This window comes from Chryseobacterium sp. GQ58 (assembly GCF_059758895.1).
Genome location: NZ_JCAXEH010000001.1, coordinates 807,400 through 865,070 on the forward strand (window position 1 = coordinate 807,400; position 57,671 = coordinate 865,070).

The 57,671-nt window shown below is 34.4% G+C and carries 57 protein-coding genes and 1 pseudogene (2 of these 58 only partly in view); 32 read left to right on the plus strand and 26 right to left on the minus strand.

The window, feature by feature from the left end; genetic code table 11:
* On the minus strand, positions 1-2,013 hold the 5' portion of the coding sequence (locus AC6CHK_RS03815; protein ID WP_498093691.1) for a UvrD-helicase domain-containing protein. Its footprint begins 1,128 nt before the window's first position; 2,013 of the gene's 3,141 nt are visible here — the first part of the coding sequence; it begins with the start codon at positions 2,011-2,013; its stop codon lies beyond the left edge, outside the window.
* Positions 2,014-2,193: 180 nt separating this feature from the next.
* Here AC6CHK_RS03815 and AC6CHK_RS03820 point away from each other — a divergent pair, with 180 nt between their 5' ends.
* On the plus strand, positions 2,194-2,940 hold the full coding sequence (locus AC6CHK_RS03820) for a peptidase associated/transthyretin-like domain-containing protein (RefSeq protein ID WP_498093693.1): 747 nt from the start codon (positions 2,194-2,196) through the stop codon (positions 2,938-2,940).
* A gap of 105 nt (positions 2,941-3,045) precedes the next feature.
* Positions 3,046-3,780 (plus strand): SIMPL domain-containing protein, encoded by a 735-nt coding sequence (locus tag AC6CHK_RS03825; protein WP_498093695.1) that lies wholly within the window; start codon positions 3,046-3,048, stop codon positions 3,778-3,780.
* Between the two features lie 20 nt (positions 3,781-3,800).
* Here the strand turns inward: AC6CHK_RS03825 and AC6CHK_RS03830 are convergent, their stop codons facing one another.
* From AC6CHK_RS03830 to AC6CHK_RS03840, 3 genes are read right to left on the minus strand one after another with little or no spacing between them, the layout of a single operon-like run.
* Complete coding sequence (locus AC6CHK_RS03830; protein ID WP_498093697.1) at positions 3,801-4,313, minus strand: GNAT family N-acetyltransferase; 513 nt, start codon at positions 4,311-4,313, stop codon at positions 3,801-3,803.
* Between the two features lie 3 nt (positions 4,314-4,316).
* Complete coding sequence (locus AC6CHK_RS03835; protein ID WP_498093699.1) at positions 4,317-4,538, minus strand: PspC family transcriptional regulator; 222 nt, start codon at positions 4,536-4,538, stop codon at positions 4,317-4,319.
* A 1-nt stretch (position 4,539) separates the two neighbouring features.
* The gene (locus tag AC6CHK_RS03840) at positions 4,540-5,805 is read right to left on the minus strand and encodes a DUF2851 family protein (protein ID WP_498093701.1); all 1,266 of its coding nucleotides are present in this window, start codon (positions 5,803-5,805) and stop codon (positions 4,540-4,542) included.
* Positions 5,806-6,044: 239 nt separating this feature from the next.
* On the opposite strand from AC6CHK_RS03840, the gene AC6CHK_RS03845 reads away from it, so the two are divergent.
* Entirely contained in the window at positions 6,045-6,935 is an 891-nt protein-coding gene (locus tag AC6CHK_RS03845) for a T9SS type A sorting domain-containing protein (RefSeq protein ID WP_498093703.1), read from the plus strand.
* Positions 6,936-7,003: 68 nt separating this feature from the next.
* Here the strand turns inward: AC6CHK_RS03845 and bshA are convergent, their stop codons facing one another.
* Positions 7,004-8,161 carry an N-acetyl-alpha-D-glucosaminyl L-malate synthase BshA gene (bshA, locus tag AC6CHK_RS03850; RefSeq protein ID WP_498093705.1) on the minus strand — a complete coding sequence of 386 codons (1,158 nt, stop codon included), beginning with the start codon at positions 8,159-8,161 and terminating at the stop codon, positions 7,004-7,006.
* 87 nt (positions 8,162-8,248) lie between these two features.
* Complete coding sequence (locus tag AC6CHK_RS03855) at positions 8,249-9,982, minus strand: glycoside hydrolase family 3 protein (RefSeq protein WP_498093707.1); 1,734 nt, start codon at positions 9,980-9,982, stop codon at positions 8,249-8,251.
* A 115-nt stretch (positions 9,983-10,097) separates the two neighbouring features.
* On the opposite strand from AC6CHK_RS03855, the gene AC6CHK_RS03860 reads away from it, so the two are divergent.
* Positions 10,098-10,646, plus strand: a complete 549-nt coding sequence (locus AC6CHK_RS03860) for a hypothetical protein (protein ID WP_498093709.1) — start codon at positions 10,098-10,100, stop codon at positions 10,644-10,646.
* Positions 10,647-10,712: 66 nt separating this feature from the next.
* Here AC6CHK_RS03860 and ribA read toward each other — a convergent pair whose 3' ends face one another.
* From ribA to AC6CHK_RS03900, 8 genes are all read right to left on the minus strand, one after another.
* Complete coding sequence (ribA, locus tag AC6CHK_RS03865; RefSeq protein WP_498093711.1) at positions 10,713-11,306, minus strand: GTP cyclohydrolase II; 594 nt, start codon at positions 11,304-11,306, stop codon at positions 10,713-10,715.
* 12 nt (positions 11,307-11,318) lie between these two features.
* Positions 11,319-11,774: a hypothetical protein gene (locus AC6CHK_RS03870; RefSeq protein ID WP_498093713.1), complete on the minus strand. Its 456-nt coding sequence runs from the start codon at positions 11,772-11,774 to the stop codon at positions 11,319-11,321.
* Positions 11,771-12,382 (minus strand): DUF4254 domain-containing protein, encoded by a 612-nt coding sequence (locus AC6CHK_RS03875; protein WP_498093715.1) that lies wholly within the window; start codon positions 12,380-12,382, stop codon positions 11,771-11,773. Before AC6CHK_RS03875 ends, AC6CHK_RS03870 begins: the two co-directional genes overlap by 4 nt.
* 18 nt (positions 12,383-12,400) lie before the next feature.
* Positions 12,401-12,613 (minus strand): twin-arginine translocase TatA/TatE family subunit, encoded by a 213-nt coding sequence (locus AC6CHK_RS03880; RefSeq protein ID WP_498093717.1) that lies wholly within the window; start codon positions 12,611-12,613, stop codon positions 12,401-12,403.
* A gap of 31 nt (positions 12,614-12,644) precedes the next feature.
* A complete protein-coding gene (locus tag AC6CHK_RS03885; protein ID WP_498093719.1) occupies positions 12,645-14,198 on the minus strand; it encodes a murein hydrolase activator EnvC family protein in 1,554 nt (517 codons plus the stop codon).
* Positions 14,195-15,037, minus strand: a complete 843-nt coding sequence (gene lolB1, locus AC6CHK_RS03890; RefSeq protein WP_498093721.1) for a lipoprotein insertase outer membrane protein LolB1 — start codon at positions 15,035-15,037, stop codon at positions 14,195-14,197. The genes AC6CHK_RS03885 and lolB1 overlap by 4 nt, the downstream gene beginning before the upstream one ends.
* 91 nt (positions 15,038-15,128) lie before the next feature.
* Positions 15,129-16,148: a sugar phosphate nucleotidyltransferase gene (locus AC6CHK_RS03895; protein WP_498093723.1), complete on the minus strand. Its 1,020-nt coding sequence runs from the start codon at positions 16,146-16,148 to the stop codon at positions 15,129-15,131.
* Positions 16,149-16,172: 24 nt separating this feature from the next.
* Positions 16,173-17,627, minus strand: a complete 1,455-nt coding sequence (locus AC6CHK_RS03900; RefSeq protein WP_498093725.1) for a lipopolysaccharide biosynthesis protein — start codon at positions 17,625-17,627, stop codon at positions 16,173-16,175.
* Positions 17,628-17,750: 123 nt separating this feature from the next.
* Between AC6CHK_RS03900 and AC6CHK_RS03905 the strand changes: the two genes are divergently transcribed.
* On the plus strand, positions 17,751-19,088 hold the full coding sequence (locus tag AC6CHK_RS03905) for a dihydroorotase (RefSeq protein WP_498093727.1): 1,338 nt from the start codon (positions 17,751-17,753) through the stop codon (positions 19,086-19,088).
* 120 nt (positions 19,089-19,208) lie between these two features.
* On the opposite strand, the gene AC6CHK_RS03910 is transcribed toward AC6CHK_RS03905, so the two are convergent.
* A complete protein-coding gene (locus AC6CHK_RS03910) occupies positions 19,209-19,811 on the minus strand; it encodes an FMN-dependent NADH-azoreductase (RefSeq protein WP_498093729.1) in 603 nt (200 codons plus the stop codon).
* A 108-nt stretch (positions 19,812-19,919) separates the two neighbouring features.
* On the opposite strand from AC6CHK_RS03910, the gene AC6CHK_RS03915 reads away from it, so the two are divergent.
* Positions 19,920-20,297: a winged helix-turn-helix transcriptional regulator gene (locus AC6CHK_RS03915; RefSeq protein WP_498093731.1), complete on the plus strand. Its 378-nt coding sequence runs from the start codon at positions 19,920-19,922 to the stop codon at positions 20,295-20,297.
* Here AC6CHK_RS03915 and AC6CHK_RS03920 read toward each other — a convergent pair.
* From AC6CHK_RS03920 to AC6CHK_RS03930, 3 genes are all read right to left on the minus strand, one after another.
* Positions 20,294-21,190 carry a helix-turn-helix domain-containing protein gene (locus AC6CHK_RS03920; RefSeq protein WP_498093733.1) on the minus strand — a complete coding sequence of 299 codons (897 nt, stop codon included), beginning with the start codon at positions 21,188-21,190 and terminating at the stop codon, positions 20,294-20,296. The genes AC6CHK_RS03915 and AC6CHK_RS03920 overlap by 4 nt on opposite strands.
* A gap of 168 nt (positions 21,191-21,358) precedes the next feature.
* The gene (locus AC6CHK_RS03925; RefSeq protein ID WP_498093735.1) at positions 21,359-22,366 is read right to left on the minus strand and encodes an aldo/keto reductase; all 1,008 of its coding nucleotides are present in this window, start codon (positions 22,364-22,366) and stop codon (positions 21,359-21,361) included.
* 315 nt (positions 22,367-22,681) lie between these two features.
* On the minus strand, positions 22,682-24,976 hold the full coding sequence (locus tag AC6CHK_RS03930) for a GH92 family glycosyl hydrolase (protein WP_498093737.1): 2,295 nt from the start codon (positions 24,974-24,976) through the stop codon (positions 22,682-22,684).
* 120 nt (positions 24,977-25,096) lie between these two features.
* On the opposite strand from AC6CHK_RS03930, the gene AC6CHK_RS03935 reads away from it, so the two are divergent.
* Together AC6CHK_RS03935 and AC6CHK_RS03940 are read left to right on the plus strand one after the other, a co-directional pair.
* Complete coding sequence (locus AC6CHK_RS03935) at positions 25,097-25,978, plus strand: SDR family oxidoreductase (protein WP_498093739.1); 882 nt, start codon at positions 25,097-25,099, stop codon at positions 25,976-25,978.
* Positions 25,979-26,087: 109 nt separating this feature from the next.
* A complete protein-coding gene (locus AC6CHK_RS03940) occupies positions 26,088-26,918 on the plus strand; it encodes an endonuclease/exonuclease/phosphatase family protein (RefSeq protein ID WP_498093741.1) in 831 nt (276 codons plus the stop codon).
* A 56-nt stretch (positions 26,919-26,974) separates the two neighbouring features.
* Here AC6CHK_RS03940 and AC6CHK_RS03945 read toward each other — a convergent pair whose 3' ends face one another.
* A complete protein-coding gene (locus AC6CHK_RS03945; RefSeq protein ID WP_498093743.1) occupies positions 26,975-27,973 on the minus strand; it encodes a zinc metalloprotease in 999 nt (332 codons plus the stop codon).
* 353 nt (positions 27,974-28,326) lie between these two features.
* Complete coding sequence (clpB, locus tag AC6CHK_RS03950; protein ID WP_498093745.1) at positions 28,327-30,921, minus strand: ATP-dependent chaperone ClpB; 2,595 nt, start codon at positions 30,919-30,921, stop codon at positions 28,327-28,329.
* A gap of 370 nt (positions 30,922-31,291) precedes the next feature.
* Between clpB and AC6CHK_RS03955 the strand changes: the two genes are divergently transcribed.
* The 16 genes and pseudogenes from AC6CHK_RS03955 to AC6CHK_RS04030 all read left to right on the plus strand — a co-directional run bounded on the left by AC6CHK_RS03955 (position 31,292) and on the right by AC6CHK_RS04030 (position 46,878).
* Positions 31,292-31,870, plus strand: coding sequence for a TetR/AcrR family transcriptional regulator (locus tag AC6CHK_RS03955; RefSeq protein WP_498093747.1), 579 nt, complete (start codon positions 31,292-31,294; stop codon positions 31,868-31,870).
* A 352-nt stretch (positions 31,871-32,222) separates the two neighbouring features.
* On the plus strand, positions 32,223-33,542 hold the full coding sequence (locus AC6CHK_RS03960) for a phenylacetate--CoA ligase family protein (RefSeq protein WP_498093879.1): 1,320 nt from the start codon (positions 32,223-32,225) through the stop codon (positions 33,540-33,542).
* Positions 33,539-34,624 (plus strand): 2Fe-2S iron-sulfur cluster-binding protein, encoded by a 1,086-nt coding sequence (locus tag AC6CHK_RS03965; protein ID WP_498093749.1) that lies wholly within the window; start codon positions 33,539-33,541, stop codon positions 34,622-34,624. The genes AC6CHK_RS03960 and AC6CHK_RS03965 overlap by 4 nt, the downstream gene beginning before the upstream one ends.
* A gap of 88 nt (positions 34,625-34,712) precedes the next feature.
* Positions 34,713-35,651 (plus strand): 1,2-phenylacetyl-CoA epoxidase subunit PaaA, encoded by a 939-nt coding sequence (paaA, locus tag AC6CHK_RS03970; protein WP_498093751.1) that lies wholly within the window; start codon positions 34,713-34,715, stop codon positions 35,649-35,651.
* Between the two features lie 112 nt (positions 35,652-35,763).
* Entirely contained in the window at positions 35,764-36,045 is a 282-nt protein-coding gene (gene paaB, locus AC6CHK_RS03975) for a 1,2-phenylacetyl-CoA epoxidase subunit PaaB (RefSeq protein ID WP_034679196.1), read from the plus strand.
* A gap of 72 nt (positions 36,046-36,117) precedes the next feature.
* On the plus strand, positions 36,118-36,867 hold the full coding sequence (gene paaC / locus AC6CHK_RS03980; protein ID WP_498093753.1) for a 1,2-phenylacetyl-CoA epoxidase subunit PaaC: 750 nt from the start codon (positions 36,118-36,120) through the stop codon (positions 36,865-36,867).
* Positions 36,868-37,036: 169 nt separating this feature from the next.
* Positions 37,037-37,501 carry a 1,2-phenylacetyl-CoA epoxidase subunit PaaD gene (paaD, locus tag AC6CHK_RS03985; protein ID WP_498093755.1) on the plus strand — a complete coding sequence of 155 codons (465 nt, stop codon included), beginning with the start codon at positions 37,037-37,039 and terminating at the stop codon, positions 37,499-37,501.
* Between the two features lie 120 nt (positions 37,502-37,621).
* Positions 37,622-38,422 carry an enoyl-CoA hydratase/isomerase family protein gene (locus AC6CHK_RS03990; protein WP_463430526.1) on the plus strand — a complete coding sequence of 267 codons (801 nt, stop codon included), beginning with the start codon at positions 37,622-37,624 and terminating at the stop codon, positions 38,420-38,422.
* Between the two features lie 110 nt (positions 38,423-38,532).
* Positions 38,533-39,663, plus strand: coding sequence for a 3-hydroxyacyl-CoA dehydrogenase NAD-binding domain-containing protein (locus tag AC6CHK_RS03995; protein WP_498093757.1), 1,131 nt, complete (start codon positions 38,533-38,535; stop codon positions 39,661-39,663).
* 20 nt (positions 39,664-39,683) lie between these two features.
* Positions 39,684-39,911, plus strand: coding sequence for a hypothetical protein (locus AC6CHK_RS04000; RefSeq protein ID WP_498093759.1), 228 nt, complete (start codon positions 39,684-39,686; stop codon positions 39,909-39,911).
* 2 nt (positions 39,912-39,913) lie between these two features.
* Positions 39,914-40,327, plus strand: a complete 414-nt coding sequence (locus tag AC6CHK_RS04005; protein ID WP_498093761.1) for a PaaI family thioesterase — start codon at positions 39,914-39,916, stop codon at positions 40,325-40,327.
* Positions 40,328-40,410: 83 nt separating this feature from the next.
* The gene (pcaF, locus tag AC6CHK_RS04010; RefSeq protein ID WP_498093763.1) at positions 40,411-41,619 is read left to right on the plus strand and encodes a 3-oxoadipyl-CoA thiolase; all 1,209 of its coding nucleotides are present in this window, start codon (positions 40,411-40,413) and stop codon (positions 41,617-41,619) included.
* Between the two features lie 185 nt (positions 41,620-41,804).
* Positions 41,805-42,390 (plus strand): annotated as a pseudogene (locus AC6CHK_RS04015) (acyltransferase).
* A gap of 518 nt (positions 42,391-42,908) precedes the next feature.
* The gene (gene paaZ, locus AC6CHK_RS04020; protein WP_498093765.1) at positions 42,909-45,404 is read left to right on the plus strand and encodes a phenylacetic acid degradation bifunctional protein PaaZ; all 2,496 of its coding nucleotides are present in this window, start codon (positions 42,909-42,911) and stop codon (positions 45,402-45,404) included.
* Between the two features lie 68 nt (positions 45,405-45,472).
* The gene (locus tag AC6CHK_RS04025) at positions 45,473-46,177 is read left to right on the plus strand and encodes an XAC2610-related protein (RefSeq protein WP_498093767.1); all 705 of its coding nucleotides are present in this window, start codon (positions 45,473-45,475) and stop codon (positions 46,175-46,177) included.
* Positions 46,178-46,185: 8 nt separating this feature from the next.
* Positions 46,186-46,878, plus strand: a complete 693-nt coding sequence (locus AC6CHK_RS04030) for an SMUG2 DNA glycosylase family protein (protein ID WP_498093769.1) — start codon at positions 46,186-46,188, stop codon at positions 46,876-46,878.
* 171 nt (positions 46,879-47,049) lie between these two features.
* Here AC6CHK_RS04030 and AC6CHK_RS04035 read toward each other — a convergent pair whose 3' ends face one another.
* The 6 genes from AC6CHK_RS04035 to AC6CHK_RS04060 all read right to left on the minus strand — a co-directional run bounded on the left by AC6CHK_RS04035 (position 47,050) and on the right by AC6CHK_RS04060 (position 51,569).
* Complete coding sequence (locus AC6CHK_RS04035) at positions 47,050-47,868, minus strand: T9SS type A sorting domain-containing protein (protein WP_498093771.1); 819 nt, start codon at positions 47,866-47,868, stop codon at positions 47,050-47,052.
* A 25-nt stretch (positions 47,869-47,893) separates the two neighbouring features.
* Positions 47,894-48,445 carry a phage tail protein gene (locus AC6CHK_RS04040; RefSeq protein ID WP_498093773.1) on the minus strand — a complete coding sequence of 184 codons (552 nt, stop codon included), beginning with the start codon at positions 48,443-48,445 and terminating at the stop codon, positions 47,894-47,896.
* A 269-nt stretch (positions 48,446-48,714) separates the two neighbouring features.
* Positions 48,715-49,389 carry a response regulator transcription factor gene (locus tag AC6CHK_RS04045; RefSeq protein WP_498093775.1) on the minus strand — a complete coding sequence of 225 codons (675 nt, stop codon included), beginning with the start codon at positions 49,387-49,389 and terminating at the stop codon, positions 48,715-48,717.
* Positions 49,379-49,951 (minus strand): sensor histidine kinase, encoded by a 573-nt coding sequence (locus AC6CHK_RS04050; protein WP_498093777.1) that lies wholly within the window; start codon positions 49,949-49,951, stop codon positions 49,379-49,381. The genes AC6CHK_RS04045 and AC6CHK_RS04050 overlap by 11 nt, the downstream gene beginning before the upstream one ends.
* Positions 49,952-50,171: 220 nt before the next feature.
* Positions 50,172-50,819, minus strand: coding sequence for a hypothetical protein (locus AC6CHK_RS04055; RefSeq protein ID WP_498093779.1), 648 nt, complete (start codon positions 50,817-50,819; stop codon positions 50,172-50,174).
* A gap of 18 nt (positions 50,820-50,837) precedes the next feature.
* Positions 50,838-51,569 carry a hypothetical protein gene (locus tag AC6CHK_RS04060; protein WP_498093781.1) on the minus strand — a complete coding sequence of 244 codons (732 nt, stop codon included), beginning with the start codon at positions 51,567-51,569 and terminating at the stop codon, positions 50,838-50,840.
* A gap of 210 nt (positions 51,570-51,779) precedes the next feature.
* On the opposite strand from AC6CHK_RS04060, the gene AC6CHK_RS04065 reads away from it, so the two are divergent.
* From AC6CHK_RS04065 to AC6CHK_RS04100, 8 genes are all read left to right on the plus strand, one after another.
* A complete protein-coding gene (locus AC6CHK_RS04065) occupies positions 51,780-52,544 on the plus strand; it encodes an enoyl-CoA hydratase/isomerase family protein (RefSeq protein ID WP_498093783.1) in 765 nt (254 codons plus the stop codon).
* Between the two features lie 144 nt (positions 52,545-52,688).
* Positions 52,689-53,915: a cation:proton antiporter gene (locus AC6CHK_RS04070; protein ID WP_498093785.1), complete on the plus strand. Its 1,227-nt coding sequence runs from the start codon at positions 52,689-52,691 to the stop codon at positions 53,913-53,915.
* A 65-nt stretch (positions 53,916-53,980) separates the two neighbouring features.
* Entirely contained in the window at positions 53,981-54,598 is a 618-nt protein-coding gene (locus AC6CHK_RS04075; protein ID WP_498093787.1) for a hypothetical protein, read from the plus strand.
* A 52-nt stretch (positions 54,599-54,650) separates the two neighbouring features.
* Positions 54,651-54,941: a winged helix-turn-helix domain-containing protein gene (locus tag AC6CHK_RS04080; protein ID WP_498093789.1), complete on the plus strand. Its 291-nt coding sequence runs from the start codon at positions 54,651-54,653 to the stop codon at positions 54,939-54,941.
* Positions 54,942-55,019: 78 nt separating this feature from the next.
* Positions 55,020-55,310: a hypothetical protein gene (locus tag AC6CHK_RS04085; RefSeq protein WP_498093791.1), complete on the plus strand. Its 291-nt coding sequence runs from the start codon at positions 55,020-55,022 to the stop codon at positions 55,308-55,310.
* 147 nt (positions 55,311-55,457) lie between these two features.
* Positions 55,458-56,297: a metallophosphoesterase gene (locus AC6CHK_RS04090; protein WP_498093793.1), complete on the plus strand. Its 840-nt coding sequence runs from the start codon at positions 55,458-55,460 to the stop codon at positions 56,295-56,297.
* Positions 56,298-56,484: 187 nt separating this feature from the next.
* Entirely contained in the window at positions 56,485-56,970 is a 486-nt protein-coding gene (locus tag AC6CHK_RS04095) for a Coq4 family protein (protein ID WP_498093795.1), read from the plus strand.
* Positions 56,971-57,007: 37 nt separating this feature from the next.
* Positions 57,008-57,671, plus strand: partial view of a DUF4153 domain-containing protein gene (locus AC6CHK_RS04100; RefSeq protein ID WP_498093797.1) — the 5' end (the start) only. Its footprint extends 710 nt past the window's final position; the window shows 664 of its 1,374 coding nt (coding positions 1-664); its start codon is at positions 57,008-57,010; its stop codon lies beyond the right edge, outside the window.

Sequence of the window (57,671 nt, forward strand, 5' to 3'; positions counted from 1 at the left end):
AAAATTGTCCTGTTTTAGCTTTAATGAATATTTTGCTTCGACAAATTCCAAAATTTCTTCATGCGAATCTATTGCCAGAATTTCTTTCATATTTAAGCTGAAATCAGGCATTGTAATTCTGCCCAATCTATTCAGATAAAACATCAGCATAATCAGAAAAGGTTTGTTTTTAGGATTGGTTTCCCATCTCAAAAAATAAATTACCGCTTGCAATGTGTCTGATAATTCTAAAGTCAGGCCTTTGTCGGAAATCGTTTTAACATTAGTTTCTTCGTCTTTATAATTAACTTTTAAATTCCCTAATTTTTGAGAATAGCTGAAAATATCAAAATTTCCACGACAAAGAATGGTAATATCAGAAAAGGTAAATCCGTTATTCAGGCATTCCTGAATATCTTTTTGCATTCTTTCCGAAACATCATTGTAAAAATCTTCTTTAGACAAGTTTTCGATAAGATTCACTTTTACACGGCCTTCACTTTTCGATTTTGGAGATTGTTCTGCATCAATTCCAAAAATATTCTGATGTTCTTCTTCTAATTCTTTAGCATGAAACTGATACAATTCATTATTGAATTGAACGATGTTTTTGGCACTTCGCCAGTTGTCTTTTAGAATTAATAATTCGGCTTCTTTAGGAGAAATTTCTTTTTTATTAATAATGTCGAGCATCAGCTTACTTTCACCGCCTCGAAATCTGTAAATACTCTGTTTCGGATCTCCAACCAAAGTAAAAGATGTATTTTCCGTGGAAACGCTGTGATCACGCAACGGAACAAAATTCTGCCATTGCAATTCTGAAGTATCCTGAAATTCGTCAAAAAAATAATGCTGAAACTGCGAACCAACTTTTTCATAAATGAAAGCGGAAGGCTCATTTTTAAGATTTTCATTGATAAGAATATTAAATTTTGAAAGCAGAACCAGATCATTTTCCTCTTCAATTTTTTTCAACTCATCCTGAATGTCTTTATTTACTTTTAAAGGAAGTAATGCCGATAATATTTTTTCTTTTTTCTGGGTTTCGATAAACAAAAGAATCAGCTGCATTCTATTTTCCAGAAGCTGATCGAGAATTTCAAAGATTTCTGTTTCTTTATGTTTGGATTTTGTTGCGGCTCCTTTTCGATAATTGTTGACAACCGATTCTTCCTGCGTCGTCGGAAACGGAAAACTCGGTCTTTTTTTATTGTAAAAGTCTAAAATCTTTGTAAAAAAAGCACCAATTCCATTTTTTCCCTGAGCAAAATCTTCAATATCAATATTTTTAGATTTAAAAACTTCGATTGATTGTGTTGCGATTTCCAAAGAACGCTTTTTATTGGTAACAATTTCTTTACGCAGCGTATTTTTGATGTCTTCGTATTTGCTGTCGTCAAAGCTTTTATTGTTTTTAAGATGTTCATAATGAATATCTTTCACAAATTCTTTTGCGGAATCGTAAAGGTTTTCATTCAGATTGATTCTTTCATTATTTTCAAGGCTGTAATCCACATAATCCATAAAAGAATGCGAAATGCTGTCGTTTTCTCCAATCTGATCAAGCATTTTGTCAACCGCTTCAATGAGAAAAGGTTCTGCATCAATTTCGAGGTTGAAATTTTTAGCGAGACCTAATTCATATGAAAAACTTCTTACCAATCGTGAATTGAAACGGTCGATCGTTCCTATATTTAAAGTAGAATAATTGTGAAGAACATAATCCAGCAATTTTTTTGATCTGAAGTGCAATTCGTCAATTGTGATCCTTATTCCTTCGTTTTCAAAAGCAGACTGAATATTTTTTAAATCAACATTATCCGCATAATTTTCAGAAGTGAAATTTCCAAGCCAAGAAAGAATTCTTTCCTTCATTTCATTCGCTGCTTTATTGGTGAAAGTCAAAGCCAGAATATTACGGATCGACTGCTGCTGATTGGGATAGCGCAAGCAAATCATTAAAAGCCTCTGAACGAGCGCATATGTTTTTCCTGAACCCGCAGAAGCATTGATGACGGTGTAAGAATTCTGCATTTTACGAATGAATTAGGCTGCAATTTAGCTAAAATTTAAATGAAATTTTAACAATTTCAAATTGGTTTTTAACAGTTTAAAAAAGAAAAGTTCCAAAAAATATACTAAAAGCGTTAACGGTGGTTAAACTTTTAGATTAATATAAAAAATGCTTTAGTTTTGTTTTATAAACAAAAATCCGTGAAAATTAAATTACTCTTTATTTTATCCTTTCTTTTCTTCGTTAAAATCAGTGCTCAGAATTATATTTTTGGTAAAATCACGACTGAAGACAATCTGGAAATGTCTGATGTTACTGTAATAAACATCCGTACAGACGAAAGAGTTTCTACCAACAAAGACGGACATTTTATGATTTCTGGTAGACAAGGTGATAATCTCAGGTTTTTGAAAAGCGGCTACGAGAGAGTAAATAAATCGATCACAAAAGAAGATTTAGAATCTCCGGTGAACATCAAAATGGTAAGAGCAGCTGCGTTGATTGAAGAGGTCGAAATAAAAAAATCGCTGACCGGAGATCTGAAAGCCGATTCTAAAACTTTGAATCCTCCAAAAAAAGTTGAAAAGCTCCGAACGGATATTGCTCAATATATTTCACAAAAATCTGATCCGAGAATTTTAGCCGCAAGACCCGGAGAATTTGTTCAGCCAAAAGGACAAGGATTTTCTATTGGTAAAGTCAAGAATAAATGGGACGATGTAGATTTAATGGAATATCTGACGATGGCTTTAGGAGAACAGTATTTTGCAGACCTTAAAATCGAACAACCGCAGATTCAGCACTTTATTTCTTATGTTTTGGCAGGCGGTTTTGAACGCAGAAATATTCTGAAATTCGGTTATGTAAGCGATGCCGATCTGATGAGGTTTCAGCGTGCGGTTTTGACAAGAGTTTCCTCTTACAGAGCACCGCAAACGCAAAAATAAATGTTAGAAAGCTTTTTAAGAAGTCAATAACCAGCAATTTGTTTAAAAAACGTAAAATTTCGAAATGAAAATTGTAATTTCAACATATTAAAATTACAAAACGTTATGAACAAAAATATTATTGCAATCGCAGTTGGGGCTTTAGGATTTGTCATTGGACTTGGACTTTTGGGAAATGCCATTAAAAACAGAAATAAATCTGAAAATACAATTTCTGTGACTGGTTTAGGGACAAAAGAATTCACTTCTGATCTTATTACGTGGTCAGGAAGTTTCTCAAAAAATAATTTTGATTTAAAATCTGCGTATGATGAGCTGGCTTTAGATAGAAAAGTTATCAACGATTATCTTGTTTCTAAAGGAATTAAGCAGAACGAGATCGTATTTTCTTCGGTCGATATTCAGAAACAGTTCAAAAATTATAATGATTCGAATGGAAATTATGTTCAGGGGGAATTTTCTGGCTATAACCTCACTCAAAGAGTGTCTATTGAAAGCAAAGAAGTCGAAAAAATTGAAAATCTTTCCAGAAACATTACGGAAATCATCAACCGCGGCATAGAATTTACTTCTTCATCACCCAGTTATTTTTATACAAAATTGGCTACGGTGAAGCAGGAAATGATTGCAAACGCTACAAAAGATGCCAAAGAACGTGCAGAAAAAATTGCTGAAAATTCAGGAAGTGGTTTAGGAAATCTTAAAAAAGCGACAATGGGAGTGATTCAGATTACAGCGCCCAATTCCAACGAGGATTATTCTTATGGTGGTACTTTTAACACTTCTTCAAAAGAAAAAGCAGCAAGTATTACAATAAAATTAGAATATGAAGTAAACTAAAAAATATGGTTGGAAAGATATCAATGATAAACTATATCATAAATCTCATCCTTTAATTCCTTAACATTTTCAGGGTGATAATTTGCTAAAAGCCAAAGCTGTAAAGATTTTTTACCTTCGCCATAACTAGGCTGAATATACATATCGTCGATCAGATTGAAACCGTTTCTCTGGTAAAATGAAAAGCGACGTTTAGAATCTTCGTTTAGATTTTCCGGCTCAATTTCAAGAATAATTCTCGGGTAATTTTTAAAAAGATAATTGGTAATATGCGATCCGAGCTTTTGATTTCTAAATTCAGAAAAAACTTCAAAATGCTCTACAAAAACATAGTTGCTCAGTTCCCAAATAATAAGATAACCGATATTTTTTGTATTGTTTAAAACTGATACAACTTTAACTTTAGGATGCACAAATAGCCGTACAAACTTTTCCCAATCCCTTCTTTCATCTTCCGGAAATGTTGACGAATACGATTCGAAAATTTGCTTTACTCGATAATCTTCCGGTGAAGTGATTTGTAGAAACTCCATATTTTATAGATCAAAAACACTTGGTCTTCTGGTGATAAAAATGTCTTTTACCCATAATGTAAAAGCCAGTCCCAAATATATTAAAAAGAAAAAACCTGCCGTTGCAAAAGTAGAATAAATAAAAAAAACTCTCAATTTGGAAACCGGAATTCCCAGTTTGGCGCCCATTCTCGTAAGCACTCCAAACCATTCTCTTTCCATTTTGTGGCGAATATTGTCAAACATTTTAAGGTTCTTTTAAAAGATTAAATCCGATACCGCAATTTAAGCATTTTTTTGCTGAGCAGTAATTCTTGTAATGAAAAATCAGACTTTGAGTTTCCAATGCATTATCTGTTTTAACGCCTACCTTTTCCCAAAGTTCTAAAATAGAATTCTTTTCAGACGAAATCTTCTTGTAAAACAACAGAATTTCATCCGAAATTTTTCCGTTTAAATATTGATGATAAGTATATTTTAATGGCAAAACAGTATTTAAAATAATCAATTTAGAAAATTCTTTGGTTAAAACTTTTGACTGATCAACTGTAGAAATTTTACCAAAATTGAAGCGGTTATTCCAATAATCGGAAGCTTTTATGTTTTTAAAAACTTCCATTAACTTCTCAGGATTTTCAGCATTAATGATTTTTGAAAACAGATTTTGGTGTTGGTAATAAAGATCAGCCAATTGCGACAAACGGATCGTTGGGAAATTCGGTGGCCGCAAACGTAGAAATTTAGGACGTATTTTAAAATCCGGAATATCAAATTTGGCTTTCAGAAAGTCAAATTCTCTTTTCCATATTTCCATTTGCTTGTCTTCAGGTTTCTCCAGCCAGCCGGAAATCCCGAAAAATAATGCTTCAAGCTGAGTTTTGTTACGACGTATTTTGTTGATAATACTGAAATCTATATTTTCGGCAATATGTCTGAAGATTTCTGCATTTACTTTCAGCCCAAAAGAATAGGCAAGACTGTGAAATAATACCGCTTCATAATTATTTTTAAACTTTTTCAGGCTTTGCTCAAATTCTAAAGATTTTTCATTAAGCTTTTCAAGTAAAGTTTCTTCATAAAAATTGGAAGGAATCTTGTCTGCACGAAAAATTTTCTCACAAGGAATAAACTGAGTTTCCGTCAACAGTTTTTCATATTTTGTAAAGATATTTTCATCAATATAATCTTTAAGCTCAAGTGTTGGGATATTCTTGCTTTTAAATTCTTCAATATCTGCATCGTTTTGAAAAACAACATGCAAAATTATATTTTGATAATTTGGATTAGAAGAATGCTGATGAAAAATCCAGTCAGATGATTTTACATGCAGTTCGATATTTCCGGCTAGAATTATAGTATTGATTTTAATTTTTGCCATCAAAAAATCTGGTCCGGCATCTGTATTCGGTTTTCCAAAATCTAATATTTCAATTAGGTTTCCTTCTGTATCTCTGAAATCAAAAATCTTAAATACTTTGAAATTCCAAAGGTATTGTAATAGTTTTTCCGTCATTTTTACATTTTTTTATAATTTCCAATGTATTAAAAATATAATTTGTATGCGTGTTTAAAATGTAAATTGTCATTTATTTTAAATAATTCGTTTATATTGTTAATTAATGTTGTGTATATTGTAAATTATATTACATTTGCTAAAATAAAAAATTATGACGTGTATTTATAATTTTAGTTAAAAATATTATGGGCAAAGCCGAAAACCCTAAAGAGTAGGCAAATTACAAATTTTATATTATGAGAAAATTTTATCTATTAGTAGCTTTTATGCTATTTAGCCAATCTGTGATGGCTCAAATTACCAACCCTGCACCTTATTGTAATTCACAAGCTATGCAAAATTACAATATGTGGGATTATATAAAGGTGGGAGGAACTACGCACAGTTTCGGTGCAATGGGGGCATTTGGACAGTTTAACACATATCAATATTACAACAATGTGACTTTTCCATCAGTAGCAGCCGGAGGTGCAGTGGATATTGAATTAAGAGCATTCTCACCAAGCGATGGTGAGCCGGTATATTTTAGCATTTTTATAGATTTTAATAATAATAATGTATTTGATGCTGATGAAAGTGTGATGAGAAATAATAATACAATAAATGCAGGTTTACCTGTTTTTGCTGCTCTTGCTCCTAATGATCCAACAAGGCAGCCTAGAATTATTACAAAATCTATTACGATTCCTGCAGGAGCTACGGCAGGAATGCACCGAATGAGATTAGTGAGAGCAGGAGTTCGAACAGGAGCAATTTGGGATTACAATAATGCTACTAATGTTGGTGCTTGTATTAATATTAATGAATTTAATTATGGTTGCGTATATGATTTTAATATAAACGTAACAGCAGGTCTGTCCGTAAATGATATAGATCAACAAAAAGATAGTTCTATCGAAATTTATCCAAATCCGGTAAAGGATATTTTGATGATAAACAATCCTAAAAATGAAGAAATCAAAAAAATATCAATATTTTCTGCTTCAGGACAAATAGTTCTGGAAAAAAATTTGGGAAAAGATGAGCTGAATAACGGATTGAACGTATCTGAATTAGTTAAAGGTATATATTTTGTACAAATTGAAACCTCTAATGGAAAGTATTCCAATAAGCTATCTAAAGAATAAATTTAAAAGTTATCTATAATTTTAAAACCCTAAAAAGTCTGCTTTTTAGGGTTTGTTTTGTAAGAAATTCAGACGGAGATTGAATTTTTTGAAGTTTTATTAAATTTTTCAATTGTTGTTTTATACATTTCCTCGTAAATCGGAAGAATGTTTTTCAGATCAAATTTGATAGCTTGTTCTTTTGCGTTCATTTTCATTTTAGCTAAAAGTTCCTCGTTCGTTAAAAGCTTAATGGTGTAATTGCTCATCGCTTCCACGTTCCCGATTTCTGCTAAAAACCCTGTTTGGCCCTGAATATTCACTTCCGGGATTCCGCCTGCGTTTGAGCTGATAACCGGCGTGTAAGCAGCCATCGCTTCAAGAGCCGCCAAACCGAAACTTTCCTGTTCGGAAGGAAGTAAAAAGACATCTGAAAGTTGCAAAATCCTGTATAGATCATTCACTTTTCCTAGCAAACGGATTTTTGAAATCAGATCAGGATTTTCTTCGAGAAACTGATTTACTTTTTCCATATCGGGACCTTCTCCAATGATGATTAATTTAGACTTTACCTTTTTCTCAACATTTTTAAAGATCTGAAGAACTTCTTCCACACGTTTTACAGGACGCAAATTGGAAACGTGAATCAGGATTTTTTCGTCAGGATTGGCAAATTGTGTTCGTTGACATTCGTTGCAATCGTCAAATTCAGAATTATCAATAAAATTGGTGATTACCTGAATTTCTTTTTTAATATTAAAAAACTGCAGCGTATCTTTTTTTAAGCTTTCTGAAACGGAAGTGATCGCATCCGACTGATTGATTGAAAATTCTACCGCATGCTTGTAGCTCGGATGCTGACCGACAAGCGTAATGTCTGTTCCGTGAAGTGTCGTCACCAACGGAACGTCATTATTATCCTGCAGCAACATCTGTTTTGCCGTAAAAGCAGCATAAGCATAAGGAATTGCATAATGCGCATGAAGCAGATCCAGTTTATAAAGATTCACAACACGGTAAATCATCGAGCTCAACGCAATATCATAAGGCTGATACTGAAAAAGCGGATACGTCTGAACATTTACTTTATGAAAGAAAATATTGGGATTGGTAATATCTAATCTTGCCGGAAGCGCCGAACTGATAAAATGCACTTCATAACCCTTGTTGGCCAGAGACATTCCGAGTTCTGTTGCCACGATTCCGCTTCCGCCGTATGTTGGGTAGCAAAGTATGCCTATTTTCATCTGTTTAATTTTAATTTTTAAAGGTCAGATGGAACGCCAAAAATTATTTTCATTAAAGAAATTTTATCATAGCGTTTCATTATTTTATTATTGTTTTGATGTGGTAAATTCTGTTGATTTCGAATATTGTGAAGCTTCTAAAGTAAGCCCAATTCCTGCTTTTAACTGATCATTCACTGAAACCGGAAGTTTTCCCCAGATTTTTGTTTTTCCATTGAAAGCTTTTGCTGTTGCAGTCATCGAATCATCGTTGTTTTCATAAGAAACCAAAACGGTTGAAACTCTGGAAATATCAATATCTTTCAAAGCATACGCACTTCCAAAAACATTTAAAATTACATTTTGATTTTTAGTTAAATCCGCTAAAACCTTCTTTGATTCCGACGAAATTTTGTAAGGTTTATAAGCGGTCGAATTATCTTTATGAAAACCTACAATCACCGTAGAATTTGCAGGAATTGTATTGATTTCCGAAGGTTTTTTGATAATAACTGTTGTGTTTAAATTTAATTGATTTAAAAAAGTCTGATAAGACGCTTCTTCCAAAGGAACAAAATAGCACGTCGCTTTACAGTTCAGAGGAAGTAGTTTTTTTTCGTCTTTTATTAAAGTTAATGCATTTGAATAAAGATTCTGAACCAGTTTTTTATGGGAATCATTATTTAAGTCTTCATTTACATTTTCAGGATTTTTTGGAGTGTATTGATTTAAGCCTAAAAAGTATTTTGTCAGTAAAATCTTTTTTACACTTTCTTCGACTCTTGCTTGAGAAATTTCGCCGTTATCAATTGCTTTTTGGATCAGTTTTTTACCTTCTGAAACTCCCTGTGAGAAAAGCATGATATCATTTCCTGCTTTGAAAGCTAAAGCATCCAGTTCGCCGGGTTTATATTTGTTGGCGACCGCTCCCATATTTAAAGCATCGGTAATGATTAATCCTTTATAGCCTAATTTTTCCTTTAGAAGTCCAGTAATGATATTTTTAGAAACAGAAGCCGGAATTCCTTTTTTAGGTTCTAAGCTTGGAACATAAAGATGGGCAACCATCACCCCACCGATTCCTTTATCCATCAATGCCTTGAATGGCGCCAATTCCACAGAATTTAATCTTTCAATATCATGGGGAACGACAGGAAGGTCCAAATGCGAATCTGTACTTGTATCGCCGTGTCCCGGAAAATGTTTTATCGCCGCCAAAATATTATTATCCTGCAATCCGTTGGAATAAGAAAGTGCCGAATTAATCACATTATCAACTTCGGAACCGAAGCTTCTGTTTCCAATGATAGGATTATTTGGATTGGTATTTACGTCTACAACCGGCGCAAAATCCCAGTTGATGCCCATTCTTTTGCAGTCTTCGGCGATTTTTGCAGCCATTTGGTAAATAATATTTTTATCCTGAATCGCTCCTAAAGTCATTGCCCAAGGAAATTTGTGTGCTGCAGCAATTCTTTGGTATAAGCCCCATTCTGCGTCCATGCCAATCATTAAAGGAACTTTTGATTTCTGCTGAAATTCGTTGACCAGATTTATTTCTCTTGCTGCATCATCCTGCATCAGAATCAGTCCGCCGATTTTATCATTAGAAACAATATTCCTTACTTGGTTGATGTGATTTTCGTCTTTATTGGTGTAAAGAGCAACAATAAAAAGCTGACCGAGCTTTTCGTCCTGAGAAAGTGAATTGTAGGTTTTGTCAACCCATTGATTCGCTTTTTTTAAATCTGTCTGAGAGATATTTTTAGGCTGATATTGCGCCGAGATTTCTGAACTTATAAAAAGTACGATGAATAGTAAATTGAAAGCTACTTTTTTCATGTTTTCTGAATAAGAACAAAAATACAATTAAAAAAAACAAGGATAAACAAAGTTTTTGTGTTTTTTGGTATACGTTTTGATTCCGCCTATTCATTAATAATATAAATTTAAAAAAATGAAAAAATTTCTTCCCATTCTGATGTTGGCTTTTGTAAGCTTATTTATATACAGTTGTGATGATAATGATGATGTTGTTCAGGTTGAAGACCAAGATACTATTGCTCAGATAAGAGATGTTACCGGAACTTTTAATGCCAATAATAGTTTTACTATTACTCAAGGTATTGATATTTTCAATACTGATGTCGTTTTGGTTTACAGAAATGTTGGTGGGTCTTCTGCTGTTTGGCAATTGATTCCTAAAACTTATTATTTAGATGATAATGTTAGTTTTCCAGCAAACCGAGAATTAGATTACAACTTTGATTTTACAACCCAAGATGTTGAGATCAGAACTGAAGCCAATTTTAATCAGGCAACGCAGATGACTCCAGCTGAAAGAAGTCAATATTTGACCAATCAGACTTTCAGAATCGTTCTTATTCCTGCAAATTCAAGTAAAAATGCGAATGCTTCACAGCCTGTGAACTTTGAAGATTACAATGCAGTAATAAAATATTACAATCTTGATGAGTCTAAAATAATTAAGACTAAAGTAAATTAATTAGAATATCTTTTCAGTTTTTTATAATTAAAAAGCTTTGGGAATTTTTCCGAAGCTTTGCTTTTTTTATTCCTGATCGTCTAGGAAATGTCCGAAGTAATCTTTTTTTATTTTTAAATATCCTCTGCTGCTGTCATTGGCGGGAATTTGTAAAGGAACTCTGGAATTAAGTATTATATTGCTTTCTTCCACAAACTTGACCTTTTCGGGGTTGTTGGTAAGAAGATTTATAGTTTGTACGTTTAAAATATTCAGAATATCAATTGCAACTCCAAAATTTCTGTCGTCAGCAGGTAAACCCAGTTCCAAGTTAGCAGCAACTGTATCGAAGCCTTTTTCCTGAAGAGAGTAGGCTTTCAGTTTATTAATGATTCCTATATTTCTTCCTTCCTGACGCAGATAAATGATGATGCCACCGTTTTCGTGCATATATTTCATCGCAGCATCCAGCTGTTGCCCACATTCGCATTTTTGTGAATGGAAAACTTCTCCTGTAATACATTCAGAATGGAAACGTACATTTACGGGTTTTGAAAGGTCTGTATTTTCTGCAATGATAGCCATGTGCGGCATCCAGTCATCTGACTCTTCCGAGAAAGCAATCATTCGGAAATTCCCATGGTCTGTGGGAACGTTAGCTTCCGCCTGAATTTTAATCATTTAATTGTTAGGTTATTTTTTATTACTGTTTATCGAATCTTCGATTACGGTAATATTGGTTTTTAATCTTACCAAATATCTGTTGAGAATTTCGTCATCGTCTTTATTCAGATGTTTTCTCAGCTTCTGTATTTTTCTGTAAGATTTTTCTAAATTTTTGATTGTTCTGTTTTTTCCGGAAATATTCCCTGAATCTATTGCGTACAAGTAGTTTTGCAAAGTATATTTTAAAGAGTTTACCTCTTCATTCAAGGCTGTATTTTTAAATTTAGGGAAAGTAGAAATAAGATTGGTAATTTCTGCTGCGTTTACGTTCTCTGCAATATTTATTTTTAAACTTGCTGCTTCAGTCTCTGCTGTTTTGGCTTCGCTATAAAAATTGTTTGATAACGGAGATGTATTCAGCTTTTCTGTTGCGCAAGATAATGTAATTGCTAATAATATTCCGAAAAAAAATAATTGTTTCATTTTTGCCCCTTTTGATAAAGGATTGGGTTAAGACTTTCATCGTTATACATTTTCATCTGTTTGTATACTTTCATCTTAACATCACCATTCTCAATATCGGTAAGCAGCTGACCAATCGAAGTCGACAAGTCTTGTTTCTGATCAAGAAGTACATTTAATTTTGTCTGGCAATTTAAACGATGTTCCTCAGAAGCTGATTCTCTTTGAGCTTCCAATGACATGTGATAAACCTTTAATGCAAGTATTGATAATCTGTCTACAGCCCAAGCTGGGGTTTCAGTATTTATTTTTGCATCAGGTTTTGGAGTAATATTTTTAAATTTTTCTAGAAACCAACTGTCTATAAATTCCACCAAATCAGTTCTTTGCTGATTCGAAGAGTCTATTCTTCTTTTTAATTGAAGAGCGTCGACAGGATCTATATTTTCATCTCTGATGATATCTTCCAAATGCCATTGAACGGTGTCAATCCAGTTCTTAGCATACAAAATACGTTCCAAACTATCTTGCGGAAAAGTGTTATTTATCGGTGTATCAGTATTATCTGAAACATGGTAATCTTCAATAGATTTATTGAAGACATTCCATGCAGTTTCGGTAAAATTCATTTGATGTGAAGAATTTTTTTAGTTGCTTGTATTATTTGTTGTTGAAGATTGATTATCAGTTTTCGGGGCTGGTTTTTCTTCTTCTTTTACAGCATCTTTAAATTCTTTAATTCCCGATCCCATTCCTCTCATCAATTCCGGAATCTTTTTTCCTCCGAAAAGTAATAAAAGGATGATCGCCACAATCAGTATGTGTTGCCAAGATAAGGCTAATATCGTAAGTGTTTGCATGTCTGAAATTTTTACAAAGTTAAATCTTTTTTTAATATGAAACCCAACCCAAAGGATCTACCGGAGTATCGCCTCTCCATATTTGGAAATCAAGGGTAAATGATCCGTCAAAGTCTTGTGCAACGGCTCCTACTGAAGTTCCCGCAGACACTTGCTGGCCTTTCGAAACAGAGTTGTTACTCAGATTTGAATAGATGGAGAAATAGTCTCCATGTTTTATAACCACTGTTTTTGTTCCGTCCGAAGCTGGCAATACTGAAGAAACTGTTCCCGGGAAAACGGCTTTTGCATTTGTGCCTTTTGTTACAGAAATTTTAATTCCGTTGTTTTCTTCCACAATATTTTTAAATACAGGATGCGGATGTCTCCCAAATCGGTGTGTTACCGTTCCGTACGCGGGCATTGCCAATTTTCCTCTGTTTGCAGCAAAATTATTGCCTGCTGCTGTCGAAACACCATAATTGGTCATTGCCTTAGCTTCTGCTGCTTTTTTATCGTCACTTGTTTTCTTTTCCAATGCGGCTTCCGCTGCTTTTGCTGATGCTAATTTATTGGCTGCTTCCCTTGATCGTAATGCTGCCTCGTCAGAAGCTTTTTTAGCGGCTACTTTTCGGGCTTCATCTCTTGCGGTCGCTTCATTTTTCGCTGCATCTTCGGTGCGTTTTCTTTCTTCTTCAGCTCTTTTTGCTGCTAAATCGGCTGCTTTTTTAGCTTCCGCTTCCGCTAATTTTCTTTCTCTTTCTAATGCTTCAGCTCTGGCTTTATTTTCTGCTTCTATTCTTGCTTTTTCTCTTTCGGCAGCTATTTTTGCCAGACGTATTTTTTCGGCTTCGGCCTTTTTGCGGGCTTCTTCTTCCGCTTTTGCTCTTCTTATTTCTTCTGCAATGATTGATCTTATTTGTCCTTCAAGAGCTTTGGATTGAGTTTGTTTTTGTCGAAGCTCGGCGGTAAGCTTAGATTCGTTTTTCTTAAACTCGGTTACCAGCTGTTCTTTCTGTGAACGTTCAGCATTGATCGTTGTAAGATCTTTTTTCTGATTGACCAATAAATTTTCTTTTTCGGCAGCAGATCTTTTTTTCTGTTCAACTGATTTTTTCAACTCAACAGCAGCATTGGAAATTTCCGCAGCTTTTTTATCCTGATAATCAGAATATTGCTTTAAATATTGTACTCTTCTAAGTGCTTCACCCAAATTTTTAGAAGAAAGAATAAATGTCACTTTATTCTGAACTCCTTTATTTTTATATGCATTGACCAAAACCTGAGCATAATTTTTTCTCAAAACAGCCAGTTCACGATTTTGCCTGTTGATTTCTAATTGACGAAGATAAATTTCATCTTCAATAAATCTTTTTTCCTTTTGAGTATTGTTATAAACTTTTTCTCTTAATGCTAATTTTTTATTAACGCTTGTAAGATAAGAGATGGAAAGTTTAGATTCATTTCTTGTTTTTGCTAATTCTGAATTTATTTGTGCAATTTGTTTTTTAAGCTCGGCATTTTGTTTCTGTAACTGCTCTTTCTTTTGCCCAAATGACAATGCAAACAGCAAAATTCCTATTAAAAAGCTAAATTTTTTAATCATTTAATCTCAATTTTCTTATAATTGGCTGGAACAGAATATGGTGTTTCCATTTTAGTGAAGCCAAATTTCGTGTTTTCAATTAAAATCTGACTTGTTTTTGAGCCTTTTATAATTATTTTAACATATTGAGGCAGTCGGAGATTATTATCAAAGCTTTCCCAATTATCATATACGATTTCTACAGCGTCATCGGATTTCACATCCTGCAATTTAACATAATTTAAATTGTAATCATTAGAATACTGCATGTTGATTTTATATTCCCTTTCCTGGCCGTTTGTTACTATTTTTTGATTAACAATTGATGCAAGCTGGTAGCCATCCGCTGTTTTTTTGATGTCTGAATTTCGGTCACTTACCAAAAGAAAAGTTCTGCCGAGAAGTATTTTTTCTAAAGTTTTATAATCTATAAAATTGATATTCAATAAATTATTTAAATATTCAAAATCAGAATCGATATAATTTTTATTGTATTTGTCAACCGCTTTTATGCCTTCCGGAGTGATGATCGCTCTTGCCGCATTGAAAAATAAAAAATTAATATTTGACCATATTTTTTTGTCTCTTTCAATATAAATCGTAGCGTCAAGCGGACTTACTCTGATGTTATCTGCCGTTATTTTACTGTTGATTTTTATATATTCAAATGGTGGATGTATATAGATTTTCTCATAAAAAGTCAATCTGTCGGAAATATTTTTCCCGTCAGAAGGATTTCCGTTTTCGGAATTTTGTATCTTGATGCTATCGTTTTCAAAAGCGTTTTCCTGGGCATTTTTTCTGGTTTTACAAGAAAATATAACCAACGCTGCAAACAATAACGTAATCCATTTTTTCATTTTCAATTTTAAATAATACTTTACAATATTAACGCCAAACCACACAAAAGATTTTGTGTGGTTTGGGTATAATTTATTTTTAAACAAAACTTTAGCCTTTGTTAAGAAAATCCAAAACAGAATAATCTCCTAAAGAAATTTCTCTGGAAACTCCAAAATACTGCGCAGAATTTCCGATCATAGAATTGGAAAGATTTCCGTGGTTGATTTGTGTGTTTTCCTGAATCAAAGAATCTTCAATATTTGAATTGATAATTACCGTATTATTTCCAACAGAAACTCCGGGACCAATTTTTGAATTTAAAATTTTTACATTTTCACCTATAAAGCAAGGCTGAATAATAAGTGAATTTTCTATAACCGCAGAAGTCGGGAAAGTCGACATTTCTTCTTTTTCGTAGTCAAGAATTTTGCTGTTTGTTTCTACGGTTGCGTTTTTATTTCCGCAATCCATCCAGTCGTTTACTTTTCCTAAAGAGAATTTGGCTCCTTTTGCTCTTAAATTTTCTAATGCTGTTGTCAATTGATATTCGCCGCCATTTTGGATGTTATTATCCATGATATAATTGATCTCATTCATCAATTTTTCAGCACTGTTAAAATAATAAATACCGATAATTGCCAAATCTGAAACAAAAGTTTGAGGTTTTTCAACGAAATCGGTAATGAAACCATAATTATCCAGTTTTACAACACCAAATGCGGAAGGATCTTCAACACTTTTCACCCAAATCACACCATCCGAATTTTTATCTAAAACAAAATCTGCACGGAAAAGCGTATCTGCATATGCGATAACTACATCACCCTGCATTGAAGCTTCTGCGCACTTAATGGAATGAGCCGTACCCAAAGGTTCAAGTTGATGATAAATACTTCCTTTTGCTCCTAATTTTTCAGCGATTTTCAGCAAAGATTTTTCAATTTCAGGGCCAAAATCTCCTATGATAAAAGCTACTTCCTCAATTTTTTCTCCGGCAACTTTAGCAATATCTTCCACCAATCTCTGTACAATCGGCTTTCCGGCAATAGGAATAAGTGGTTTTGGAACCGTTAATGTATGTGGGCGTAATCTGGAGCCGCGACCAGCCATTGGAACTATAATTTTCATATAATAATTTGTTTAATTAATATTTTATGCTCTTCTCAATATTTTATTGATCATCATTCTTTCATTGTAGGTTACAAATGCGATGAATAAAAGAAATAATCCGTTTCCTATTAAATATTTATCTCTGAAAAAGTAAAATGAAACCATCGAAATAATTATTGATAAAAACAGATAAATGATAATTTTTTTTGTGTTGTAATGTATCGGATATTGTATTTTTCCCCAGATATAGGAAATGACCATCATGCTTGTATAGGTTATCAATGCTGCAAAAGCACTTGCCCAATATCCGTATTCCGGAATGAATGTAAAGTTTATAAAAATGGTAATTGCCGCTCCGATAAGAGAAATATATAATCCGACTCTTGTCTGATCAGACAATTTGTACCAAATAGAAAGATTAAGATAAATTCCTAAAAATAACGCTCCCAACATTACAAAAGGGATAATCTCGATGCCTTCAAAATAAAGCGGATTTTTAAGATATTTTTCTGAAATCCATTGAAGGTTAACCATCAATCCGATGTAAATTAAACAGTTGCAGATCACAAAAACATCCATCAAAACAGCATAAGTTTTGTGATTGTTTTTGTCTTTAAAGCTTGAAAAAAAGTAAGGTTCAATTCCTAATTGATAAGCCTGACGGAAAACCGTAATGAAAGTTGCGATCTTATAAACTGCTCCGTAAACACCGATCTGATGTTTTGCTTCTTCTTTCGGAAGTAAATATTTCAAAAACTGTCGGTCCAAAGTCTGGTTGACAATCCCTGCAAGTCCCGCGATCATCACCGGCCAAGAATAACTCATAATTCTTTTCCAAAGTCCAAAATCAAATTTCCGAAAGCTGAAATTCACAAATTCTTTTCCTACAATCGCTAAAGTGATAATGCTTTGTACCAAATTGGCAATAAAAACATAGCCGACGCCAATTTCGGGATCATATTTTAGCCCTAAAATTCCATTCGGATAATTCGGAAGCCATTCAATAAAAAATATCACTAAAAAATAATACGCCAAAGATCCTACAACTTTCGAAAGCATATAGGTTACAGGTTTCCCTTCAAGCCTTAAAACGGCTGACGGAATTGTAGCAAAAGCATCAAACGAAAGAATAAAAAGGAAAATAACAAGATAATTGACCTGATCCGGAGTTTCAAAAGCGTTGGCAAGATCTTGTCTGAACACATATCCTAAAATAAGATAAATGAAACCAATCCCCAAAATGCTGAGCGCAGAAGTAGACACCAAAGTTTTTTTATCAATATCGCCTTCCTGCGCAAAACGGAAAAAAGAAGTTTCCATTCCGTGAGTCAAAAAAACCGTAATTACTCCCGCAATCGAATACCAATCTACAAAAGGTGAAGATGCAGAAGGTCCGAATGCATTGGTGACAATGGGCGCAATAAGGAAAGGGAAAATCCTCACCAAGACCGAGCTCAGGCCGTATACAGCAGTTTGTCCAAATAATTTCTTGTACAAATTTTATTTTTTAAAGTGCAAATGTAAATATTAGAATTCACAATTTTCTGACTTATGTTTAAAAATCATTTCTGAAAATATTAAATTTGTGCAATACAAAATCTTTACAACTAAAAGTAAATAATGAAAATCCTCATAAAAAATGCTAAAATCGTCAACGAAGGACAGATCCTTGAAAGCGATATTTTAATCGAAAATGATTTAATTTCTAAAATAGATTCAAATATTTCTGAAAATGCAGATCAAATCATTGATGCTTCCGGAAAATATCTTTTGCCGGGAATTATTGATGATCAAGTTCATTTCCGCGAACCTGGTTTGACGCATAAAGGAGATATTGAAACCGAATCAAAAGCAGCAATTGCAGGCGGAATTACAAGTTTTATCGATCAACCGAATACGGTTCCGAATGCTGTGACACAGGAATTATTAGCGGATAAATACGAAATTGGTTCTCAAAAAGCTTATTCCAATTACGGTTTTATGATGGGCGGAACCAACGATAATTTGGCGGAAGTTTTAAAAACTAATCCAAGAAATGTTCCCGGAATTAAGTTGTTTTTAGGTTCATCCACAGGAAATATGTTGGTTGACAATCCAGAAACTTTAGAAAATATTTTCAGCAATACCAAAATGTTGATTGCCGTTCATTGCGAGGATGAAGCTACAATCAGAGAAAATACTCAAAAATATCTGGATAAATACGGCGAAGATATTCCTGTGAAATTCCATCATTTGATAAGAAGTGAAGAAGCTTGTTACAAATCATCTTCAAAAGCGATTGAATTGGCCAAAAAAACCGGAGCAAGACTGCATGTTTTCCATTTGTCGACGGCAAAAGAAACTTCTCTTTTCAGAAATGATATTCCTTTAAAAGATAAAAAAATAACGGCAGAAGTTTGTGTTCATCATTTGACATTTACCAATGAAGATTACGACACAAAAGGCGGATTAATCAAATGGAATCCTGCCGTAAAAACAAAAAAAGATAAAGACGGACTTTGGGAAGCCTTGCTGGATGATAGAATTGATTTGATTGCAACCGATCACGCGCCTCACACTTGGGAAGAGAAACAAAATGTATATACAAAATGTCCTTCCGGAGCACCTTTGGTTCAACATTCTTTGGTTGTAATGCTGGAAAATTATCAAAATGGAAAGATTTCGCTAGAAAAAATCGTTGAAAAAATGGCTCACAATCCTGCGATTTTGTTCAGAATAGAAAAGCGAGGTTTTATCAGAGAAGGTTATAAAGCTGATTTGGTTTTGGTTGATTTGGATGAAAACTGGGCAGTTGCTAAAGAAAATATCCTTTACAAATGCGGTTGGAGTCCGCTTGAAGGGATGAATTTCCATTCTAAAGTGACTCACACTTTTGTCAACGGAAATCTGGTTTATGACAACGGAAAAATTAATGAAGAAAAATTCGGAGAGCGTTTGCTTTTTGAAGTTAAAGAATAAATAAAAAGACTGCAAATTTGCAGTCTTTTTATTTATTCTTTCGCTGATTGAGCAAATCTAGCAGATGATTAGATAATTTGCTCAATCAGCGAAAGATAATTATCTGACAATCACTTGAAATTAATCAATCACAACGCTTTCAATCGCTTTCTCCAAAGAAGATTCCATAATTCCAGGAATTGCCAAACCTTCTGCACGGAAAACGCTGACATCCTTAACACCATAGAAACCAAAAATATTCTTAACATAAGGAACATTCGAATCATAAATCTGATACGGACCTTCCGAATAAATATTTCCCGATGAAAAAGCGATGTATAATTTCTTATTATTAAGTAAACCTTTGGGTCCATTTTCGTTATAACTGAAAGTATATCCGGCTCTGGAAGTGTAATCAAAATACGATCTAAGTGCCGTGGGAACCGAAAAATTGTACATAGGAGATTCAATAATAATAATGTCAGCTTGCTGAAGTTCAGAAATTAATTGTTCGGAATAATGATTGATAACTTCCTGTTCCTGAGAACGATTTTCTGCCGGCGTAAAAAATGAATTGATGTGTACTTCTTCTAAAATTGGAGCGAGATGTTTCGTTAAGTCTCGCTCTTTTACTATACTTTCAGGATATTTTTCCTTAATTTTTTCAAGAACGGCATTTCCTAATTTTCTGCTTGCAGACACTTCTACTCTCGGACTTGAGATGATATGCAAAATTTGTTTCATGTTTTAAATTTAAATTTCTTTGACAAAATTATGTACATTTGCTTATCAAAAGTTAGTAGTGAACAAAAGGTTAGTGGTAATCTTTGAGTTAGTTTTAAAATACGAGTTATGGAAAACTTAATTGATTTTGAGGAAGTAATTACAGTTGAAAAATGTCTTGGCCACCTTTCTTCGGTGGAAGATGCAATCTACGTCATCGGTGGAAAATGGAAACTGAAAATCATTATTGCTTTACATGAAAATGGTAATATTCGGTTTAATGAATTACAGAGAACCATTGTAGGAATTTCAGCGAGAGTTCTTTCCAACGAGTTGAAAGATTTAGAGTTAAATGGATTTGTAAAAAGAGTGGTGCACGCAGAAATGACACCAATAGTTGTAGAATATATTTCCACTGACTATAGCAAAACTCTGAAACCTGTTATTATAGCACTTTCCGAATGGGGAAAAACGCATAAAAATAATATCAAGCAAGATTTATTTTAATTAAAAGACTGCCTAAATTCCAAAGGCGACATATTCGTTTTCTTCTTAAAAAGTGTACTGAAAGATTGAGAATGTTCAAATCCCAATTCATAAGCAATTTCACTTACAGATAATTCAGTAGTTGAAAGCTTTTCTTTCGCTTTACTGATCAGCTTTTCATGAATATGTTGTTGCGTATTTTGTCCGGTTTGAATTCTCAAAAGATCACTTAAATAATTAGCAGAAAGATTCATTGCCTCAGCAATTTGATGAACGGTCAAAAGTCCTTTTTCAGAAGATTTTTTATCAAAATAGTCATTCAAATACGTTTCAAATTTTGTCAAAAGCTGATGATTTCCGCTTTTTCTGGTAATGAATTGTCTTTCGTAAAAACGTTTCGAATAATTCAACAGCAATTCAATTTGCGATAAAATAATTTCCTGCGTATGATGGTCGATATGTTGACATTCTTTATCAATTTTATATAAAATTTCGAGCAAATCATTCTCTTCATCTTCAGATAAATGCAACGCTTCATTCACGGCATACGAGAAAAATCCGTACGAAGAAATCGTCTTTGCCAAAGAATGTTTCAGCAGAAAATCTTCATGAAAAATCAACAGATAACCTGTATTTTCACAATCCATTGTCTTCAGATCAAGATGCTGAACCTGATTAGGCGCTGTAAAGCTCAAAACACCTTTGTCGTAATCGTAATGTTGTTGTCCGTATTTTATTTTTCCGGTTGCATTTCGCTTCAGGGCAACACAATAATATCTACTTATAAAGCCTTTCCAGACCTCATCTTCTATAAAAACACTTTCATGAAGATTGATAACACTTACCATCGGATGTTTCGGTTCGGGCAGAGAAAGCAGTTTGTGAAATGCAGAAATGGATTTTATGGTGTTCATGATTTTTAAGCTTTAATAATAATTTTTGGGCGCCTATTTCCGTCTTCCACTCCCGCTTTTTTGCTTCGCAAAAAGAGTTCCGTTCAAGCCGGGGCGCAACAGTATTGCGTTTTAAGATATCTTAAACCTATGAGGTTTGAATTGTTTTTTAACAATTAAAGGTACAAATTAATAATCCAAAAGACCCATACTGAATTCATCATAAGGCTTTCCGGTATCCGTTCCCAATGGGACAATACTTTCCAGCTTCTGAAGATCAGATTCGCTTAAGACTATTTTACTCGCTTCAATATTTTGTTCAACATATTTTCTGCGTTTCGTACCCGGAATCGGTATAATTCCTTTGCTGATAATCCAGGCTAAAGCCAATTGTGAAGAAGTAATGCCTTTTTCCTTTGCCAAATTTTCGATTGCTTCAACCAGTTCAATGTTTTTATGAAAATGTTGCTTCTGGAAGCGTGGAATTCCCCTTCGGAAATCATTTTCCGGTAAGTCGTTAATTGTTTTGATGTTGCCAGACAAAAATCCTCTTCCCAACGGTGAATAAGCGACAAAACCAATTCCTAATTCGTTCAATGTTTTGATAACACCTTTTTCTTCAACTGTTCTTTCAAAAAGAGAATATTCACTCTGAACTGCCGAAACAGGATGAACTGCATGTGCTCTTTTCACCGTTTCAGAAGAAACTTCAGACAATCCGATATAACCGATCTTGCCCTCTTTCACCAAATCGCTCATTGCTCCGACAGTCTCTTCAACGGGAACATTTTTATCGAGACGATGCATGTAATACAGGTCGATATAATCAGTTTTCAGATTTTTCAGGGAACGATCAATCGATTTTTTTACATAATCTTTCGTTCCGTTAATTTTCCAGGTTATTTGTTCGTTGTCATCAATTTCCCAACCGAATTTTGTTGCGATGATATATTGGTCACGGTTTCCTTCAATCGCTTTTGCAATCAGTTGCTCATTTTTGAAAGGTCCGTACAGATCCGCCGTGTCGAGAAAATTACCACCCAATTCTAAAGAACGGTGAATGGTTGCAATTGCTTCTTTTTCATCGCTTTTACCATACATATCTGCATCTCCAAAACCTGTCATTCCCATGCATCCCAAACCGACATTCGGAATGATTAAACCCTGACTTCCTAATTTTACTTGATTCAATTTCATATCGTTAAATTTTATTGATACAAAATTGATCAGAAATTAAAGATTGGATGTATGCAAAACGGAGATTGTCGTATGCAAATTACGGATGGATGACTAAATGATATTAATTTTGTTTCTCGCAGATGAGCAAATTTTGCAGATGATTGAGTTTAAAGATCTGCGTCATCTGCAAAATCTGCGAGAGAATTTCTCCAATATTTGTCATTCTGAAAGAATCTAAAACAACGTAAACGGAGCTATGTTTAGATTCCACGCTTCACTTCTGAACTCCGTTCGCAGACCTTCAGTCTGTGCTCTGAATGACAAACTAGATGTTTATTTCCTTGGTTTAGCACTCATATAAAAACTCAATTTCCCGCCATTTGTAATATCAGAATGCTTCAATGTAAAGTTGTTAACTTCTTTTCCATTGAGAAGAATTTTTTCCACATATACATTCTTCGGACTTTGGTTAATCGCTTCAATCTCAAATGTTTTTCCGTTTTCTAAATTCAAAACAGCGTGATCAATTGCCGGACTTCCAATCGCATAATCTTCCGAGCCTGGAGCAACCGGATAAAAACCAAGCGAACTTAAAATATACCACGCACTCATTTGTCCTGCATCGTCATTTCCGCCCAATCCGTCGGGGGTTGCCTTGTATTGCATTTCCAGAATCTGCCTGATTTGCGCCTGAGTTTTCCACGGTTGTCCCGCCCAATTATAAAAATAAGCGACATGATGCGCTGGTTCATTTCCGTGAACGTACCCGCCGATGATTCCTTCTCTTGTAATGTCTTCAGTATCTGCAAAAAACTCGTCTGGTAAATGCATCGTAAACAATTCGTCCAATTTTGAAGCGAATTTTTTCTTTCCGCCCATCATTTTCATTAATTCATTCGGATTTTGAGGCACGAAGAAACTATAGTTCCATGAATTTCCTTCAATGAAACCTTGTCCGTGCGTGCTTAATGCATTAAAATCTTTTTTAAAGCTTCCATCTGCTAAACGGGGACGCATAAATCCGATCGTTTTATCGAAGTTATTCTTCCAGTTTTCAGAACGTTTGATGAATTGATTGTAAATTTCTGTTTCTCCTAAATGCTTCGCCAATTGAGCAATTGCCCAGTCATCATAAGCATATTCTAAGGTGTTGGAAACGGAAGTTCCGCTTTTCTCCGCAGGAATATAGCCCAAATCTATATATTGCCCAATACCTTCATAATCTCTTTTGTTGGCAGTTTCAACACAGGCTTTCAGAGCTTCTTTTGTGTCTCCGTCATAATTTCCTTTGATAATTGCATCGGTAACGACACTCACGCTGTGATAACCGCTCATGCACCAATTGTCGTTTGCATAATGTGACCAGATCGGCAACATTTTCATGGAAAATTGATCATAATGTGCCATCATCGACTTCACCATATCATTATTTCTTTTAGGTTGAATAATGTTAAAAAACGGATGAAGCGCACGGTAAGTGTCCCAAATTGAAAATGTTGTGTAATTGGTGAAACCTTCCGCTTTATGAATATTTTGATCTAAACCTTTATATTCTCCGTTGACATCCATATAAGTTGTCGGGCTGATAAAAGTGTGATACATCGCTGTATAAAAGTTCGTTTTTTCAGTTTCAGAACCTTTAATGATAATTTTATTTAATTCTTTATTCCAATCTTCCTGAGTTTTTGCTTTAACTTGATCGAAAGATAAATTTCCTGCTTCTTTTTCTAAATTTTCCAACGCATTGGCTTGGCTTACAGGTGAAATCGCCAATTTAACTTCAATCGCTTCATTTTCATTCGTATCAAAATCGAAATACATTTTCAGATTTTTTCCAGCGATTTCCGGGAAGTTTTTTGTTTGATCAAATTTTCTCCAAAAACCGTTATAAACCTGCTTTCCATCATAATTTTTCTGTCCGTAAGATTTAAATGGCTTTGAAAACTTCATTGCAAAATAAACCGTTCTTGTTCTTGCCCAACCGTTTGTCTGTCTGTAACCTGTAACCGTATTTTCGTTTTCTACACGAACGTAAGTCCAAACATTTTTACCATCGTAATTGTAAATTCCGGCCATTAAATCCAGAATAATATGGGCTTGATCAGATTTCGGGAAAGTGTACCGATGAACTCCGACTCTTGTTGTCGCCGTTAATTCTGCTAAAATATTGTGATCGTCCAATTTTACTTTGTAATATCCGGCTTCTGCTTTTTCATTTTGATGTGAAAACCTGCTTCTGTAACCATTTTCGGGATTGGAAGCCGTTCCGGGATTCAATTGTAATTTTCCAACCGTTGGCATAACCAAAAAATCTCCCAAATCTGAATGTCCGGTTCCGCTGAAGTGAGTTGAGCTGAAACCTACAATTGTCTTATCTTCATAACGATATCCTGCACAATATTTGTAAACTTCACCATTATATTTACCGTTCAATTCATAAGAAACCGTATCGGTTTCCGGACTTAATTGTACCGCGCCAAACGGTGCTGTTGCGCCGGGATAAGTGTGTCCCATTTTTTCTGTACCAATTAAAGGATTGACGTATTGATAAAGTTTTTCGAATTTTTGGGATTTAAAATTTAAACTAAAAAGTAATAATAAAAAGATTGAAATTCCTGAGTTTTTCATGAACAAGTAAATTTTTGAACGATAAAAGTAATCAAAAAATGAAAGAATATTATTTGTTGCATTATTATTTTGAAGTTCATCCTTATTAAATTTACTATTTTTAAGACAAAATAAAAATATATGAATCAATATACACAACCGATGTTGCGGGAAGATGCGCTGAAAGATAAAGTTGCGATCGTTACAGGCGGCGGAAGCGGTCTTGGAAAAGCAATGACCAAATATTTTCTTCAATTGGGTGCCAAAGTTGTCATCACTTCCAGGAATTTGGAAAAACTACAAGCAACAGCAAAAGAATTGGAAGAAGAAACCGGTGGGAAAGTTCTTTGCATAGCGTGTGACGTAAGAAATTGGGATGAGGTGGAAGCCATGAAAGAAGCAACTTTAAAAGAATTCGGAAAAATTGATATATTGTTAAATAACGCAGCCGGAAATTTTATTTCTCCAACAGAAAGATTGACGCATTCCGCTTTTGACTCTATTTTGGATATCGTGTTAAAAGGAACAAAAAACTGCACACTTTCCATCGGAAAACATTGGATTGATTCAAAAGCTCCGGGAACGGTTTTAAATATCGTAACGACTTACGCCTGGACGGGTTCGGCTTACGTTGTTCCATCCGCTTGTGCAAAAGCAGGGGTTTTGGCAATGACAAGATCTCTCGCTGTTGAATGGGGGAAATACAATATTCGTTTTAATGCAATCGCGCCGGGACCATTTCCAACGAAAGGAGCTTGGGACAGATTGCTTCCGGGTGATATGAAAGATCAATTTGATTTAGCTAAAAAAAATCCGCTGAAAAGAGTAGGAGAACATCAGGAATTGGCCAATCTTGCGGCTTATCTTGTTTCGGATTTTTCATCTTTTGTAAATGGTGAAGTCGTTACCATTGATGGCGGTGAATGGTTGCAAGGTGCAGGAGAATTTAATATGCTTGAAGATATTCCGCAGGAAATGTGGGATGCGCTTGAAGCGATGATTAAAGCTAAAAAGTCAAATTAATAGTAAATTCAAGATACTACAGATTAAATTACAGTTAAAAAAAATTAATAAAGCTTTTCTTTTAAAGAGAAGCTTTAATTTTGTTCGTATTAATTTAAAATAGATGAATATGAATTTCAGATTTTCAGTTGTGTTGCTGATGTTTTTTGCATTAGGAATTTCACAGAATCTAAAAGTGATGAGTTTCAACATTAGGCTTCAGGTAGAATCGGACAAGGAAAATGCATGGACGGAGAGAAAACAAGAAGCCATAGATTTAATAAGCTATTATCATCCGGATTATTTTGGCGTTCAGGAAGCGCTTCCGGAACAGATGAAGGACGTCAAAAGCGGATTGAAAAATTATGATTATGTTGGCGTAGGAAGAGATGATGGTAAAGAAAAAGGTGAATTTTCGGCTATATTTTATGATACAAACAGACTTCAGATTGTAAAATCAGGAACTTTCTGGCTTTCGGAAACTCCCGAAAAACCGTCTAAAGGCTGGGATGCTGCATACAACAGAGTTTGTACTTATGCAGTTTTTAAAGATAAAAAATCAAAAAAAGAATTTCTGGCGATGAATCTGCATTTTGATCATATTGGAAATGTAGCGAGAGTAAAATCTGCGGATTTAATTTTAAAAAAGATCAAAGAAATTAATCCTAAAAATCTACCGATAACTTTAAGTGGTGATTTCAACTTAACGGACACTACGGAACCTATAAAAATTCTTTCGCAAAATCTGAAGGACAGTTTTTATCATTCTGAAAAGAAACATTACGGTCCGGTAGGAACTTTCACGGCTTTCAATGTGAATGAAATTCCAAAAGACAGGATTGATTATATTTTTGTGAAAGGTTTTAAGATAAAATCCAACAGACATATTAATGACAGAAGAGAAAATCTTTTGTATCCTTCGGATCATTTTCCCGTGCTTGCAGAACTTGAATTTGATTAATCATAAAAAAGGCTTGAAACAATTGCTTCAAGCCTTTTTATTTGTCTTTTTTTTAGTTAGTAAACTCTTAAGCCAGATCTTGGCCCTGTAGATGCAACTATAGCCTGCATTCTTGTCTTCTGTCCTGCTGAAAACATATACATAGCAGAATCATTCACATAATCCATATAATTCATAAACATTACAGACCTTTGTACTCCGTTACAAGTGTTGTATAGAGGGTAGCTTGGACTTCCTCCGTTTGATGTAGTTTGCGTAGGAGTGTCTGATACAAAATCATTTCCGCAAGTGGCATCTCCCCAAATATGTCTTAGATTCAAATAATGGCCAACTTCGTGAGTAGCCGTTCTACCTAAATTGAAAGGAGAAGATGCTCCCGTTTTTCCGAAATAAGGAGCTGCAATTACAACACCATCATTCCATAATCCTGAAGTTTCAGGGAACGTAGCATAACCAAGAATGGTTCGCCCTTGGCTTGTCATTTTTCCGACAACCCATAAATTAAGATAGTTTGTAGGATTTGTAGCATCAATTCCGCCACTAGAGGCTTTTTTCATATCATCATTTGTTCTCCAGCTTTTGGCGTTTGTTTTTTTTCTGATGGTATTTACTATGATAAACTTCACTTTTGTATCACCTGCTCCTACACTTTGAAATTCTGTAGGGATTTTGTTGATATCTGTGTTAGTTGCAGTAAAATCTTTATTCAATACGTCAATTTGCTCTGCAATTCTTGCATCTGAAACATTTTCTGCTGTTGTATTGTAGATTACGTTGACGATAACCGGAATTTCTACAGTACCATCGGCGAGAACTTTTCCTAAAGCCATATTTTTTACAAACTTCTCTGTGTTGGCTTCTATCGCTTCATATCTTTTCTTAAGTTCAGGATTTTGTAATAATGCAGCATGCCTTATTTCTTCGGAAGGACATTCCCTTTTTGCAGCAAATGTAGATTCATTAGTTTCTAGCTCTTGTTTTTGTGTTGTAACATTGTCGCTTTCGCAAGATACTGTGAGTCCTAAAGCAAGAACTCCGAATAGGATTTTTTTCATAAATTTTGGATTTGAAATTTTAATTAAACGAATTTATATTAATATAATTTAATACACAATGTATTTATTGTAATAATTTATTTAAAATATATTTATTGTATAATAATTTTATCATAATTTGTTTTTATAGTTGTAAATATATTTATTTTTTGTCTTTATTTTAATGTTGTATTACTCGACGTTGATTTGTTTTGTTTATTGTATTTTGTGTTATTTTGCATGAATTTATTTATATTTATATGTTTTTATTGTTTAATTTATAAATTTGATTAATGCTTTAAAAATCATAATAAAAAATCAGCATTTGCCAAACCTGACAAATGCTGATTAAATAATATATATGAAAAACTACTTTATATTTCTGCCGGTCTGAAAACCAAACCTGTTTCCTCGAAATAATCCAGCGTAATTCTGTCGCCGTCATTCACGGTTCCTGCAAGGATTTCTCGTGATAATTTATTTAAAACTTCCTGTTGGATTACTCTTTTCAAAGGTCTCGCACCAAAAGCAGGGTCATAACCTTTGTTGGTTAAATAACTCAAAGCATCTTGCGTTGCAGTCATAATAATATTTCTTTTTGCAAGCATATCATTAAAACCTCTCAACTGATACGTTACAATTTTTGCGATTTCTTTTTTTCTTAAAGGTTGGAACAATACCGTTTCATCAATTCTGTTCAAGAATTCCGGGCGAAGCGTTTGTTTCAATAGATCAAAAACTTCAGTTTTAGTTTTGTCCACAATTTCATCCTGATTTTCTTCCGTAATATTTTCAAAATTCTCCTGAATGATGTGTGAACCTAAATTCGAAGTCATAATGATAATCGAGTTTTTGAAATTCACAACACGACCTTTATTATCTGTCAAACGACCGTCATCTAAAACCTGTAACAAGGTGTTGAAAACATCTGGATGCGCTTTTTCAATTTCATCTAAAAGCACAACTGAATAAGGTCTTCTTCTTACCGCTTCCGTCAATTGTCCGCCTTCATCATACCCAACATATCCCGGAGGCGCACCAACCAATCTTGATACCGAATGACGCTCCTGATATTCACTCATATCGATTCTCGTCATATTGTTTTCATCGTCGAATAAAAACTCAGCCAATGCTTTCGCCAGCTCAGTTTTTCCAACTCCGGTTGTTCCTAAAAATAAGAAGCTTCCAATCGGTTTTTTCTCGTCGCTTAATCCAGCTCTGTTTCTTCTGATCGCATCTGCAACCGCTTCGATGGCTTCTTCCTGACCGACAACTCTGTGATGAAGTTCAGTTTCAAGATGTAACAATTTTTCTCTTTCAGATTGAAGTAATTTGGTAACAGGAATTCCTGTCCATTTTCCGATAACTTCAGAGATGTTGTCGGCTGTTACTTCTTCCTTAATCAATTCATTCTGATGGTTTTGCATTTCCAGTTCAAGTTTTTGCAAAGCATCTTCCTTCTCTTTTATTTTTCCGTACTGAATTTCAGCAACTTTTGCGTAATCTCCTGCTCTTGAAGCTCTTTCTGCTTCCAGTTTCAGAGATTCAATATCTTTTTTGATGGATGTTAAATCCTCAGATTTTTGTTTTTCTTTAAGCCATTTTGCATTGATTTCATTTCTTTCTTCAGAAATTTTCGAAATATCTTCTTTTAAATGATCGATTTTCGTCTGACTTCCTTCTCTTGAAATGGCAGCCAATTCAATTTCCATCTGCATCAGTTTTCTGTCGAGAACATCTAGTTCTTCAGGTTTCGAATTGATTTCCATTCTCAATTTGGCTGAAGCTTCGTCAATCAAATCGATTGCTTTATCCGGTAAAAAACGGTCCGAAATATATCGTTGAGACATTTCTACCGCCGCAATAATCGCCTCATCTTTGATTCTTACTTTATGATGTGCTTCATATTTATCTTTAATTCCACGAAGGATTGATATTGCCGATTCAGTATCCGGTTCTTCCACCATTACTTTCTGGAAACGTCTTTCTAATGCTTTATCTTTTTCGAAATATTTTTGATATTCATTTAAAGTTGTCGCACCGATTGCTCTTAATTCTCCTCTTGCCAAAGCAGGTTTTAAAATGTTGGCAGCATCCATTGCACCTTCACCACCTCCGGCTCCTACCAAAGTGTGGATCTCGTCGATGAAAAGAATGATTTGTCCGTCAGATTTGATTACCTCGTTCACAACAGATTTCAAACGCTCTTCAAATTCTCCTTTATATTTTGCACCTGCGATCAATGCTCCCATATCCAATGAATACAGGGTTTTATCCATCAGATTTTCAGGAATATCTCCACTGATAATTCTGTGTGCAATTCCTTCCGCAATGGCTGTTTTACCAACACCGGGTTCACCAATTAAGATCGGGTTATTTTTTGTTCTTCTTGAAAGAATTTGCAAAACTCTTCTGATTTCCTCATCACGACCGATTACAGGATCTAATTTTCCTTCGGCTGCTAATTCGTTGAAGTTTTTAGCATATTTATTTAAGGATTGGTAAGTCTCTTCCGAACTTGCAGAAGTCGCCTTGCTTCCTTTTCTTAGTTCCTTAATTCCACCTTCCAAAAGACTTTTGGTGACACCCATATCTTTCAGCATCTTCGAAACTTCTGAGCTGGTTTCCAAAAGCGAAAGCCATAAATGTTCAATCGTTACAAATTCATCACCCATTTTTTTAGCGATGTTGGGAGCATCAAGCAAAACTTTATTTGCCGATTGCGAAAGGTAAATATTTCCGCCTTGTACTTTCGGAAGTTTTTCTAAATTTTCACGGTTGCGCTCTCTTACCAAATTGGCATCTGCTTCAGATTTTTTTAATAAGAAAGGCGATATATTTTCATCTATCTGAAAGATTCCTTCAAGTAAATGTTGAGGTTCAATACTTTGATTGCCGAATTCCATGGCAACTTGCTGTGCTGCCTGGATGGCTTCTTGTGATTTTACTGTATATTGATTTAAGTTCATATTAAAGTGATTTAAAAATTAAAAGATTTAATGATTTAAATTAATATCAAAATTTATTCTATTCTTTAAAAAACATCAAGAAACTAAATTTTCAGGCTTAGCTTCTTAATGCTATCAATTATTAATCATTTAATTCGGTTACATTATCTCAAAAACTATTCAATTATTAAATTTTTAAAAATAATGGACAAAATTTCCGAAATATATATCTTAAATTGATTTAATAAAGACAAAATTTCCGATTCTGATAAAATTGAAAATGAAATTATCGGCAAAACAGTCATCTGATAAGCTAAAAGAATAAGCCTTATTTGCTTTTCTCCATAAAAATCAATTTATTAAATCAAAATTGTTACTTTTGCGTTCATCGATGGAACTTAAAGAAAAACAAAGAAAGATATTAGACGTTGCTGTAGAGCTTTTCAAGGAGAAAGGTTACATAGGAAGCTCGGTAAGAGATTTGGCGACAAAGCTTAATATCAAAGCGGCTTCATTATATGCACACATCCGTTCAAAGGAAGAAATTCTGGAATGGATATGCTTTGGTATTGCTCAGGAATTTTTCGATGAGCTTCAGGAGGTGAAAAACACCGATATTCCTCCAAGAGAAAAATTAAATTTATTTATTGATAAACATTTATCAATTGTTCTTAAAAACCGCGACGTCACGCATATTTATTCCAATGAATGGAAACATTTGGAGGAAAGACTTCCTGAATTTATAGAATTAAGAAAAAAGTATCAACAGGAAGTTGAAGAATTAATTTCTGAAATATATAAAGCGGAAAACTGGGAATTAAGATCATCTACTTTTACAACGAGGTTTATTCTTCATACATTAAACAATTCTTATTTCTGGTTCAAGAGAAACATCGAATCCACCACTCAAGTTAGGGATGAAATCAGGGATAAGATACTTTTTGGACTTCTCGGAAATCACAAACAATAAACGCTTCTTTTGTCATTATGACGAAGAATCTCCACTTTATTATTAGAACTTCCGCGTTCCACTCCTGAACTACGTTCGTAAACCTTCAGTTTATGCTTTGAATGACAAACTTTGTGGATATCTATATGTATGTTGTCATTTCGACGAAGGAGAATCTATATTGTTTAAGCAAAAATAGATTCTTCACCTGCTGCGCTCCTTTCAGAATGACAAAAACTCAACGCCAAAATTTATCTAAATTTAGACCTCAATCTAAAAATTATTTAAAAATCATTCGAATCTGACAAAATCATAAAAATTTTGTCACATCCAAAATTCTTTTTAAATTTACGCCTAACAAATGTTAGTTAGTGTGAAGTTTGATGTTGAATATTTAGACCTTGACCAATTGAGAACTCTTCAGTCCGAGAGATTGAAGAATTTGGTTGTATATATTGAGGAGAAATCAGATTTTTATAAAGGAAAATTTGATGAATTAGGAATATCAACTGGGGAAATAAGGACAATTGAAGATATTACGAAACTGCCGATTACTTACAAACAGGATTTAAGAGATAATTATCCGTTCGGATTATTTACCGTTCCAAAGAATGAATTGCAAAGAATTCACTGTTCAAGTGGAACTACGGGAAAACCAACGGTGGTTGGATATACAAAAGAAGACGTTGATTTATTCAGTGAAGTAGTAGCGAGATCTTTGAATGCAGCCGGAGCAAAAGCGGGAATGCAGTTGCATAATGCTTACGGTTACGGAATTTTCACGGGCGGACTTGGACTTCATTACGGAGCAGAAAAATTGGGAATGAGCGTTCTTCCGATTTCGGGAGGAATGACCACGAGACAGGTCGATTTAATTATAGATTTTAAACCGGAAGTAATCTGTTGTTCACCTTCTTATGCTTTAACAATCGCTGATGAATTTGCCAAAAGAGGAATCTCAGCAGACGAAATCAGTTTGAAATATGCTGTTTTAGGTTCAGAACCTTGGACGGAAATCATTAGGCATCATATTGAAGAAAGACTGGGCGTTCACGCTACCAATATTTATGGTTTAAGCGAAATTATCGGTCCCGGAGTTTCGATGGAGGATTTTGAGGAGAAAGGAGGTTCTTACATTTGGGAGGATCATTTTTATCCTGAAATTTTAGATCCAATCACAAAACAACCGGTTCCTTTTGGTGAAGAAGGTGTTTTGGTGATTACAACTTTAACGAAAAAAGCAATGCCGCTTTTACGGTATTGGACCAATGATATCACAAGTCTTTATTATGAAGAAAACTCAAAAAGAACAATGGTTAAAATGAAACCGATTCTTGGAAGAGCCGATGATATGCTGATTGTAAGAGGGGTAAATGTGTATCCAAGTCAGATTGAAGAAGCATTTTCTCATGTGGAGGGCGTGGTTCCGAATTATTATTTAACACCCATTGAAAAAGAACAAATGTGTGTTGCATTGGATATCGATCTGGAAATTGATGATGAATTTGTGAAAGCTCAACAAATTGAAATTAATACCGATGATTATGCTATTTTTGTCGGAAACTTTGCAAAAAGTATAGAAAACGAAATAAAAAAACGAGTAGGAATTACCACGAAAGTGAAAATTCATGCTCAGGACAGTTTGCCTAAGTGCGAAGGTGGAAAAATTAATAGAATACTAAAAACAAAATGAATTCATTTTATAAATTAAAAACGGTAAAAGTTCAGAAAGATACCAACGATGCAGTCAATGTAGCCGTTGAAATTCCTGAGGAACTGAAGGATAAATTCAGGTTCAAGCAGGGGCAGTATCTTAACTTCCGAATGATGATTGACGGAAACGAAGAGAGACGTTCTTATTCTATCTGCAATGCTCCGAGTGAAAAAAGCAACACGCTGGAAGTATTGGTTAAGTTGTTAGAAAACGGAAAAGTTTCAGGGTATTTCAACGAACATCTTCACATGGATGAAGTTCTTGAAGTAATGCCTCCGATGGGCGGTTTCAATACGTCTTATCACCCGACAAACGTGAAAACTTACGTTGGTTTGGCTGCAGGAAGCGGAATTTCTCCGGTGTTGTCAAATATTAAAGAAAGCCTTTATCAAGAGCCAAATTCAAACGCTTACTTGTTCTACAGCAACAGAAGCATGAATCACGTGATGAAAAAAGGGGAGATCGATAAATTGGTTGAAACTTTTAACGGAAGACTGAAAGTTGTTTATTTAGTAAGCCGTGAGCAGCATGAAGATCCGATTTTTGAAGGAAGAATTTCTCCCGAAAAATTAGATTTATTATTTGAAAGATATGCAGATATCGATGTTAAAGAATCTACATTCTTTATTTGTGGCCCTTCAGAAATGATTAAAGGGATTGCTGACTATTTAAAGAAAGAGAAAAAAGTACCTGCCATTCAGGTTTTATTTGAATATTTCACTGCTCCTGACGAAGAAAATTCTGAGGAAATGAGCGATGAATTCAAGGCAATTGCCAATTTAGAAAGTATGGTAACGGTCATTATTGATGATGATGAATATTCGTTCCACCTTAATTCTAAAAAAGAGAGTATCTTAGATAAAGCATTGAAAGACAATCTTCCTGTACCATTTGCTTGTAAAGGAGGAGTTTGTTGTACGTGTAAAGCGCAGGTTTTGGAAGGAGAAGTTTTTATGGAGAAAAATTTCGCACTTACCGAAGACGAGGTAGCCAGAGGTTACGTTCTGACGTGTCAATGTCACCCGACAACGAATGTGGTGATGCTTAATTATGATGTTTAATTAAATTAATGTAACAATATATCAATTTACCAATGTAACAATCATTGGTACATTGTTAGACTGATACATTGTTAAATTGGAAAAAATTATGGATTTAGAAAAATTTGTACAATACGTACACGACGAAAATAAAGTAGAACCAAAAGATGTAATGCCCGATGATTACAGAAAACTATTGGTTCGTCAGATTTCACAGCACGCCCATTCTGAGATTGTCGGAATGTTGCCGGAAGCCAACTGGATTTCCAGAGCACCTTCTTTAAGAAGAAAAATGGCTCTTTTAGCGAAAGTTCAGGATGAAGCTGGTCACGGTTTATATCTTTATTCTGCAACAGAAACGCTAGGAAACGGAACTATCAGAGCTGACAGAGACGCTACTTACGACGATATGTTGGAAGGAAAAGCAAAATATTCAAGTATTTTCAATTATCCGACGTTGAGTTGGGCAGATATCGGCGCGATCGGTTGGTTGGTTGATGGTGCTGCAATCATGAATCAGGTAATGTTGATGGGGAATTCTTATGGTCCTTATTCAAGAGCCATGGTGAAAATCTGTAAGGAAGAATCTTTCCACCAAAGACAAGGTTACGAGATTTTGATGGCACTTTGCCGTGGTACAAAACAACAGAAAGAAATGGCTCAGGCTTCGTTAAACCGTTTCTGGTGGCCGGCTCTAATGATGTTTGGTCCGAATGACGACAGTTCGCCAAACTCTAAAATTTCTATGAATTACAGAGTGAAAAGAGAAAGTAATGATCATCTTCGGCAGAGATTTGTGGATGTTACGGTTTCTCAGGCTGAATTTTTAGGTTTAACTATTCCTGACAAGGATTTGAAATGGAATGAAGAAACACAACATTACGATTTCGGAGAACTTCCTTGGGGTGAATTTATGGAAATCTTAAAAGGAAACGGACCTTGTAATAAGAAAAGATTGCAGACCAAAGTAAAAGCGCAAGAAGAAAACCTTTGGGTAAAAGAAGCGGCGATTGCTTTTGCTGAAAAACAACAAAAAGAAGTAATATAATAATGTAACAATATACCAATGTAAAAATGTAACAATCACTGTCATGCTGAGCTTGTCGAAGCATCTCAATTGGTAAACTGCTACATTGCTACATTGTTAAATTAATTTGACTATGGCAAATTTAGATATGTGGGAAGTGTTTATTCAGACTAAACCGGGATTATCTCACAAACACGTTGGAATTGTACAGGCACCAACAGCAGAAATGGCTTTGCAGAACGCAAGAGACGTTTATACAAGAAGAAAAGAAGGGACTTCTGTTTGGGTGGTTCCAAGTAAATATATTGTGACGTCAGAAGGAATTGATAAAGAAGCATTCTTTGATCCGGCTGATGACAAATTGTACCGTCACCCGACGTTTTACGATATTCCTAACGATGTAAAAAATATGTAATAAAGAAGTTAGAAGTTAGATTCTAGAATTTAGTCTAATTTCTAACCTCTAATTTCTAAATTTTATAAAAAAATGAATCCATTATATAATTATTTATTAAAATTAGCAGACGATAGTTTCATTATGGGACAGCGTTTGTCTGCGTGGTGCGGTGAAGGGCCTTATTTGGAGGAAGATATTGCATTAACAAACATCGCTTTGGACGAACTTGGACAGGCAAATAACTTCTATGTTTACGCCTCAAGAATTGCCGATAATGGTAAAAGTGAAGATGATCTGGCATTTTTAAGATACGAACACGAATATCTGAATGCACATTTAACCGAACTTCCGAATGAAGATTATGCACAAACGATTCTTAAAGTATATATTTTCTCTGTGTATCAGAAATTAATGTACGAAGCATTATCAAATTCTGCTGATGAAGAACTTTCTGCTCTTGCTCAAAAATCTTTGAAAGAAGTGAGGTATCACTATACTCACGCTGCATCTTGGATGAAAATTTTCGCTCAGGGAACTGAAGAAAGCAAAATGCGTCTGGAAAGATCTATCGACAACATCTGGGAATACACGAAAGGTTTATTCGCAAAAACAGAAGGTGAAGATGATTTAATTGCTTTAAACATCGCTCCGAATGTTGATGCTTTGTATGAATACTTCCTTTCGATTACAACAAAAGATTTTGCAGATTTCGGTTTGGAATATCCTGCAAATCCTTTCATGCAGCCAAAATCAAGAACAGGATACCACACAGAATATTTCGGATTTATGCTTTGTGAATTGCAGTATATGCAGAGAGCGTATCCGGGATGTACTTGGTAATTATTTTGAATGGAACAATGTAGCAGTTTATCAATGTAACAATTTGAACTGGCATTGGAATTATATTTTGTTGACTTTGCTAAGTGAAACGCCTTTGCGAACTTAAAAGCAGTTAGTAGTAAAAAAATCTTAGTGCACTTTGCGTTAAAAACTTTGAGATAAAAGAAGATTGAAAAATCCTTTAGAAATATTAGAATTAGTTCCCGATCCGGAAATTCCGGTAATCAATATCGTGGAATTGGGTATTGTAAGAGAAGCAAAAGTTACGGGCGAGAATTCTTGTGAAATAACGATTACTCCCACTTATTCTGCCTGTCCCGCCATGTTTACCATTGAGGAAGACATCATGAAAATCATGAAAGAAAACGGTTGGGATGCAAAAGTAGTCACCAAAATGTTTCCTATTTGGACAACAGACTGGTTGACAGATGAAGCGAGAGAAAAACTTCGTGTGTATGGAATTTCGCCGCCCGAAAAAGGAGCAGACGAAAATCACATCGGGAAACCGAAAAAATGTCCTCGTTGTGGTTCTATGAATTCTAAGCAGATCAGCAGATTCGGGTCTACTTTATGTAAAGCCTCTTATCAGTGTCTGGATTGTTTGGAACCTTTTGATTATTTCAAATGCCACTAAAATTAATGTAATCATCTAGAAATGTAACAATTTTGAATGCTGTAAATATTGTTATTAAGCTAAACTCATACTTTGCCACATTTTTATATGTAAATTTACATTAATCATAAAATTAAAACTATGTACACACAACTCGATATTGAATCGCATTTTGACGGAAAATTAAAAATCGCTTATCTCAATCAACCTGATACGATGAATGCTTTAACGAAGCCTTCGTTGTCAGATTTGAGAGATTTTGTAAAAGAGTGCAGTGATGATCCTACGGTAAGATGTGTTGCCATTTCAGGAAGAGGAAAAGCGTTCTGTTCTGGTCAGAACCTGGATGATGCATTTGTTCAGGGCAACGAACATCACGATAACGACATCATCAGAAGAATTGTAACCGATTATTACAATCCATTGGTGTTAGAAATTACGCGTTGCAAAAAACCGGTAGTTGCTTTGGTAAACGGTCCTGCAGTGGGAGCCGGTGCAATGTTGGCGTTGATTTGTGACTTCGTTTTAGCAAGTGATAAAGCCTATTTTGCTCAGGCATTCTCCAATATCGGTTTGATTCCTGATACAGGCGGAACTTATTTTTTGCCTAAATTATTAGGAAGACAACTGGCAAACTATTTAGCATTTACCGGTAAAAAATTATCGGCTGAAGAATCAAAATCTTATGGTTTGGTTGCTGAGGTTTTCACTGAAGAAGAATTCAATTCAAAATCAATGGAAATTTTAGAGAAAGTTTCCAATATGCCGACTGTTGGTTTAAAATTAACCAAAAAAGCCTTTGCAAATTCGTATAATAACACTTTGAAGGAACAGTTGGAACTGGAAGGAGATTTACAGCAGGAAGCCGCCGAAACGGAAGATTTCAAAGAAGGAGTAAGTGCATTTTTAGAAAAAAGGAAACCTAATTATTTGGGAAAATAGGAATTAATATAACAATGTACCAATGTAGCAGTTTACCAATGAAATGCTTCGACAAGTTCAGCATGACAGGGCGTAATTGTTACATTGTTACATTGATACACGGTTAGATTATGAATATAGGAATTATCGGTGCTGGAACAATGGGAATTGGCATTGCTCAAGTAGCCGCAACCAACGGATGTAAAGTTTGGGTCTATGATGCCAATGCAAAACAGGTAGAAACGGCAACTGTAGGTTTAGAAAAAACCTTAACCAGATTGGTAGACAAACAGAAGATTTCGTCAGAGAAAATGGTCGAAATTTTATCTAATATTTCCATTGCGACAGAATTGAAGGACTTCAAAGATTGCGGGTTGATTATTGAAGCCATCATCGAAAATAAAGAAATAAAGACTAAAGTTTTCACAGAATTAGAGAAACATATTTCAGAAAGCTGTGTGATTGCTTCCAATACATCATCCATTTCCATCACTTCTCTCGGTGCAGAATTGCAAAAACCGGAACGTTTTATAGGAATTCACTTTTTCAATCCGGCTCCTTTAATGCCTTTGGTTGAAATTATTCCGTCTTTACTTACCGAAAAATCTTTAGCCGAAAAAATGTACAATCTTATGAAGGATTGGGGCAAAACGCCTGTGATTGCCAAAGATATTCCCGGCTTCATTGTCAACAGAATTGCTCGTCCCTATTACGGTGAGGCATTAAGAATTGTTGAAGAAAACATTGCCACTGTAGAACAGGTTGATGATGCGATGAAAACAATCGGAAACTTCAAAATGGGTCCTTTTGAATTAATGGATCTCATTGGTGTTGACGTAAATTTCTCTGTAACCACAACTGTTTACAAGGATTATTTCTACGACCCGAAATACAAACCATCTCTACTTCAACAAAGAATGTCTGAAGCAAAACTTCACGGCAGAAAAACCGGAAAAGGTTTCTACGATTATTCTGAAGCTGCGGAGAAACCTGTTGCTCAAAAAGACGATGCTCTTTATCAACAAATATTTTTAAGAATTATTTCAATGTTGATCAATGAAGCCGTTGAAGCAAAAAGATTAGGTGTTGCCAACGATGAAGACTTAGAATTGGCCATGCAGAAAGGAGTAAACTATCCAAAAGGGTTATTGGTTTGGGGAAAAGAAATCGGATATTCGAAAATTTCCGAAACCCTGCAAAATCTTTACGAAGAATATCAGGAAGAAAGATATAGACAAAGCTCTTTAATGAAAAAATTATAATGATTAATAACTAATTTATTATGAGTAGGTCAAGAAAGAAAACTCCTATAATAGGAATTACCACTGCAGAGACAGAAAAGAAAAATAAATTAGAAGCAAATAGAAAATTAAGAAGATTGAATAGAATCAAAATTCATAAAGGTGATGATGATTTATTTCAATTAAGAGAAATATCAAATGTCTGGGGTTTTGATAAAGATGGAAAAAGATATTTAACAAAACCTAACAGAAAAGATTTAATGAAATAAGTATGAATCCAAGACAGGTTGCAGAATATATGTTTGATCAGGATTATTTTTCCCAATGGATGAATATCAAGATGATCGAAGTAAAAGAAAATTATTGTTTACTCGAAATGCCCATCAAAAAAGAGATGATTAATGGGCTTAAAACTGTTCACGGAGGCGTTACATTTGCTTTTGCAGATTCCGCGTTGGCATTTTCGTCTAATAATACCGGAGATGCGGCAGTTGCGCTGAACTGTATCATCAATTTTACCAAAGCCGGAAAAGAAGGCGATGTTTTCAGAGCAGAAAGTATTTTGGTAAACGACACCAGAAAAACTGCTGTTTACGACATTAAAATTACCAATCAAAACAACGACCTGATTGCAAAATTCGTCGGAACAGTATATAAAATAGGGAAACAAGTAACAGAATTATAAAAAGATAAAAGAGATAAGATGTCAGATAACAGATTCATGCTTTGTCTGAAATCTGAAATCTAGTATCTAAAATCTAATAAATAATGAATAACGTATACATCATAGATTACATCAGAACTCCCATTTCAAAACTACGCGGAGGATTATCAGAAGTCAGAGCCGATGATTTGGCGGCAATTGTTTTAAAAGAAATTGTTGCAAGAAACCCTGAAGTTCCTGTTGAGGAAATTGAAGACGTTATTTTCGGATGCGCAAACCAAGCAGGTGAAGATAACAGAAACGTAGCAAGAATGGGACTTTTATTGGCTGGACTTCCTTACAAAATTGGAGGTGAAACCGTAAACCGATTGTGCGCTTCTGGAATGTCGGCGGTGGCAAATGCTTTCCGTTCGATTGCTACAGGAGAAGGTGAAATTTACATTGCTGGTGGAGTTGAGCATATGACGCGTTCGCCTTACGTGATGTCAAAACCAAGTACGGCTTTCGGTAGAGACAGTCAGATGTTTGATACGACTTTCGGATGGAGATTTGTAAATCCCAAAATGAAAGAAATGTACGGCGTTGATGCGATGGGAGAGACTGCTGAAAATTTAGCGGAAATGCATAACATTAGCCGTGAAGATCAGGATAAATTTGCTTTATGGTCACAGCAAAAAGCGACAAAAGCTCAGGAAAGCGGAAGATTAGCGGAAGAAATTGTAAAAGTTGAAATTTCACAGAAAAAAGGCGATCCAAAAATTTTCGATAAAGACGAATTCATCAAGCCAACTTCTTCAATGGAAGGTTTAGGAAAACTTCGTCCAGCTTTCAGAAAAGAAGGCGGAACAGTAACTGCCGGAAACGCTTCTGGAATGAATGACGGAGCAGCAGCTCTTATTTTAGCAAGTGAGGAAGCTGTAAAAAAATATGGATTGAAACCCAAAGCTAAGATTCTAGGATCTTCAGTTGCCGGTGTTGAACCAAGAATTATGGGAATTGGTCCTGTCGAAGCGACTCAAAAATTATTGAAAAGATTAAATCTTTCATTAGAGGATATGGACGTTATCGAATTGAATGAAGCATTTGCCGCTCAATCTTTAGCAGTAACAAGAAGTTTAGGGTTGACAGATGACGACTCAAGATTAAACCCAAATGGAGGTGCAATCGCAATCGGTCATCCACTTGGAGTTTCTGGCGCAAGAATCATCGGTTCTGCTGCAATAGAACTTCAAAAACAGAATAAAAAATATGCGTTGTGTACGCTTTGTATCGGTGTCGGTCAAGGCTATGCAATGATAATTGAGCGTGTCTAAAACGACATCTAAACTTTTAGCGTTAAGCAAATTTCAAAATTACCGTTAAGAAAAGTTTTATGTTTGAGCGAAGCGAGTTTTAAACTTTTTAGGGAATTTTTCAATTTGTAGCATAAAAGTTTACAGTCTTGAATTTTTGGTTCTTTTGTTTCAAGACAAAAGAATTTAATAATAAAGTTAAATTTATGAATATTTACTCATATCACGGCATTCGTCCCATCATCAAGCCTTCCGCTTACGTTCATCCGCAAGCGGTAATTATCGGAAATGTGGAAATCGGAGAAGAGGTTTATATTGGTCCCAATGCGGTCATTCGTGGCGACTGGGGTAAAATTATCATCAAAGACGGTGCAAATGTTCAGGAAAACTGTACACTTCACGTTTTTCCGGGAATTGAAACTATTTTAGAAGAATCCGCACACATCGGTCACGGTGCGATTATTCATTCCGGACATATAGGTAGAAATTGTTTAGTTGGAATGAATGCTGTAGTAATGGATAAAGCAGTTATCGGTGACGAATGTATTATCGGTGCATTGGCTTTTGTCCCTGCTAATTTCAGATGTGATGCGAGAAAATTAATTGTTGGTAGTCCCGCAAAGATTATCCGTGATGTTTCCGATTAAATGGAAAACGGAAGGCACAAAACTATATCAGGGATTGGCAAGAGAAGGAAAAGATGCGATTTTACCTTGTGAACCATTCGCTGAATTTGTTCAGCAAATTCCTACAAAAGTTGTTGATTACAGCATTTGGGATGATGTGAAATAATTGAATTGCAAAAAAAAAGATTTATGAAAGATATTTTCACCTTACGAAACTTCGGAAAATCTTTAATTTTGGGATTAATAGGCTTAATATTTTTTTACCTCATAAGACTTATTTTTAAGCGTGAGAATGAAGATTGGATGTTTTATCTGCTTATGTTCTTCACTTTCTCATTTATCAATTTTGTTTTAGGAAATGGTAATAAATCTTGGCAAGAATTCTTTAAAAACAGTAAGAAAATCAAATAGTTTTTAAGATTAAAATCAAATAAACATGTTCAAAAAACTTCTCATTTTCTTCAGTATTTTGTTTGCATTTCAATCTATGGTTTTTGCTCAAAACGGAAATGTAAAACCATTAACTAGTGGAGAAATCAGAATAGTAAAGTCTAAGATCTTAAATGAAGATAGAATGTTAAATATCAATATACTAATGTAAAAATGTAACAATAGTAAAATTCTTCTAAAGATTGGTAAACTGTTACATTGATACATTGTTAAACTAAAAATATAAAATATTTTATGGAAAAATTAAAAAACTATATCCACGGCGAATGGGTAGAAGGCACCGGAAACGGAATTCCTTTATACAATGCCGTGACGGGAGAGCAGGTTGCCATTTCTGACACAGAAGGGCTTAATTTTGAACAGGCTCTTGATTACGGTAGAACGGTAGGGTACAAAAATCTTTCATCCATGACGTTCTACGATCGTGGAGAAATGTTAAAAAAAGTAGCGCTTTACCTTTTAGAAAGAAAGAAAAAATATTACGAATTATCATATAAAACAGGGGCAACTCACGCAGATTCTTGGGTAGATATTGAAGGAGGCTTCGGTACTTTCTTTACATACTCAGGGTTGGCAAAGAGAATGCTTCCGAATACTCCGTTTTGGGTAGATGGGGAAACTCAGAAAATTTCTGCGAACGGAACTTTCTTAGGAACTCACATTTTAACACCGAGTGAAGGAGTTTCTGTACAAATCAATGCGTATAACTTTCCTGTTTGGGGAATGTTGGAAAAACTATCAACTTCATTATTGGCTGGTGTTCCATCAATTGTGAAACCTTCTCCGTATGGTTCTTATTTGACCAATGCAGTTTTCCAGGATATGATTGAAAGTGGAGTTCTTCCTGAAGGAGCACTTCAATTGGTTTGTGGTGAACCGGGAAATATTCTTGATTATGTTCAGGATGGAGATTCTGTCTTGTTTACAGGTTCTGCGACGACAGGGAAAAAGCTAAAATCCTTACCTTCTGTTTCAGGAAATTCTGTCCGTTTCAATATGGAAGCAGATTCTTTAAACTGCTCAATTCTCGGATTGGATGCAAAACCGGGAACTCCGGAATTTGATTTGTTCATTAAAGAAGTTCGTAAAGAAATGACCACGAAAGCCGGACAAAAATGTACAGCGATCAGAAGAATCATTGTTCCTGAAAACTTAATTGGTGACGTTCAGAATGCTTTGTCTAAAGCTTTGGACCAGACAAAAATCGGAAATCCACTAAGCAGAGAAACGAGAATGGGTTCTTTGGTTGGAAAACAACAATATGACGAAGTTTTAAGAAAAGTAGACATTCTGAAAACTGAAAACGAATTGATTTACGACGGAAAACATGAACTAGTAGATGCCAACTATGAAAATGGTGCATTTATGTCTCCGAAATTGTTCTTAAATGATTCTCCTTTTACTAAAAATATCTCTCACGACGTCGAAGCTTTCGGTCCGGTTTCTACCTTGATGCCTTACAAAGATGCGGAAGAAGCTGCGGCGTTGGCAAAAAGAGGAAAAGGAAGTTTGGTAGGTTCAATTGTTTCTCACGATGAGAAATTTGTTGCAGAAACTTCATGGAAAATGGCTTCTCAGCACGGTAGAATTTTTGTGTTAAACAGAGATAATGCGAAAGAAAGCACAGGCCATGGTTCGCCACTTCCTACGTTAATGCACGGAGGTCCCGGAAGAGCAGGTGGTGGTGAAGAAATGGGCGGACTGAACGGTCTTCATTTCTTCCTTCAAAAAACAGCAATTCAAGGTTCGCCTGATATTTTAACGGCGATTACAAAAGTGTATCAGCAAGGAGCAGAGAAAAAGTTTTCAGACAAACATCCTTTCCAGAAATATTTTGAGGAAGTTGAGGTTGGAGATTCTTTGGAAACAGCAGGAAGAACGGTTACTGATGCAGATATCGTTAATTTCTCGAATGTTTCATGGGATCATTTCTATGCTCACACAGACGCAACAAGTTTATCAGGAACTATTTTCGATAAAACCGTTGCTCATGGATATTTCATTCTTTCTGCAGCAGCTGGATTATTTGTTTCGGGCAAAAAAGGTCCTGTTATCGCTAACTATGGATTGGAAAACTGTTCGTTCTTTAAACCTGTTTATGCGGGAGATACGATTACGGTTTATTTAACAGCGAAAGAGAAGATTAATAGAGGAGTAAAAGGAAGAAATATTCCTTCCGGTGTTGTAAAATGGTTGGTTGAAGTTGTGAATCAAAGAGATGAGGTGGTTTGTGTGGCGACAATTTTAACTTTGGTGGCTAAACATTCGCCATTTATTGATTTTAAAGTTCAGAATATTCAGAAAAAATTGAATGCTCTGACTGAAAAAACACAGCCTCTTTTTGGAGATTTTACACCTCAGTTGATGGTTGAGCATTTGGAAGAAGTTTTGAGAAATGGTTTCGGCGACTTGAAACCGGAAGATTTCCCTGAAATTCCTGCTGAGAAATTAGAAAAACTTCAGGATTGGCTGTATACCGATAAAAAGATTCGTCCGGGAGCGCAATATCCTTTATGGAAAGAAGGTGAAGTTCCTCAGAATAAAAATAAAAATCTAGACGAAGCAAAGGCGAAATTAATTGAAACATTAAAAGAGTTTACCGTTTATTTCAAAGAAAATCCTTTTGCGGAACATTATAATCCAAGATTCGGACATTTAAATAAAGAAATGATGGAGCTTTTCCAAAGAAAACATTTTACACATCATTTTGAGCAGTTTGGATTGATTTAATTCAAAATAAGTTTACATTTATAATCCCTTTTAGTTTTTAGCTGAAGGGATTTTTAGTATATTCAAATATGAAACCTATAACAATTCTATTTGTAATTACTCTTATTCTTTTTTCTTGTTCACAAAGTAAGAAAAAAGAAACCAATACATATATTTCGGAAGAAAAGTTTGTTGACAGTTTAAATAATGGATTGAATGGTAAAACAAAAGTTATAATTGAAAAATTTCGAAATAATAAGAATGATGAAGTATTCGTAATGATTGAATTTTATAAACAAGATAGCATTTGGAATTTTAAGAAACAGAAAAATGTTGAGATTGTCTTGAGTTTAACGGATAAATTTTATTTCGATAAAGATGGAATAACGGGAATAGATGCTGCTTTAGAAGACTTCAATAATGACGGCTTTAATGATTTTACTTATAGAAGTGGTATTGCAGGTAGAGGAGGAAATGAAATAAGAACATTGTTTATTTATGAACAAAAAAACAGACGATTTATTCACATTAAGAATTCTGATAATTATCCTAATTTATGTTTCAACTCTAAATTAAACTGTATTAATTCATTAATTTTAACAGGTTCTGCAACAACCGTTTTTTTAAGAATTAGGAAAGATTCTTTAGAAGAGTTTGCACAAATAGATATCTCAGATTCAATAGTTGTCAAAGAAAAAGATTCTACAGGAAGATTTATTATAATTGAGAAGAGGCTTGCTAAAGACGATGAAAACTCCAATCTTTCATATACAAATTATAAACCTTTAGAATAATTGCATACATGAAAGCTTTTGCTGATAAAATCATCAATTTTAATCAAAATTTAAAATATTCAGGAAAATTACCTGATGATTTTCAGGTTTTAAACCCTTATTTGGATAATCCTGAAACTGTTAAAGTCATGCAAAAGTTTTATCACAAATATTATAACGATTCACATCAAAGAAAATTTATTGTCGGGATCAATCCGAGTCGGCACGGTGCAGGAGTTACCGGAGTCCCATTTACTGATACAAAACGTTTGGAAAGTGTTTGCGGAATAAAAATGGAATCGGCCCACACACACGAAATTTCCTCTGTTTTTATGTACGACGTGATCGAGAATTATGGAGGTCCGGATGTGTTTTATAAAGATATTTACATCAATTCACCTTTCCCTTTAGCAATTGTACGGAAATCAAAAAACACTTGGATTAATGCCAATTATTACGATGATAAAGAACTTTTCAATGCTGTAAAAGATTTTATGATCGAATGTTTAAAAAAACACATTAGCTTAAATCTTGATACTTCGGAAGTTTTTATTTTAGGAAAGAAGAATGCAGAGTTCATTTCAAAACTAAATACGGAAGCCAATCTGTTTGAAAAAATGACGGTTTTAGAACATCCGAGATATATTCAGCAATATAAATCGAAAGAAAAACAGCTTTTCATTGATAAATATATTCTGGCTTTGAAAAATAAAATCCCTTAAGTTTTAAGGGATCTTTTCATCTGTGTAAATAGAATGATGGAAACAGCTGTTTTGATTAAATCCCCGAAATAATCCAGGGATTTTATCACGCCTATATAAAAAATGGTGTGCAATCTGCTTAAAATAAAGTTTTCATGGTTATTAGTTTTTCTAACTTTAATGTTTAAGCTTTTATTTTTTAATAATCTTATAAGATCCGGAAGAAGAATTTAATAGATATAAACCACTTTGAAGCTCCGAAATATTAGCAGTATTAGTTCCTTTTTTGGCATCGATAGTTTTCACCAATTGGCCATTTTCGCTATATATCTCCAGTTTTGTATTTTCATTGGTTTTAATTGAAAATATACCGCTTGTGGGGTTTGGATAAATACTGATCTTATTTTTAATTTTTATATCATCCGTTGCTAAAACAACTCCCGAATCTTTGACCCAACTGAAGGAATCAAATCCTGCATATCGGTAAAGGCCTCCCAATGTCAGCTGAAGTTCATCAATGATCAGATTGGAATAGTTTTGACCGTTAAGATTGGTAAGATCGATCAAAGTATATCCGTTTGTAGGATTTAATGATGTTGCAAAGCCACTGGTTTTTGTTTGTGTAAATTTAGTTACACCGTTTAGCTTGCCTGTCACAGTAAGAGTTCCTGCGACAGCTAGATCTAAATTCAAAGCTGATAAATATATCCAGAATCTATTAACTTTAAATAAATTTGATGTTGATTTAATGCTAAAAGACGGTGGAGATGCTACATCATTTGAATTGTCAATATATCTATTGTCAGCAGCATTGCCATTCCATCCTGTACCGGGATAATTACCCTGAACATCAAAGAGCCCGACATGAGATATTATATTGAAAATAACTCCGTTATCTGTAAAGCTAGGACTTCCGTGAGTTTCTGTCTCAAACTGCTCTGTACTTGTCTGCCCAAAAGTAAACATTGAGATGAGAAGACTACAGATCGAAAAGAATATAGTGCTTTTCATTTTTTTATTTTTTAATGAATTTTAATTAATCTCGCGGAGGATATATTCCTTCTACACAGATAATATAGTTCAGCCCTAAATATGGAGGCATATTATCAACGGGTATGTTTTGTCCCACAAAAGAGATTGCCTGCCCGCTGATTGCAGTATCGGGGTTTGCATCATTTACAAAACCTGGTACAGCGTTGAAGTCTCTTCCAACCTGTGTTCCTGTAATACCAATTGATGATGTTGCAGTGGGAGTTGCTGAATTTGCATTCTTATTAGCAACTTTGAATTGAAATCCTGCACCGATGCTAGGTAAATTTTGTTGTAAGATTGTTGTTTGTTCAGTTCCGGCAACAATACCCAGCGGGTAATATTTGTTTGCATTTACGTTGCCTGCGCCAAGTGCCATACGCCCTTTCAGATTGGGTAAAGCAAATGTTTCTACGCCATTACCTCCGTAAGTTGTTCCTATAATCGAAAACAAAGCAGAATTGTTTGGAATTCTTAATAAGCTTCCGTCGCAAAACATCCATCCTCTTGGGGCGTAATTCCCAGCAAATAATTTGATAATTCCTATAAATTCTTCCATAATTTTTCTATTTTAAGTTTGATTTAGTGTAAATGACAGTCATTAACAACTGTTTTAATGATATTCAAAGGAACAACTTGTGTTTAAATGAAAATAGAGTAGAAAGTACCAAATGCTGCATTCAGTATTTATACGTAAAGTTTGTAAAATCCTTTTAGAATAACGGCAGAAATAATAAAGACATCCAAAGATTGAAGGTCTGTTTAGACTAAATTATTTGAAGTATAAATAAGCTACTTTACAGAAAACATCAAATAACAAATTCGGTTTCAAAGCTTAACTGGAAGAGAATAAATTTCATTTACAACTGCGTAAATAACAATTCCGACCGTGTTTTTAGCGCCGATTTTATCTAAAATCCTTTGTCTGTGGCTTTCTACAGTTCTTGGGCTTAAAAACAGCTTTTCTGCAATTTCATGATTGGTATGCTCTTGACAGATCAATTTTACTACTTCTTTCTCCCGTTCGGAAAGCTCATCAACTGTGTCAAATAAAGACTTTTTCTTTGGCGGATTGTTCATGTAAGAAAAAAGCATTTTATGATCTTCTGCGGTAAAATATACGCCGTTTTTATGAACCAGTTTTATCGCTTCAATAAATGTATTTTTATCAGAATTTTTGGGCAGAAAAGCAGAAACGCCCAACTTTACCATATAGCCTAAAATACTGCTTTTATAATGAGATGAAAGGATGATTATTTTAAATTCAGGATGTTTTTCCCTCAGAATTTCAACCAATTCAAAACCATCCATTGGCTCCATCTGAATATCTACCAATACAATATCGGGAAGATCTTCGGAATCTATCGTTTGCAGGCTTTCAAGAAAATCATTTCCATTATTTGAAGTTAAGACGACAGAAATGCTTTTTTCGAGAGAAAGCAGGAGCTTCACACCTTCAAGAATCAGTTGCTCGTCGTCTACTATGGCGATTTTAGTTTTCATATTCGGTATTTTGGGGAATTATAATGATCAGCCGGCTACCTTTACCAATAGTGTTTTTCCATTTGTAAAGAGCATTGACAGATTTTATACGTGATTCGATATTTTTGAGTCCCATTCCTTTTCGGGCGTTTTGATAATCAAAACTTTCCCCGTTGTCAGATAAAATAACAGTTCTGTTTTTCTTGTTATCTTTTATATAAATACTCATTTCTGCTGCTGCGGAATGCTTGATAACATTGGTGGTAAATTCCTGAATAATACGGTAAATCTGAACTTCTGAAAAAATATCTTTTTTCTGATATTCGGGGCTTACATAAAGCAGAATTTTAATTTTGTTTGAAAGATTCGTGATTAATTCTTCTATATATAAAACGAGTCCCAATTTTTCCAGATTTACGGGATATAGCGAGTGAGAAATGCTTCTCGCCGAATCTATAAGATCAGAAATCTGTTTCGAGATTACTTTTTCCGAAGCTTCTTTGTTATTTAAATCAAGATTATGAATCCACAAAGAAAGAATATTGAGCCGATTGCCGATGTCATCATGAATCAGGATTGCCATTCTTTTCCGCTCTTCTTCCTGAGTTTTGGAATTTTCTAATGCAAGCTGTTTCTGATGATTCAGTTCTGCTTGGTATTGCAGGTTTTTTTCTTTGATAATGCGGTCTATAAAAAATTTGTAAGCTAACAGAATAAAGAAAATTATAATTACCAGAACGATAATCAGAATAATAAAAAAGCTGATATTAAGTGTTATTTCTTTAATTGTAAAAGTTTATAAATTAATAATTAGCGATATTTTTGATGTGCTTTGCCTTTTTCAGCCGTAAAAAAGCAAAAATCAATGAACTGTAAAATATGGTCAATAAAATATTATTGGTGCTTAAAATGATAAAATAACTTTTTTCAGACAATGATGTAAGCTGATGCTGAAGCACAAAAATAAATACGGATACAGAATAATACATAAAAACAAATGCGTCTACCGATAGAAAATGATTTGCTTTTTTCTCACTTTTTATTGCCTGTAATAATGTATATCCTGCAAAACATACGATTGTAATATTTGATATTACTTTTATATAATCATTTATCAATATCAAATATTGATTTACAATCAACAATCCGGAAGCTAAAATAAAAGCAAGAATCATCCAATAATTTGACAATTTTAGTTTTTTGATATATAAAGTTGTCAGGATAAAAAATTCTCCCGCAATAAATATAGGATACATAAAAGAAGTATTCTTATAATGGAATACTTCAATCAATGTATTGGTAACAATTTCCACTAAAAGTAAAAAAACGCAATAATATAGATACCACTTTTCTTTACCACCCAAGAATGAATATTTAATAATTCCGGATATGCAGGCAAGAACGAGCAATCCGTATGAAATATACAGTGAAATAAAATAAAAGTTTTCCATTAATAATCAACGCCTTTTTTAGCAGACTGGCGGACAGGGTCTTGCGTAATCATAAGTATTGGAAACGCTCAGATCGCTACCAATTTCTCCCATCAATGCATTTTGTTGAAAAGAAATAAAAACCATCGTCACGAGCATTCTTTGATAAATATCAGAAAATTTCAACGCAAAAGAACATGTAATGTGAGTTGTCGCGCTTCTGTCATGTAAAAGATCTTCTTTAGCAATAAAAAACCGTTTGAAAATTCTTTTTCCTTCAAATTCGTCACATTCTCTGCGGAACCATTCCATTCCGGAATCCCGCCATTCTCCAATTTCTTTCACGGCTACTTGTTGCTCAATAGCTGGGCGGCTCAGGATAGGAAAATTCAGGTCAGAATCTACTGATGATCTCGTAAGGTCTTTTGAAAGTACACTTCGGTTGATCAACGTATATTGTTGTATCTCTTTTAGTTGCAGATCGTTTTCTAGTCCGGCCAATGTTATATATGTGTAGTTTTCTGTCACTTTTACAACTCCTTTACTATCTCTGGGAATCAAAATCATGATCAGATGATTATTAAATATTCCAATATCCAATCTGAAATTCTTCGGATCTTCGTCTTCCCTGCTGATCCGGTCGATCTGGTCAGGTGTTAATGAAAAAACATAAGGTAAAGGAATAAGTCTTTCGATTTCGGAATAGTTTGAAAGGTTATTTTCCCATTCCTGAATCGCTTTGAGATAATTCTCATAATTAAAATTTGACATGTGATTTAGTTTAGCCATAAAAGTAAACAATTTAGATTTTTTAAACAAATAATAGAATTAAATAATATTAATGTTATAGCTGTTTGTATTATTATAAAAAATATTTAATCATATACATTTATAATCAATTAAATAATAAAAAAAGGATCTGCTTTTTTGAGAAGATTGAAGTATTTTTGTGATTAATAATTTTCAAATCCTATTTTAAAAATGAACGATTTTGTAACATCAGAAATTAAAAACAATATTGCAGAAATCACTTTCGGAACCCAGAAAAGCAATTCTCTTCCCGGAGCGATTTTAGAAAAACTGGCACAAACCATTTTGGATGAAGGCGCAAAAAAAGAAGTAAAAGCAATACTTTTAAAATCAGAAGGCGAAAAAGCTTTCTGTGCAGGTGCAAGTTTTGATGAGCTTTTGGGAATTGAAGAATTAGAAGCTTCTGAAAAGTTTTTCGGAGGTTTTGCTAAAGTTTTAAATGCAATGAAAAATTGTGGAAAAATTGTGGTGGCAAGAGTTCAGGGAAAAACAACGGGCGGTGGCGTAGGAATTGCTTGCGGTGCAGATTATTGCTTCGCAACGAAAGATTCTGCTTTGGCTTTGACGGAAATCAACTTAGGAATCGGGCCTTTCGTAATCGGGCCTTATGTAGAAAGAAAAATAGGGAAATCGCAGTTTTCTGCAATGGCGATTGATGCAGATTTCAGATCGGCAAATTGGGCAGAACAGCATAATATTTATCATTCAGTTTCGGAAACTATTGCCGAAATGGATTCCAAATTGGAGAAATTCTTGAACACACTTTCTTCAAGAAGTGAAGATGCTTTAGCTTTAATCAAAAAAGTTTCGTGGGAAGGGACGGATCATTTCAATGAATTGATGCCAGCAAGAATTCATATGAGCGCCAGTTTAATTTTGGAAGAATCTGCTAAGAAAAATATTGAAGGTATTAAAGAAAGACTGAGAAATAAATAGATTCAGTTTTAATAAATCAGCTATTTTCAACGAAAATTTTGCTGAAATATTAATTATTTAGAAAAAATGCTTAATTTGAAGGTCGGAAAGTCTATGCTCATATAGGTTTTCCGACTTTTAAATTAATATAATCTAATCTAAACAATGAGTATCTATTTAATTCTGACAATTCTGATAAGCCTTTCGGCTTTATTCGCTTACATTAATCAAAAATTTATCAAATTACCTTTCGTTATCGGGTTGTTTTTTCTGTCGACGATATTATCGATAGCTATTATTTCGTCACATTTTTTCTTCGGATTTGATGTGAGTTCTATTGAAATTTTTTTTGAAAATGCAAGAATTGATAAAATTATAATTGATATTTTGCTTGGCTTTCTTCTCTTTGCAGGAGCCTTGCATACCGATTGGCAGGATATAAAAGGGCAGATAAGACCTATTGCCAATTACGCAATTATAGGTGTATTATTGTCTACAATTCTTATTGCCGGCGCTACTTACTTTATATCAGGATTTTTAGGAATTGAAATAAGCTTTATTTATTGTCTGCTTTTTGGGGCTCTTATTTCGCCTACGGATCCTATTGCGGTTTTGGGGATTTTGAAAAAAGCAGGAGTTCCCAAAAAAACAGAATCCATCATTGTCGGCGAAAGCTTATTTAATGACGGAATCGGGGTTGTAGTTTTCATTGCGCTTTTGGATACTTTGAAAACCGGAGAATTCAGCTTTTCACATTTTGGCGTTTTGTTTCTTCAGGAAGCGGTTGGTGGGATTATTTGGGGTTTGATTTTAGGTTATATTTTATATCTTTTCTTAAAATCGGTTGATCATTATGAAACCGAAATATTACTTACGCTCGCATTTGTAATGAGCGGATATTATTTTGCCAATTATTTCCACATTTCTGGTGCTCTTTCAATGGTTGTGATGGGGCTTATTGTTGGTAATTTCCGAACTTCTGTGGCGATGAGCGATATTACTCAGGAATATGTTCACAAGTTTTGGGAATTGGTAGATGTTATCTTAAATGCTGTTTTATTTATCATTATTGCATTTGTGCTTGTTGTAATAGATTTTCAGGAAAGCTACATTTATTTGGGGCTGATTTCCGTTGCAGTTGTACTTATTATAAGAACTTTAGTTGTCTTTTTACCGTTAAAAATTCTTCCTAAAAAAATTGGGATTGGTAAAAATGATGCTAAAATTATTGCCTGGGGCGGATTAAGGGGCGGTCTTTCGCTTGCTTTAGTATTGTCATTGCCCGAAAGCCCGGCTAAAGAAGTTCTTCTTATTGCCACTTATTTCGTTGTTTTGTTTAGTATCCTGATTCAGGGCTTAACGATCGAAAAGGTTGCCAAATCATTAAGGTAAAAAAATCAAAAAACGTTTTGTTATATCAAAATAAAATATAACTTTGCAATTCAAAGTTCTTTTATATGGAATCGAAAAACTATCACGAAGACTTATCACACATCCGCACCATGATGGAGCGATCTTCACGCTTTATTTCATTGAGCGGTTTATCTGGGGTTGGCGCCGGCTTGGCTGCGATTATTGGCGCGATCTACGTTTATTTTGTTTTCCAGAGAGAAAAAGTTGATTACTTTGATAGTAACAGAAATATTTTCAGCAAAGATTTAGTCTGGGAATTGGTCATTACAGGAACGGTAATTTTAATTGTTGCACTTCTCAGCGGATATTTTTTTACAGCCAATAAAAGTAAAAAGAAAGGTTTGAAAATTTGGGACGGCATTACCAAAAGGCTATTATTTACTTTTGCGGTTCCTTTGGTAACGGGCGGTGTAGTTTGTCTCGCGCTTTTATATCACAATCTTTTTTCGCTGGTTGCTCCTGCTACGCTTATTTTTTATGGCTTAGCGTTGGTAAGTGCTGAAAGATATACTTTGACAGACATAAAATATTTAGGTTATTGTCAAATTATTTTAGGACTTATTTCACTATTCTTTCTAGGATGGGGATTGATCGCCTGGACTGTAGGTTTCGGAATTTTGCATATTGTATATGGTTTGATTATGCATAAAAAATATAAATAGTAACATAGACTCTAAAAACTCTCAAATACTAAATAACTGATTCAATTTAAAAATGATCAACATTTCAAAACTCAACAAAGAATTCGAAAGCCGTGTAAGATTGGGCATTATGTCCGTTCTCATGGTCAACGACTGGGTTGATTTTTCTGAAATGAAAAGTTTGCTTGAGATTACAGACGGAAACTTGGCAAGCCACAGCAATGCATTAGAAAAAGCTGAATATATTGAAGTGAAAAAAGAATTTGTAGGTAAAAAGCCCAAAACTTCTTATCGGGTAACTCAAGCGGGAAGAACCGCATTTACCGAGCATCTTGATGCTTTAGAAAAATTAATAGCAAGATAAAAAGCTATTTTTTTTGAAATTTAACTTTGAAATACAAAGTACTTTATAAAATAATTTTAACAATTAAAACTTAAAAAAATGATTACACAAAAACAAAAAACAACGCTTATCTATTCTGTTCCGGCAATTTTATTCTGTATTCCGATATTCGGAAATGTTTTCTCGAAAGAATTCGACTGGTCGCCTGCAGATTTTGTAATTGCTGCTGTACTTTTATTCGGAACGGCTGTCGTTATTGATCTTATTCAGAGAATTATAAAGAACAAAACCTACAAAATACTTTTATGCTGCGTAGTTGTATTTCTTCTGCTCGTTACTTGGGTGGAGTTGGCGGTTGGTTTGTTCGGAAGTCCTTTCGCAGGAAGCTAATTGCAAATCACTTGTTAATAAATAAGTCTTTGTCAATCTGACGAAGGAAGAATCTAAATTATCATTCAACATGACAAAAGCACTGTTTATAATGCCTTGCCTTTGGAAAGTGTGAAATTTAGATGATTCCTCCAAAACAATTTAAAAATGACCAGAAAAAAATTTCTAAAGCGAATTTTCCAGCTTTCGGTGATTGGAACTTTACCTTTTCTTTATTCGTGGCAGATTGAGCCTTTTTGGGTTGAATTTGTAAAGAAAAAGCTTCCAATTAAAAATTTACCAAAAGAATTGGATGGAAAAACATTGATGCAGATTTCAGACCTACACGTTGGAAATCGTTTCGATTGGAGTTTTCTGATTGAATCTTTCCAGGAAGCAAAACAATATAACCCTGATTTTGTGGTTTACACGGGCGATTTCGTCAATCACGGAACAGAAGAAGATCAAAATAATCTGAAAAAAGTAATGGGAAAAGCAATATTTGGAAAATTGGGAACTTTTGGAATTTTAGGAAACCACGATTACGGAAAAAGTTGGGAAAATATAAAATCCTCACAAAAAATCTCCGACATTTTGCAAAGTTTTGGAATTACAATGCTGAACAACGAACAAAAAGAATGTGAAGGTTTAAACTTTATCGGTTTCGAAGATTTGTGGTCGCCTAATTTTGACCCGATGAAAGTGATGAAAGATTATGATGCTGAAAAAGCTAATCTTGTGCTTTGTCACAATCCCGATGTTTGTGATAAGGATGTCTGGAATGGTTATCAAGGGTGGATTTTAAGTGGTCACACTCACGGTGGACAATGCAGGATTCCCGGAATAGTCACCCCAATTCTTCCTGTAAAAAATAAAAAATATGTTTCCGGAGAAATCGATTTGGAAGACGGAAGAATGCTTTATATCAACCGTGCAATCGGCCATTCATTTCAGGTTCGGTTTATGGTGCGCCCGGAAATTACGGTTTTTACTTTAGCTCAAGCTTAAGTATGAAAACTTTCCTTTATTTAAAATCAAGCAAAGATGTTACACTTAATATGAAATACTATTTTTTGTTTTACATCAATAAGCAAAGCGGCTTGGTTTATCATAAACATACATATTGCGATTTTAAAAAAACTTTGCGTCCATTGCGTTAAAAAGTTATCAGTATAAACTTCAACAAAAATAAATCATGAAAAAACTACGCGTCCAATTACTCCTCTTCGTTTACGACAAAACGCAAAAATTATACAGAAAATATTTTAAAAAGAAAAAGCGGCAATGGCAATTCAACGAAAAGCAATTGCTGGAATTTCATAAAGATTCTTTAGGAAGAAAACTTGGTGAATTTTACCATAAACACGGTTTTACCATGATTCCCAAAATGGAAAATCACGATGTACATCATTTGCTTACCGGCTGCGGAACCAATTTTGAGGACGAAATCGCCATGCAGTTTCTGCTTCTCGGAAACGGAAAAATGAACGCGCATCTTCTTGCTGCAATCGGTTTGGGAATACTTATTCTTCCCGAATATTACAAAATGTACATCAATGCGTACAAAAAAGGTCAAAGCATGAGAGCTTTTTATCATCTCGATTTTGAAGAACTTCTATGGCAAAATTTTGAACACATCAAAGACTTTTTCAGAAACAAAGAAACTCAGGTTTTTTATTAACACAGCTTAGCCTTAACCTCAACCTAACTTTAAACTTATGAAAACACATCATTATATATTTCTTACAACCGCTTTATTTATCATTTTATTTTATGATGAAAATATAGGCCTTAATCTTGGTATTTTAGGAATCATTTATTCATTGCTTACTTTTTTTAGGACTTCAGGAAAAAACAGAACAAAAACCTTTGTGATTCTTTTTATCACAAGCGTACTTTCGAGTGCCGCTTTTGCTTGGTACGGAGATTTTCCTTCACTTTTGGCGGTTGTAATTTCACTTTTGCTGCTTTCTTATCGGTCTCAAAACAGACGCTTGAAAATCCTGTTGCTGATTCCGGTTTTTATAGTCAATTGCTTCACATTTATATGCAGGATTTTCAGTTTTGACGATTGGCTTCCGAAAAGAAATATGTCCGGAGTTTGGCAAAAAGCGTTGGCTTTTATAGGAATTCCGTTGATTTTGATTTCAGCTTTTTTTGGAATTTATTCGGCGGGAAGTGATCATTTTGCCAGCCTTTTTACTGATTTTCAGTTTGATATTAATTTTTGGCAATTGTTCTGTATTTCTGTTTTAGGATTTTTTGTCGCCTTTAATTATTGGAATTATTATGTAGAAAAAATGATTTATAAACAAAATCATATCCTAAATAATGATTTTCAGGATGAGCATAAAATTCAGAAGCCAACTTATTCTTTTTTAG

Coding starts and splice junctions, on each gene's coding strand:
- AC6CHK_RS03830 (WP_498093697.1), bottom strand. CDS start 4,313: ATGGAGTTTCTACAAATCACTTCACCGGAAGATTATCGAGTAAAGCAA.
- paaC (WP_498093753.1), top strand. CDS start 36,118: ATGAATCCATTATATAATTATTTATTAAAATTAGCAGACGATAGTTTC.
- AC6CHK_RS04080 (WP_498093789.1), top strand. CDS start 54,651: ATGATCAACATTTCAAAACTCAACAAAGAATTCGAAAGCCGTGTAAGA.
- AC6CHK_RS03920 (WP_498093733.1), bottom strand. CDS start 21,190: ATGAACACCATAAAATCCATTTCTGCATTTCACAAACTGCTTTCTCTG.
- AC6CHK_RS03855 (WP_498093707.1), bottom strand. CDS start 9,982: ATGAAAAAAGTAGCTTTCAATTTACTATTCATCGTACTTTTTATAAGT.
- AC6CHK_RS04040 (WP_498093773.1), bottom strand. CDS start 48,445: ATGGAAGAATTTATAGGAATTATCAAATTATTTGCTGGGAATTACGCC.
- ribA (WP_498093711.1), bottom strand. CDS start 11,306: ATGATTAAAATTCAGGCGGAAGCTAACGTTCCCACAGACCATGGGAAT.
- AC6CHK_RS04095 (WP_498093795.1), top strand. CDS start 56,485: ATGAAAAAACTACGCGTCCAATTACTCCTCTTCGTTTACGACAAAACG.
- AC6CHK_RS04000 (WP_498093759.1), top strand. CDS start 39,684: ATGAGTAGGTCAAGAAAGAAAACTCCTATAATAGGAATTACCACTGCA.
- AC6CHK_RS03935 (WP_498093739.1), top strand. CDS start 25,097: ATGAATCAATATACACAACCGATGTTGCGGGAAGATGCGCTGAAAGAT.
- paaA (WP_498093751.1), top strand. CDS start 34,713: ATGGATTTAGAAAAATTTGTACAATACGTACACGACGAAAATAAAGTA.
- AC6CHK_RS04030 (WP_498093769.1), top strand. CDS start 46,186: ATGAAAGCTTTTGCTGATAAAATCATCAATTTTAATCAAAATTTAAAA.
- AC6CHK_RS04045 (WP_498093775.1), bottom strand. CDS start 49,389: ATGAAAACTAAAATCGCCATAGTAGACGACGAGCAACTGATTCTTGAA.
- paaB (WP_034679196.1), top strand. CDS start 35,764: ATGGCAAATTTAGATATGTGGGAAGTGTTTATTCAGACTAAACCGGGA.
- AC6CHK_RS03945 (WP_498093743.1), bottom strand. CDS start 27,973: ATGAAAAAAATCCTATTCGGAGTTCTTGCTTTAGGACTCACAGTATCT.
- AC6CHK_RS04035 (WP_498093771.1), bottom strand. CDS start 47,868: ATGAAAAGCACTATATTCTTTTCGATCTGTAGTCTTCTCATCTCAATG.
- AC6CHK_RS03880 (WP_498093717.1), bottom strand. CDS start 12,613: ATGCAAACACTTACGATATTAGCCTTATCTTGGCAACACATACTGATT.
- AC6CHK_RS04055 (WP_498093779.1), bottom strand. CDS start 50,819: ATGGAAAACTTTTATTTTATTTCACTGTATATTTCATACGGATTGCTC.
- AC6CHK_RS03910 (WP_498093729.1), bottom strand. CDS start 19,811: ATGAAACAAATTTTGCATATCATCTCAAGTCCGAGAGTAGAAGTGTCT.
- AC6CHK_RS03965 (WP_498093749.1), top strand. CDS start 33,539: ATGAATTCATTTTATAAATTAAAAACGGTAAAAGTTCAGAAAGATACC.
- lolB1 (WP_498093721.1), bottom strand. CDS start 15,037: ATGAAAAAATGGATTACGTTATTGTTTGCAGCGTTGGTTATATTTTCT.
- paaZ (WP_498093765.1), top strand. CDS start 42,909: ATGGAAAAATTAAAAAACTATATCCACGGCGAATGGGTAGAAGGCACC.
- bshA (WP_498093705.1), bottom strand. CDS start 8,161: ATGAAAATAGGCATACTTTGCTACCCAACATACGGCGGAAGCGGAATC.
- pcaF (WP_498093763.1), top strand. CDS start 40,411: ATGAATAACGTATACATCATAGATTACATCAGAACTCCCATTTCAAAA.
- AC6CHK_RS03860 (WP_498093709.1), top strand. CDS start 10,098: ATGAAAAAATTTCTTCCCATTCTGATGTTGGCTTTTGTAAGCTTATTT.
- AC6CHK_RS03995 (WP_498093757.1), top strand. CDS start 38,533: ATGAATATAGGAATTATCGGTGCTGGAACAATGGGAATTGGCATTGCT.
- AC6CHK_RS03940 (WP_498093741.1), top strand. CDS start 26,088: ATGAATTTCAGATTTTCAGTTGTGTTGCTGATGTTTTTTGCATTAGGA.
- AC6CHK_RS04065 (WP_498093783.1), top strand. CDS start 51,780: ATGAACGATTTTGTAACATCAGAAATTAAAAACAATATTGCAGAAATC.
- clpB (WP_498093745.1), bottom strand. CDS start 30,921: ATGAACTTAAATCAATATACAGTAAAATCACAAGAAGCCATCCAGGCA.
- AC6CHK_RS04050 (WP_498093777.1), bottom strand. CDS start 49,951: ATGGCAATCCTGATTCATGATGACATCGGCAATCGGCTCAATATTCTT.
- AC6CHK_RS04025 (WP_498093767.1), top strand. CDS start 45,473: ATGAAACCTATAACAATTCTATTTGTAATTACTCTTATTCTTTTTTCT.
- AC6CHK_RS03840 (WP_498093701.1), bottom strand. CDS start 5,805: ATGACGGAAAAACTATTACAATACCTTTGGAATTTCAAAGTATTTAAG.
- AC6CHK_RS03870 (WP_498093713.1), bottom strand. CDS start 11,774: ATGAAACAATTATTTTTTTTCGGAATATTATTAGCAATTACATTATCT.
- AC6CHK_RS03955 (WP_498093747.1), top strand. CDS start 31,292: ATGGAACTTAAAGAAAAACAAAGAAAGATATTAGACGTTGCTGTAGAG.
- AC6CHK_RS04070 (WP_498093785.1), top strand. CDS start 52,689: ATGAGTATCTATTTAATTCTGACAATTCTGATAAGCCTTTCGGCTTTA.
- AC6CHK_RS04075 (WP_498093787.1), top strand. CDS start 53,981: ATGGAATCGAAAAACTATCACGAAGACTTATCACACATCCGCACCATG.
- AC6CHK_RS03885 (WP_498093719.1), bottom strand. CDS start 14,198: ATGATTAAAAAATTTAGCTTTTTAATAGGAATTTTGCTGTTTGCATTG.
- AC6CHK_RS04060 (WP_498093781.1), bottom strand. CDS start 51,569: ATGTCAAATTTTAATTATGAGAATTATCTCAAAGCGATTCAGGAATGG.
- AC6CHK_RS04005 (WP_498093761.1), top strand. CDS start 39,914: ATGAATCCAAGACAGGTTGCAGAATATATGTTTGATCAGGATTATTTT.
- AC6CHK_RS03895 (WP_498093723.1), bottom strand. CDS start 16,148: ATGAAAATTATAGTTCCAATGGCTGGTCGCGGCTCCAGATTACGCCCA.
- AC6CHK_RS03930 (WP_498093737.1), bottom strand. CDS start 24,976: ATGAAAAACTCAGGAATTTCAATCTTTTTATTATTACTTTTTAGTTTA.
- AC6CHK_RS04090 (WP_498093793.1), top strand. CDS start 55,458: ATGACCAGAAAAAAATTTCTAAAGCGAATTTTCCAGCTTTCGGTGATT.
- AC6CHK_RS03825 (WP_498093695.1), top strand. CDS start 3,046: ATGAACAAAAATATTATTGCAATCGCAGTTGGGGCTTTAGGATTTGTC.
- AC6CHK_RS03875 (WP_498093715.1), bottom strand. CDS start 12,382: ATGAATTTTACCGAAACTGCATGGAATGTCTTCAATAAATCTATTGAA.
- AC6CHK_RS03925 (WP_498093735.1), bottom strand. CDS start 22,366: ATGAAATTGAATCAAGTAAAATTAGGAAGTCAGGGTTTAATCATTCCG.
- AC6CHK_RS03845 (WP_498093703.1), top strand. CDS start 6,045: ATGAGAAAATTTTATCTATTAGTAGCTTTTATGCTATTTAGCCAATCT.
- AC6CHK_RS03915 (WP_498093731.1), top strand. CDS start 19,920: ATGGAAAACTTAATTGATTTTGAGGAAGTAATTACAGTTGAAAAATGT.
- AC6CHK_RS03905 (WP_498093727.1), top strand. CDS start 17,751: ATGAAAATCCTCATAAAAAATGCTAAAATCGTCAACGAAGGACAGATC.
- AC6CHK_RS03990 (WP_463430526.1), top strand. CDS start 37,622: ATGTACACACAACTCGATATTGAATCGCATTTTGACGGAAAATTAAAA.
- AC6CHK_RS04085 (WP_498093791.1), top strand. CDS start 55,020: ATGATTACACAAAAACAAAAAACAACGCTTATCTATTCTGTTCCGGCA.
- AC6CHK_RS03835 (WP_498093699.1), bottom strand. CDS start 4,538: ATGTTTGACAATATTCGCCACAAAATGGAAAGAGAATGGTTTGGAGTG.